Annotated in this window: 58 protein-coding genes (2 of these 58 cut by a window edge); 10 read left to right on the top strand and 48 right to left on the bottom strand. The window is 28.2% G+C overall.

Annotation, left to right across the window (positions count from 1 at the left end; all coding sequences use genetic code 11):
- The 11 genes from orr to K0040_RS00505 form a co-directional block, all read right to left on the bottom strand.
- Nucleotides 1-524 carry the start of an ornithine racemase Orr gene (orr, locus tag K0040_RS00555; RefSeq protein WP_228107038.1) on the bottom strand. The gene continues 538 nt to the left of window position 1, outside the view, so 524 of the gene's 1,062 nt are visible here — the first part of the coding sequence; it begins with the start codon at nt 522-524; its stop codon lies beyond the left edge, outside the window.
- The gene (locus K0040_RS00550) at nt 509-1,912 is read right to left on the bottom strand and encodes a GlmL-related ornithine degradation protein (RefSeq protein ID WP_228107037.1); all 1,404 of its coding nucleotides are present in this window, start codon (nt 1,910-1,912) and stop codon (nt 509-511) included. Before K0040_RS00550 ends, orr begins: the two co-directional genes overlap by 16 nt.
- Nucleotides 1,905-4,112 (bottom strand): D-ornithine 4,5-aminomutase subunit OraE, encoded by a 2,208-nt coding sequence (gene oraE / locus K0040_RS00545; protein WP_228107036.1) that lies wholly within the window; start codon nt 4,110-4,112, stop codon nt 1,905-1,907. Before oraE ends, K0040_RS00550 begins: the two co-directional genes overlap by 8 nt.
- Before the next feature lies 1 nt (nt 4,113).
- A complete protein-coding gene (locus K0040_RS00540; RefSeq protein ID WP_228107035.1) occupies nt 4,114-4,515 on the bottom strand; it encodes an ornithine aminomutase subunit alpha in 402 nt (133 codons plus the stop codon).
- Nucleotides 4,516-4,582: 67 nt separating this feature from the next.
- On the bottom strand, nt 4,583-6,016 hold the full coding sequence (gene ortB / locus K0040_RS00535; protein WP_228107034.1) for a 2-amino-4-oxopentanoate thiolase subunit OrtB: 1,434 nt from the start codon (nt 6,014-6,016) through the stop codon (nt 4,583-4,585).
- Nucleotides 6,009-6,317, bottom strand: coding sequence for a 2-amino-4-oxopentanoate thiolase subunit OrtA (gene ortA / locus K0040_RS00530; protein WP_228107033.1), 309 nt, complete (start codon nt 6,315-6,317; stop codon nt 6,009-6,011). Before ortA ends, ortB begins: the two co-directional genes overlap by 8 nt.
- A gap of 45 nt (nt 6,318-6,362) precedes the next feature.
- On the bottom strand, nt 6,363-7,433 hold the full coding sequence (gene ord / locus K0040_RS00525) for a 2,4-diaminopentanoate dehydrogenase (protein ID WP_228107032.1): 1,071 nt from the start codon (nt 7,431-7,433) through the stop codon (nt 6,363-6,365).
- 213 nt (nt 7,434-7,646) lie between these two features.
- A complete protein-coding gene (locus K0040_RS00520; RefSeq protein ID WP_272491574.1) occupies nt 7,647-9,056 on the bottom strand; it encodes a sigma-54 interaction domain-containing protein in 1,410 nt (469 codons plus the stop codon).
- A gap of 47 nt (nt 9,057-9,103) precedes the next feature.
- Entirely contained in the window at nt 9,104-9,703 is a 600-nt protein-coding gene (locus K0040_RS00515) for a flavodoxin family protein (RefSeq protein WP_228107031.1), read from the bottom strand.
- 8 nt (nt 9,704-9,711) lie between these two features.
- Nucleotides 9,712-11,478, bottom strand: a complete 1,767-nt coding sequence (locus K0040_RS00510) for a GAF domain-containing SpoIIE family protein phosphatase (RefSeq protein ID WP_228107030.1) — start codon at nt 11,476-11,478, stop codon at nt 9,712-9,714.
- A gap of 256 nt (nt 11,479-11,734) precedes the next feature.
- Nucleotides 11,735-12,211: a hypothetical protein gene (locus K0040_RS00505; RefSeq protein ID WP_228107029.1), complete on the bottom strand. Its 477-nt coding sequence runs from the start codon at nt 12,209-12,211 to the stop codon at nt 11,735-11,737.
- Nucleotides 12,212-12,606: 395 nt separating this feature from the next.
- Between K0040_RS00505 and K0040_RS00500 the strand changes: the two genes are divergently transcribed.
- Nucleotides 12,607-13,083 (top strand): hypothetical protein, encoded by a 477-nt coding sequence (locus K0040_RS00500; RefSeq protein WP_228107028.1) that lies wholly within the window; start codon nt 12,607-12,609, stop codon nt 13,081-13,083.
- A gap of 56 nt (nt 13,084-13,139) precedes the next feature.
- Here the strand turns inward: K0040_RS00500 and K0040_RS00495 are convergent, their stop codons facing one another.
- The 6 genes from K0040_RS00495 to hpt form a co-directional block, all read right to left on the bottom strand.
- On the bottom strand, nt 13,140-13,310 hold the full coding sequence (locus tag K0040_RS00495) for a hypothetical protein (protein WP_228107027.1): 171 nt from the start codon (nt 13,308-13,310) through the stop codon (nt 13,140-13,142).
- Between the two features lie 75 nt (nt 13,311-13,385).
- A complete protein-coding gene (locus K0040_RS00490; RefSeq protein ID WP_228107026.1) occupies nt 13,386-13,994 on the bottom strand; it encodes a manganese efflux pump MntP in 609 nt (202 codons plus the stop codon).
- 426 nt (nt 13,995-14,420) lie between these two features.
- Nucleotides 14,421-14,642 (bottom strand): alpha/beta-type small acid-soluble spore protein, encoded by a 222-nt coding sequence (locus K0040_RS00485; RefSeq protein WP_228107025.1) that lies wholly within the window; start codon nt 14,640-14,642, stop codon nt 14,421-14,423.
- Between the two features lie 90 nt (nt 14,643-14,732).
- The gene (locus tag K0040_RS00480; protein ID WP_228107024.1) at nt 14,733-15,959 is read right to left on the bottom strand and encodes a BaiN/RdsA family NAD(P)/FAD-dependent oxidoreductase; all 1,227 of its coding nucleotides are present in this window, start codon (nt 15,957-15,959) and stop codon (nt 14,733-14,735) included.
- A 30-nt stretch (nt 15,960-15,989) separates the two neighbouring features.
- On the bottom strand, nt 15,990-16,910 hold the full coding sequence (locus K0040_RS00475) for a phosphatase PAP2 family protein (RefSeq protein ID WP_228107023.1): 921 nt from the start codon (nt 16,908-16,910) through the stop codon (nt 15,990-15,992).
- Nucleotides 16,911-17,086: 176 nt separating this feature from the next.
- Nucleotides 17,087-17,611: a hypoxanthine phosphoribosyltransferase gene (gene hpt, locus K0040_RS00470; protein WP_228107022.1), complete on the bottom strand. Its 525-nt coding sequence runs from the start codon at nt 17,609-17,611 to the stop codon at nt 17,087-17,089.
- Nucleotides 17,612-17,819: 208 nt separating this feature from the next.
- Here hpt and K0040_RS00465 point away from each other — a divergent pair, with 208 nt between their 5' ends.
- Entirely contained in the window at nt 17,820-18,896 is a 1,077-nt protein-coding gene (locus K0040_RS00465; RefSeq protein WP_228107021.1) for a pyridoxal phosphate-dependent aminotransferase, read from the top strand.
- Between the two features lie 97 nt (nt 18,897-18,993).
- Here the strand turns inward: K0040_RS00465 and K0040_RS00460 are convergent, their stop codons facing one another.
- Nucleotides 18,994-19,743, bottom strand: a complete 750-nt coding sequence (locus tag K0040_RS00460; protein ID WP_228107020.1) for a ribonuclease H1 domain-containing protein — start codon at nt 19,741-19,743, stop codon at nt 18,994-18,996.
- 70 nt (nt 19,744-19,813) lie between these two features.
- Complete coding sequence (locus tag K0040_RS00455; RefSeq protein WP_228107019.1) at nt 19,814-20,746, bottom strand: macro domain-containing protein; 933 nt, start codon at nt 20,744-20,746, stop codon at nt 19,814-19,816.
- Nucleotides 20,747-21,235: 489 nt separating this feature from the next.
- Between K0040_RS00455 and K0040_RS00450 the strand changes: the two genes are divergently transcribed.
- Nucleotides 21,236-21,451, top strand: coding sequence for a YdbC family protein (locus tag K0040_RS00450; protein ID WP_228107018.1), 216 nt, complete (start codon nt 21,236-21,238; stop codon nt 21,449-21,451).
- Between the two features lie 104 nt (nt 21,452-21,555).
- On the opposite strand, the gene K0040_RS00445 is transcribed toward K0040_RS00450, so the two are convergent.
- A complete protein-coding gene (locus tag K0040_RS00445) occupies nt 21,556-22,650 on the bottom strand; it encodes a GIY-YIG domain-containing protein (protein WP_228107017.1) in 1,095 nt (364 codons plus the stop codon).
- A 17-nt stretch (nt 22,651-22,667) separates the two neighbouring features.
- Entirely contained in the window at nt 22,668-23,336 is a 669-nt protein-coding gene (gene trhA / locus K0040_RS00440; RefSeq protein WP_228107016.1) for a PAQR family membrane homeostasis protein TrhA, read from the bottom strand.
- 228 nt (nt 23,337-23,564) lie between these two features.
- Between trhA and K0040_RS00435 the strand changes: the two genes are divergently transcribed.
- Nucleotides 23,565-24,395 (top strand): DegV family protein, encoded by an 831-nt coding sequence (locus K0040_RS00435; protein ID WP_228107015.1) that lies wholly within the window; start codon nt 23,565-23,567, stop codon nt 24,393-24,395.
- 227 nt (nt 24,396-24,622) lie between these two features.
- Here the strand turns inward: K0040_RS00435 and K0040_RS00430 are convergent, their stop codons facing one another.
- Together K0040_RS00430 and K0040_RS00425 are read right to left on the bottom strand one after the other, a co-directional pair.
- Entirely contained in the window at nt 24,623-25,300 is a 678-nt protein-coding gene (locus K0040_RS00430; RefSeq protein WP_228107014.1) for a Crp/Fnr family transcriptional regulator, read from the bottom strand.
- Nucleotides 25,301-25,443: 143 nt separating this feature from the next.
- Nucleotides 25,444-26,679, bottom strand: coding sequence for an Ig-like domain-containing protein (locus K0040_RS00425; RefSeq protein ID WP_228107013.1), 1,236 nt, complete (start codon nt 26,677-26,679; stop codon nt 25,444-25,446).
- A gap of 345 nt (nt 26,680-27,024) precedes the next feature.
- Here K0040_RS00425 and K0040_RS00420 point away from each other — a divergent pair, with 345 nt between their 5' ends.
- On the top strand, nt 27,025-27,231 hold the full coding sequence (locus K0040_RS00420) for a DUF362 domain-containing protein (RefSeq protein ID WP_228107012.1): 207 nt from the start codon (nt 27,025-27,027) through the stop codon (nt 27,229-27,231).
- 5 nt (nt 27,232-27,236) lie between these two features.
- A complete protein-coding gene (locus tag K0040_RS00415) occupies nt 27,237-27,872 on the top strand; it encodes a 4Fe-4S binding protein (RefSeq protein WP_228107011.1) in 636 nt (211 codons plus the stop codon).
- Between the two features lie 152 nt (nt 27,873-28,024).
- Here the strand turns inward: K0040_RS00415 and K0040_RS00410 are convergent, their stop codons facing one another.
- The 19 genes from K0040_RS00410 to K0040_RS00320 form a co-directional block, all read right to left on the bottom strand.
- Nucleotides 28,025-28,465 carry a DUF134 domain-containing protein gene (locus K0040_RS00410; protein WP_148558023.1) on the bottom strand — a complete coding sequence of 147 codons (441 nt, stop codon included), beginning with the start codon at nt 28,463-28,465 and terminating at the stop codon, nt 28,025-28,027.
- Nucleotides 28,438-28,908 carry a Fur family transcriptional regulator gene (locus tag K0040_RS00405; protein WP_228107010.1) on the bottom strand — a complete coding sequence of 157 codons (471 nt, stop codon included), beginning with the start codon at nt 28,906-28,908 and terminating at the stop codon, nt 28,438-28,440. Before K0040_RS00405 ends, K0040_RS00410 begins: the two co-directional genes overlap by 28 nt.
- A 5-nt stretch (nt 28,909-28,913) precedes the next feature.
- Nucleotides 28,914-29,270 (bottom strand): NifB/NifX family molybdenum-iron cluster-binding protein, encoded by a 357-nt coding sequence (locus K0040_RS00400; protein ID WP_228107009.1) that lies wholly within the window; start codon nt 29,268-29,270, stop codon nt 28,914-28,916.
- A gap of 32 nt (nt 29,271-29,302) precedes the next feature.
- The gene (locus tag K0040_RS00395; RefSeq protein ID WP_228107008.1) at nt 29,303-30,133 is read right to left on the bottom strand and encodes an Mrp/NBP35 family ATP-binding protein; all 831 of its coding nucleotides are present in this window, start codon (nt 30,131-30,133) and stop codon (nt 29,303-29,305) included.
- Between the two features lie 134 nt (nt 30,134-30,267).
- Nucleotides 30,268-31,962: a CoA-disulfide reductase gene (locus K0040_RS00390; protein ID WP_228107007.1), complete on the bottom strand. Its 1,695-nt coding sequence runs from the start codon at nt 31,960-31,962 to the stop codon at nt 30,268-30,270.
- A gap of 260 nt (nt 31,963-32,222) precedes the next feature.
- A complete protein-coding gene (locus K0040_RS00385) occupies nt 32,223-33,059 on the bottom strand; it encodes a DegV family protein (protein WP_228107006.1) in 837 nt (278 codons plus the stop codon).
- A gap of 215 nt (nt 33,060-33,274) precedes the next feature.
- Nucleotides 33,275-34,054: a C40 family peptidase gene (locus tag K0040_RS00380; protein WP_228107005.1), complete on the bottom strand. Its 780-nt coding sequence runs from the start codon at nt 34,052-34,054 to the stop codon at nt 33,275-33,277.
- Between the two features lie 138 nt (nt 34,055-34,192).
- Nucleotides 34,193-34,783 (bottom strand): ATP-dependent Clp protease proteolytic subunit, encoded by a 591-nt coding sequence (locus K0040_RS00375; RefSeq protein WP_228107004.1) that lies wholly within the window; start codon nt 34,781-34,783, stop codon nt 34,193-34,195.
- Nucleotides 34,784-34,879: 96 nt separating this feature from the next.
- Nucleotides 34,880-36,265, bottom strand: coding sequence for a DUF6179 domain-containing protein (locus K0040_RS00370; protein ID WP_228107003.1), 1,386 nt, complete (start codon nt 36,263-36,265; stop codon nt 34,880-34,882).
- A complete protein-coding gene (locus K0040_RS00365; RefSeq protein WP_228107002.1) occupies nt 36,258-36,713 on the bottom strand; it encodes a DUF6323 family protein in 456 nt (151 codons plus the stop codon). The genes K0040_RS00370 and K0040_RS00365 overlap by 8 nt, the downstream gene beginning before the upstream one ends.
- A 203-nt stretch (nt 36,714-36,916) precedes the next feature.
- The gene (locus tag K0040_RS00360) at nt 36,917-37,765 is read right to left on the bottom strand and encodes a L,D-transpeptidase family protein (RefSeq protein WP_228107001.1); all 849 of its coding nucleotides are present in this window, start codon (nt 37,763-37,765) and stop codon (nt 36,917-36,919) included.
- Nucleotides 37,766-37,930: 165 nt separating this feature from the next.
- On the bottom strand, nt 37,931-38,371 hold the full coding sequence (locus K0040_RS00355; RefSeq protein WP_228107000.1) for a hypothetical protein: 441 nt from the start codon (nt 38,369-38,371) through the stop codon (nt 37,931-37,933).
- 245 nt (nt 38,372-38,616) lie between these two features.
- Nucleotides 38,617-39,660: an acyltransferase family protein gene (locus K0040_RS00350; protein ID WP_228106999.1), complete on the bottom strand. Its 1,044-nt coding sequence runs from the start codon at nt 39,658-39,660 to the stop codon at nt 38,617-38,619.
- 251 nt (nt 39,661-39,911) lie between these two features.
- On the bottom strand, nt 39,912-40,172 hold the full coding sequence (locus tag K0040_RS00345; protein WP_228106998.1) for a PqqD family protein: 261 nt from the start codon (nt 40,170-40,172) through the stop codon (nt 39,912-39,914).
- Between the two features lie 279 nt (nt 40,173-40,451).
- On the bottom strand, nt 40,452-41,981 hold the full coding sequence (yjeM, locus tag K0040_RS00340) for a glutamate/gamma-aminobutyrate family transporter YjeM (protein WP_228106997.1): 1,530 nt from the start codon (nt 41,979-41,981) through the stop codon (nt 40,452-40,454).
- A 435-nt stretch (nt 41,982-42,416) separates the two neighbouring features.
- Nucleotides 42,417-43,598 (bottom strand): EAL domain-containing protein, encoded by a 1,182-nt coding sequence (locus tag K0040_RS00335; protein WP_228106996.1) that lies wholly within the window; start codon nt 43,596-43,598, stop codon nt 42,417-42,419.
- 250 nt (nt 43,599-43,848) lie between these two features.
- A complete protein-coding gene (locus K0040_RS00330) occupies nt 43,849-44,109 on the bottom strand; it encodes a PqqD family protein (RefSeq protein ID WP_228106995.1) in 261 nt (86 codons plus the stop codon).
- 270 nt (nt 44,110-44,379) lie between these two features.
- Nucleotides 44,380-45,240, bottom strand: a complete 861-nt coding sequence (locus tag K0040_RS00325; RefSeq protein WP_228106994.1) for a hypothetical protein — start codon at nt 45,238-45,240, stop codon at nt 44,380-44,382.
- Nucleotides 45,241-45,256: 16 nt separating this feature from the next.
- Nucleotides 45,257-45,736: a S24/S26 family peptidase gene (locus K0040_RS00320; protein ID WP_228106993.1), complete on the bottom strand. Its 480-nt coding sequence runs from the start codon at nt 45,734-45,736 to the stop codon at nt 45,257-45,259.
- Nucleotides 45,737-45,977: 241 nt separating this feature from the next.
- Between K0040_RS00320 and K0040_RS00315 the strand changes: the two genes are divergently transcribed.
- A complete protein-coding gene (locus K0040_RS00315; RefSeq protein ID WP_228106992.1) occupies nt 45,978-46,994 on the top strand; it encodes an LCP family protein in 1,017 nt (338 codons plus the stop codon).
- Nucleotides 46,995-47,054: 60 nt separating this feature from the next.
- On the opposite strand, the gene K0040_RS00310 is transcribed toward K0040_RS00315, so the two are convergent.
- Nucleotides 47,055-48,137: a DUF5050 domain-containing protein gene (locus tag K0040_RS00310; protein WP_228106991.1), complete on the bottom strand. Its 1,083-nt coding sequence runs from the start codon at nt 48,135-48,137 to the stop codon at nt 47,055-47,057.
- Nucleotides 48,138-48,515: 378 nt separating this feature from the next.
- Between K0040_RS00310 and K0040_RS00305 the strand changes: the two genes are divergently transcribed.
- From K0040_RS00305 to K0040_RS00295, 3 genes are all read left to right on the top strand, one after another.
- A complete protein-coding gene (locus K0040_RS00305; RefSeq protein ID WP_228106990.1) occupies nt 48,516-50,438 on the top strand; it encodes an OPT family oligopeptide transporter in 1,923 nt (640 codons plus the stop codon).
- A gap of 91 nt (nt 50,439-50,529) precedes the next feature.
- The gene (locus K0040_RS00300; RefSeq protein WP_228106989.1) at nt 50,530-50,880 is read left to right on the top strand and encodes a PqqD family protein; all 351 of its coding nucleotides are present in this window, start codon (nt 50,530-50,532) and stop codon (nt 50,878-50,880) included.
- A complete protein-coding gene (locus tag K0040_RS00295; protein ID WP_228106988.1) occupies nt 50,881-51,231 on the top strand; it encodes a hypothetical protein in 351 nt (116 codons plus the stop codon).
- 112 nt (nt 51,232-51,343) lie between these two features.
- On the opposite strand, the gene K0040_RS20975 is transcribed toward K0040_RS00295, so the two are convergent.
- From K0040_RS20975 to galE, 5 genes are all read right to left on the bottom strand, one after another.
- Nucleotides 51,344-52,492, bottom strand: coding sequence for an SH3 domain-containing protein (locus tag K0040_RS20975; RefSeq protein WP_228106987.1), 1,149 nt, complete (start codon nt 52,490-52,492; stop codon nt 51,344-51,346).
- Nucleotides 52,493-52,521: 29 nt separating this feature from the next.
- Complete coding sequence (locus K0040_RS00285) at nt 52,522-53,070, bottom strand: hypothetical protein (protein ID WP_228106986.1); 549 nt, start codon at nt 53,068-53,070, stop codon at nt 52,522-52,524.
- A gap of 13 nt (nt 53,071-53,083) precedes the next feature.
- Nucleotides 53,084-55,201: a hypothetical protein gene (locus tag K0040_RS00280; protein ID WP_228106985.1), complete on the bottom strand. Its 2,118-nt coding sequence runs from the start codon at nt 55,199-55,201 to the stop codon at nt 53,084-53,086.
- 84 nt (nt 55,202-55,285) lie between these two features.
- On the bottom strand, nt 55,286-56,947 hold the full coding sequence (locus tag K0040_RS00275) for a YARHG domain-containing protein (RefSeq protein WP_228106984.1): 1,662 nt from the start codon (nt 56,945-56,947) through the stop codon (nt 55,286-55,288).
- A 57-nt stretch (nt 56,948-57,004) separates the two neighbouring features.
- Nucleotides 57,005-57,671 carry the 3' portion of a UDP-glucose 4-epimerase GalE gene (gene galE, locus K0040_RS00270; protein ID WP_228106983.1) on the bottom strand. It continues 359 nt past the right edge of the window, so the window shows 667 of its 1,026 coding nt (coding positions 360-1,026); its start codon lies off the right edge, out of view; its stop codon occupies nt 57,005-57,007.

Raw genomic sequence — 57,671 nt, 5'->3', positions numbered from 1 at the left:
AATCTTCCTGTATTTGTTGTAGATGGTATAATTGCACCATAACATGTTAGATTTGTTGCTATACCAACTATTTTAATATTTTTAAATTTCTGAATATTCTTCAGATCATTAAATAAATCTTCCTCATAAAAATATCCTTCTCTTAGGTCTCCCAAGTCAAACATTAAAACTATTTTATGAATTACATTTTTTCTTTCACATATTTGGTTTAATGCTTCTATAGTTTTTAATTCTGAGTTAAAACTTATATCACTGTATTTTACAACTTCTTCTAACTCACTTATCATTGGTATTCTAATAAGTATTTTAGGCAAATCTATATTTTTTAATTTTTTTAAATTACTTATTCTAGAATCTGCAATATAATCTATGCCCTCTTCAACTAACTTCTCTACTACTTGCTCTCTTGCACAAAAGGATTTAGTTACAAAAGCTAAGCTTATATTATTTTCATGGCACATGTTAGAAATAACTTTGACATTTTGTTTTAATTTATTTATATCTATCTCTAATTTAGGGTACATAATTTTTTCTCCTCAAAATTTAAACTTTTTAGCATAAGTTTTAAAGATGCCTCTTCATATTTTTTTGATAAAACACCAATAGATGCCATAATGTAATCATTATCTATTAATATTTTTGTATTTTCTTTTGGCAGAAGGAATTCTTTATTTTTATTGTACCTAGTTACATATTCTAAAATTTCAACTCTATTTGGCAGTCTAGTAAGTGCTCCTCCTGTTCCAATTATATACTTAACACCTGTTAAATCCTTGCCTTCTGCTATTTTGCTTTTTCCATTAGTGCCATAAATATTTCTTATTCTCCCTACATGTCTTATAACAGCTTTCATAACTGCTTCTTTTGTCAATCTTTCAACAAATAATATTTCTTCTTTTGATTTTGGTATTGGAGGATAATTCTCCATTATTGAACCTATATCTATCTTTAGTTCTTCTTGTAAACTTTCTTTGCCTATAACTTCTACTATATTTCTCATATTTACATATACACCCAGGTCACCTTCTACACTTCGTTTTGAAACTGGCTCTGGGTTTACTAGTATTTTGTTAATGAATTCACTTCCTTCAGTAGCAGAGTGAACATCTGTAGTTGCTCCACCTACATCTAAAGTCAACAAGTCTCCAATATTTCTATAAAGAAGTTTAGATGCCTCCATTACTGCCCCAGGAGTTGGTGTTATATTCTCATTCACCATATCCTTTATATATTTCATCCCTGGAGCCTTAGTTATATGTTCTTCAAATACATCTTGAATAATTTTTCTTGTTGGTTCTATATTTAGTAAATCAATTTTTGGGTATACATTTTCCGCTATATAAAGCTTGTAATTACTTTCTTCAAATATTAACTTAATTTCTTCATGGTTTTCCACATTACCCGCATATATTACTGGTACTCCTAGATTTAAAGACGCTACCATTTCTGCATTATATATGGCAGTATCTCTTTCTCCATAGTCCACTCCACCAGCTATCAAAATTATATTTGGCTTTATTTCTTTTATTTTTTTCAAATCAGTTCTTTTTATTTTTCCTGCCGTAACTTGCTTAATAACTGCCCCTGCCCCTAGAGCTGCTTCTTTTGCTGCTTTTGCCGTCATGTCATAAACTAATCCATGAACAGTCATTTTAAGTCCACCGGCAGCACTCGACGTTGCAAACATATCTTTGTATTTAATTTCACCTGTATTTAAATTTCTAGCTAAATCTTTAATTGCACCTGATAAACCGTTTCTTACATCTCCACCTTCGAAAACTGTGGTAGGTGCTTGACCCTGACCTATAAATTCAGGGTCTTCACCATTAATTTTATTGAAGGCGTTTACAACTGTTGTTGTACTTCCTATTTCTGCAACTAGAACATCTATTTCTAATATGCTATTAGGCATTTTGATCCATTTCTCTTCTCTTTTCTACTAAGAAAGTAGCTACATTAATTCCTTTGCTGTTTCTTCCAAAACCTGCATCTACTCCTTGTTCAACGGCCATTTCAGGTGTTACTTGTGTTCCTCCACAAACAATCATTACTTTATTTCTTATACCTTTTTCAATACAATACTCATGTAACTTCTTCATGTTTTTGTAATGTATATCATCATGACTTATTATTGTAGATGCTAATATAGCATCAGCATTTAATTCTATTGCTGCATCTACTAATTTTTCTACTGGAACTGAAGTTCCAAGATAATGACACTCTATACCATATTTTTCTATACCACCGTGTTTTATATCTATTATTTCTCTTAGCCCAACTGAATGCTCATCTTCTCCCACTGTTGCTGCAACAATTTTCATAGGTTTAGCATCTATATCTGCTCTGATTTCTTCATCATTTAATACTTTTGGTTCTTCTGGTATAACTAGATCATTTATATCTATATCAAAAGGAACCCTACCTTTCATTTCAATTCTAGTACCTTCAGATTCATGCATAACCTCTTTACTTATAACTTCAATATCTTCCAGATTCATCTTTTTGCCAAATTCTAAAGCTGCAAATTCAGCTGTTCTTTTGTCTGTTGGAAGCATCATTGTTATCATAACTATACCGTCTGCACACCATTCCATCTCAGGCTTTATTTTTGTTCCAAGTCTATATCCTTCTGATTCTTTTAATCTTGTTTCAACATTATCAAAATCATCAAGTTCATCTATATATACTATTTTTTCAGGATTTTCAAAAGTAGAACCTCCTATTAATGAAGCTGGATTATCTATAGCATTTTCGTCATATTGAGCTACATTATTATATCCAAAATGAGCAGTTACAGGTGCAAAATAATCTTCGTCTCTTTCATAAACAGTGCCTTCTCCAACTCCTCCTTTTATTTTTCTTGATATTCCATCTCCATTTCTTTCTGGATAATTTCCTGAATCAACAAAGAATCCTTGCTCAACTGCTTCAAAATATCCACCAGCTTCAATTATTTCTTCCATATAAAGTACAGCTCTTTCTTTAATTTCTCTAGACTTATCTCTTAATTCTCCTACATTTTTAAGCTCTATCATATCCATAAGTCCATCCATACCAATTAAAGCTTGTTTAGCTGTATCACATGCTTCTATATTATAAATATGCCATGGGACATTTCTACCTTCGTCAGGAGTTATAGTTGATTGCACATCTGCTCTAGTTAATACAGATGTTAATAAGTTTAACACATGAGTAACTGTTGCTTCTCTAGTAGATGAGTCCATATATTTAGTATTCATTTGAGCTCTCATTTTGTAGTCACTGAAAAATTCTCTAAGTGCAACAGCATATGGTAGGTCAATTCTTAAACAAGGTGCAGGAGGAGCTGTTGGCGGAACTGTTGATAAACATATATTAGATTTGTCTATTCCTATTTTTTCAGAGAAAATAGAGTTTAAGGCATGTTGTACCATAAGTTCTGGCATTACCTTCCAAGCTTCTCTAGCAGTTGCATTGGCATTATGAGCTCCATCTATTTGAGCCATATTAGCAAATGACATAATTTGTTTAGCTTCGCAGGCATCAACAAAGGATCTTATCATATTTATATTTCTATACAAAACGTTATATTGTGGATCTTGGTGTGCCCCATTTATACCTTCTTCAGCAAACATTACAGCTACTTCTGGCCCTGCAATACCACTTACATATGAATGATAATTAATTGGTCTTCCTACTTCTTCTTCTATAAAATCTAAAGCTTTTCTTTGTGCTCTAACTTGCTTTCTTGTTATTGGAACGCCACCAATCCCTTGAGGTGTACCTTCTATAAGTCCATCAAAGTGTGATTGTCCAGCAGTTCTTATAACCATTAGGTGATCTGCACCATGGTGAGCTGCCATTCTCATTCTTCTTATATCATCTTCAAATCTTCCTGATGCAATTTCAGTGGTTATAACAGGTACGGGCTGAGGATCTATATTATTAAAATATTTAGCTGATGGTAATGCAACACCATCTGTTAGAGGTTTTGTAGCTTGCTTGTATTCAAATGGACCCATTTCAAGATTTTCTACATGTTCTCTCCATGTCCATCCTCTTCTTTTAGGTCTATATTTATCTAGATCTTTAAGAATATAATCTATATCTAATTTTTTATTTTCTTTTAGCATTCTAATTCCCCCCCTCTATAGTTACTTCCTTACCTGGTTTTTCATTGTTATGAAACAATTCTATTACTTCATCCCAGCCTTCACCATCTATTAACATTAACCCTGCTTCTCTAACTGTTATACCCTTGTTTGTTGCTAATTTGTAAACTACATGACCAGCACCTTTTCCTATTAATCCTCTTTCCATAACTCCCTCTAGTATAGGTTTCACTTCAAGAGAAGAAAATCCCATTCTAAGCAAAATAGATCTTTCTATTGATGGTGTTGTATTTTTTCTGCCTAGTTCTACCATTGGTTCAACTATTTGGCTTGCTAATTGCCAGAATCTATCCTTTAGTTGTTGATCACTTAGTTCTTGAAGATGTTTTCTTCTAACTTCAAAATCATCTTGTCTTTTTTCCATATATATCCCCCTCATTTATTTACCACTAAACTATGGTTTTCACCTATTTATATTTATTTAATAGCTTTTATTTCAAATTATCTAAAACTTCTATTACAAACTCCTTAGAGCTCTTTGTCTCTTTCATTAGAAATTCAATATCTTCATTACTTAAATTATCAACATTATTTATTTTATTGTTTAGTACACAATTTTTTATATAAGATTTTCTTATTCTGTTAATATCAACATCTACACATTTTAATAGTTCTGGCCTTTGTGGTAGAATTAAATTTTCACCAGCTATTTCATCCTTTGGATTACCAAATTTTATTTCTATTCCATTTTCTCTGGCAAAAGTAAGTTGAGGATTAATATGTTTTCCAGCTCCTGTGTATTCAGTTTCTTGAACTACTATAATTTTGTCCTCATCTAATTCCTGCGCTAATGAAAATGCTGCTGTTAAAGATGTATTTCCTGCAGGTCCTCTTTCAATACCTTCCAACTGTGCCAACAACTCAGTTATATAAAATACCTCTCCCTGTTTAACTAACACATATCTGTCCATATATCTAAGTGGTCTGGCTGCTGATCTAGGAACATCAGATCTATCTGGCCATGTGCAAAATGGTATTCCAAATCCTGTATGTCCCGTAGTAAAGGATTTTCTATTAAACTGACTATCACTAGCCATATGTAATCCTTTTAGGTCAACGCTTGCTCCTACTACTTGACTATTTAATGCATTCGCTTTTATTAAACCTCTTGCTGTACCTGTAAGATTACCGCCACCTGCATTAGTACAAACAACCACATCAGGATTCTTACCATATTTTTGTTTGAATTGAGTAGACAGTTCATCTCCTAAAGTTTCAACACCCGCTATACCAAATGGAGAATATAAAGAAGCATTAAAGTATCCCGTTTCCTCAAGTAAAACTAAAAATGTATAAAATAACTCTGGTCCAACTGTTAATTGAACAACTTCTGCACCATAAGCTTCACATTTTCTTGCTTTTTCTATAATTTCTGGTTGACCTATTCCCTTAGAATCATAGCATTCTTGTACTATTATACATTTTAGTCCTTGCATAGCTGCTTGAGATGCTACAGCTGCACCATAATTACCACTAGTTGCTGCTATTACACCTTTGTATCCCATTTTTTTAGCATGATATACAGCAGTAGCCGCTCTTCTTGCTTTGAAACTACCAGAAGCATTCATTGCCTCATCTTTTATAAAAATTCTAGCCCCTTTTCCTTTTGGAGCACATTTTCTTGCTAAAGCAGTTAAATTTTTAAGTTCTATTATAGGAGTGTTTCCTACTGCATATTGTGATTGAATAGATTCTATTTCTTCCAATGTGTATCCAGTTTCGTTCATCATTTTTTCATAATCAAATCCAATGCCATCTTTTTCAAAGGAAGAATAATCTATTCCTATGGCATTTTTCATTATTTCATTTTTTCTTCCCATAACAGCTTCATAACTCATATCTTTTTCTAAAACACTGCTACTCATTATCCTCACCTCCAAATAATATTTCCTTTGCTTGAATTCCTATTTGAAGTAACTCTGGTATGCACTTACCATAGTCATGAGTATAATATGGGTTTACTTGAACTAAATTTCCTTTTACAAATCTTCCTGTTATAGTTTTCACCTCAACTAAATCCCCTACATCAGCATCTTTTTGTATAAACCCTTTAACCCACATTTCCAATGGCACTTTCTTAGTATCATCTGGAACTTGTGGTGCTCTTTCATCAGGAGTTAATACTAGGTTGTGTATGATAACCCAATCATTGCATTTAGCATCCATTTTGTTTTCCCCCTTTAACCACTATCTACTTTTTAAACTTCTATTTTATATTTCTACTTTTACATCTTCTTCTAATTCAACTTCTATTTGATTTCTTACATCACCCATTATGGCTCTAGGTACTGGTATATCTAACATAGTTTTTAGACCTGGTCTTGCATTTATTATTAGAGGTATAGAGTTTACTATCATTGCATATGTTCCTATTCCTCCAGGTATTTCAGGATTTATTTGTAAATCTATATTTGGTATTCCTTTTATTGATATGTAGTCTCCTGTCTTAGTTCCTTCAGCTTCTGGTATTATTTGTTGTGGATGTTCCATTTCTACCAAAACTTCTCCATTTACATAGCCGTATCCACATTGTCTACAACCAGCAACATTTCCTGCTAAAGCTTCTCCATATTTAGATTTTCTATCTACTGTAGTCGTTATTGGCTCTTTTGTTTGTTCTATTTTATCTAATTTCCATCCTAATCCATCTGCAATCATATTTATTGATTCTACAAAGCCCACATGGCCTGCTATTGTATTGTTTTCTACACCTTTTAAGAACTCTTCTTTAGTTACACCAACTCCTTGTTCTACCATAACTGCTTTTCCAAATGGAGATAAATCATTTACTCTTTTAGCACTTATGCTCTCAACTTCCTCACAAGTTCCTGATAAAGCTAAAACTAATAAATCTAACACAAAACCAGGATTTATTCCTGTTCCTAAAACACTCACACCATTTTTTTTTGCAACTTCATCCATTTTTTTAGCTAAATCTGGATCATCGGCTTGTGGATATGCCATTTGTTCAGCCGTAGATATAACATTTATTTTTTTTTCTAATAAATAAATTATTTTATCAAAAGCTTTTTTTGTAAAAGAGTCAGTTGCTAATAAAACAACATCACAACTTTTTTCTGTAAAAGCTTCTTCATAATTACCATTTATAATAACTTCACTTCTATTTCCTCTTTCTATTTGCAAAATATCATATATGCTTTTACCTGCAGTACTTCTGCTACAAACTGATGTAATTTCCATACCTTCTTTTTTTAATATCATATTTGCCATTCCTGTTCCCATTGCTCCAAATCCCCAAATTCCTATTCTTACTTTTCTCATAACTATATCCTCCCAAATAAATTGTTTTAATTTTCTTACATTTTTATGAAGCACAAATTATGCCAACTTTAAATTATCAACCTTAATTTCTTTTCAAACCTTTTGTCTAGCTCATATATTTATTATTTTTACTTTTATATTTTTCTTTAATTAGTTTTTTGAAATAAAAAAAGAGCAAAAAATTTTGCTCTTACGCAAATTTTTTTGCTCTTTTTATTTATTAAAATTTTTTATGTTATACTTTTTCATTTTATATTGCAAATTTTGCCTATTTATTCCCAAAATAGCTGCTGATTTACTAATATTATATCCAGTCTTTTCTAAAGATTCTATTATATACCCTTCTTCAACGTCTCCTATAATATGATCTAATGTTTTATACTCTAGGTCGTCTAAAGAATACTCCTCATTTATTTTTTTTTCTTTTAAATAATAGTATTCATTTAAATGAATCATTTCAGGAACTATATTTTTTTCATTATCCATCATACTCATAGTAGAATATATTACATTTTCCAATTCCCTTACATTTCCTTGCCAGTTATGTTTTTTTAAATAGTTAATACTATCATAAGATATACCTTTTACATTTTTATTCAATTTTTTATTATATTTTTTAATAAACATATCACAAAGTAAGGAGATATCTTCTTTCCTTTCTCGCAATGGTGGTATTTCTATATTTATTACATTTAGCCTATAATATAAATCTTTTCTTATTTTGTTTTCATTTAATATTTGAGTTGGACTTTCATTTGTTGTTGCTATAACTCTAACATCAACAGGAATATCTTTTGTTCCTCCAACTCTTCTAACATAACCTTCTTGTAATACTCTAAGTAACTTTGCCTGTAACATCATTGGCATTGAGTTTATTTCATCTAACAATAAAGTTCCTTTATCAGCTTGTTCAAACAAACCAGGTCTATCTACCGCACCTGTGAATCCTCCTTTTGTAGTTCCAAAGAGAATTCCTTCAAATAAAGATTCTGGTAATGCTGCACAATTTTGAGCAATAAAAGGATATTGCTTTCTACTACTAGCATAATGTATAGATTGGCTAATTAATTCTTTGCCCGTTCCAGTTTCTCCATATATAAAAACTGCGGCATCTGACTTGCTGGCTTTCTCACATTTTTTAATGGAGGCTTTCATCAACTTACTATTTCCTACAATATCTTCAAACCTATATCTTCTGTATGTTTTTTTTTCTTTATTTGTTGAATTTTTTTTTAGGTTTATGATTTGTTCAGACATAGTTTCCATTGTTGTAACATCCTTGCATATCTCTAAAGCTCCTATAAAGTCATTTCCATTTATAATTGGGATTGTAGTGTTTATTGTAGTAATTTCTTTTCCATTTTTATCAACATATCTTTGCATATTATTTTTTATGGTCTTTTTTTTATTTAATACCTCTAATAATGTGCTATTTTTTATATTTATTTCATCAACAATATCCATAAACGACTTATTCATCACATAATTTTTACTCATTTTTTCTATTTTTTCCATGTAGTCATTGTAAATTATAGTTTTTCCATTTTTATCTATGAAATGTATCCCCTCGTCAATATTTAATAATATTTCCCTCATTAATATTTCATACAGTTCTAAATTCAATAACTCCCCCTCCAAAATAAGCGACTTAATTATGAATTTTATTATTTTTATATAAGGTCATTTATTTCATTTATATAATTTATCACCACCCCATTTAATTCTTCTTGAAATACCTTATTTTCGTCAAATGGTACTTCATCACTATTACTCATGTAAACATTTGAAATTAATTTAGTGTTGATACATTTAAAGAACAAATCCATTACAAGTTGTCCACCTAAAAACTGATTTTCATATGCAGGTTGGCCTCCCACAGCTATAAACATTCCTCTACGTTCTTTTTTTACATCTATAGATGGTTTCTTTAATATGTATTTGCTTGAGTAAAAAACCTGTGTTCTATCTACTAATGTTTTCACCTTTGTAGAAATACTTTGGAAAAACATAGGGCTTACTACAATAGTTCCTATAGATTTATCAAAAGCTTCATATAGTGGTGTCATATCATCTTTTATAATACATTTTCCAGTTCTTTCACAGTATCCACAAGCTGTACAGTAGTCAATATTCATTTTATAAATATTTAATACTTCGTAGTTAATCTTATTTTCTTCTAATTTTTTAGTTATATTTTCAATTATTTTACTACAATTTTTACTTCTTCTTGGACTACCATTAATAATTAAAACTTTATTATGTTTATCCATAATTCCTCCTAAATATTTTTTAACATTAAAATTAAAATATCATCATCAAAATTGTCATTTCCAGTAAATTTTTCTGCTTCTTTTTTTAAGTTCTCTACAATTTTATTTTTATTGTTTTTGTAGTTATTTTCTACAAAACGCTTCAACCTATCAACACCGAACTCTTCCTTATCGTTATTCTTAATTTCTAAAATCCCATCTGTAAACATAAATATCATAGGATAATTTTCTACACTAAAAGTATTGCTATGATACTCTCCCTCAGGTAATACTCCTATAGGAATTCCCTTTTTACAATTAAGACTCTCTACTACTTGGCCATTCTCATCAATAATTATAGGACTGTAATGACCTGCATTAGAAACAGATAATATATTTCTTTCCGTATCAAATACATTTATTAAAGCTGTAGCAAATACACCCATTTTATCAAACTCTTCATATAATATTTTATTTAGATGAGTTGCTATTTCTCCAGGTGTTTTATATTGATAGCATAAGGTTTTAAATGCACCTTTAATCATGGCAACCATGTAGTTTGCCACTATACCATGGCCCATAACATCTGCAATAATATAAGCCACTCTTTTATCATCGATTTTGTGGGAATAATAAAAATCTCCACCTACAACTGTTGCAGGTTTATGATAAAATTCCAATTCTTTTTCATTGTTACATTCCATCTTACTATCGTTCATTATAAGCTTTTGTTGTTTATTAAGAATATTTAATTCTTTTGCAATTAACTTATGTTTTACATTTTTTTCACTATAGTCATAAAGTTGCATAGCAACTGTAACCTGTTTAGACAATATACTCAATATATTTAAATCATCATCTTCATATTTCTTTCCGTCTGTACATAAAATTACACCAATAGACTCCAATTCATTAGACAATTTGTAAAATATATATGTATCTACATTTAAGTTTATTTCTTTTGATTGCTCTCTATCGTTTACATACTGACCTTGAACATTTTTTGATAAAAGCAAGTTAACCGTATCTTCCATATTAGAATCTTTTTCATCCAATTTGCAGTAAGACCTAAATATTTTATTTTTACAATTGATTTTATCTATTAATATAACTGAATCTTGACTCTTTGTAGTTTTTTTAGCTATATCACTTAAATGAACTAAGAACTCATCTATATTTTTATTTTGATAAAGTTTTCTTGTAGCTTCACTTATCAATTCTAGAGCACTTCTAAGTTTATCAATCACAAAATTCTTTTGGCTATTTTTTTCTGTTATTTCTATAGATAAGGCTATTAATGAAGCTACGGAAGATACAAAGTCTATATCCTCATCTTTCAAAATATCGTCTTCATCTAAGAAACATGTCATAAACCCTACTACTTTTTTATTATATATTAAAGGAAATACAACTCTTCCTGTATATTTTTCAAGCTTTGCTAAATCTCTTTCCTTTACAGCTCTTTCATCTTCAAATACATTTTTTATATAAATTATTTTTTTAAATTCTACTGCATCATGAATGTACTCTGGATAATCTTCATAAAAATCAAACTTTACGCCTTTAGCTTCATCAGATTTAAAAGTTTCTCCTATGTAATCTAAACTATTTGAACATACTAAGTAAGCATGCTTATAATCACTATTATAAAATAAGTTAACACACGCTTTTCTCGGAAAAACCACTTCAAGCATTTTTTCAATTATTTTATCCTTTATATCAAAAAAATTAGTAGATTCTGTAACCAACGAAGATATATCTACTAAATTTTTAATTTTCATACTAATATTGGTCATAAGTATACACCCTTCCCTCATATAAGATTTACTTTTTTATAAAACTTATTGTAACATAATATTATTTATTTATATAGATAAATTACCTTTTTGCATCTTTATGAATAAATATATATTATTTCAATCATCATAATTTAATTATACTTCACATATTAGCTTTAAATCTAGTTACATAAAAAAATGGGTATATTTATTCATATACCCAAAATCAAAATATTTGTTTATCCAATTTTATAATTAAAAATCATAGACACTTCTATTGCTTAAATCCTTCGTATATATTTCTAACTGTATAAATAAATACTATTATAAAACTTATACCTATAAAATAATTAAACCCTGTAAGCAAGCTTATAATAATAAGAGTTATTAATAAATTAATTCCTCTCTTTCCATTTTCATTCATAAAATTATTTGCTGATATTTCTATATTGTTTTTTACATTTTTAATTGCTTCTTTTACTTGCTTTTCATAACTAACTTTATAAACTAAATAAGTTACTTCTACTAATAATACTCCTACACCAAGAAGCATTTTAACACTAAATGATAAATAAAGGATAAACAGTGCTAAAATTATTTTTAATCCTTTAAATAAATAGCTATCTATTTTTAATGTAATATTTCTAAATTCTTTACATCCTTTTCTAAGTTCATAATCTTTGTTTGGCATATTGCTCATTTTTGTTTTTACCACTTCTGAGTAAAACAGCTTAATTATACTATTTATCATAATTTCACTTCCTCTTAATATTTATTTCTATTATTGGTAAAATATTGAATTTATATACTTTAAGACTTAAATTATGAATTTTTCTGCAATATTTAAGATAATTTATATATAATAAAAAATCCACTTACTTCATGTCACAAACGAAATGCCTTTGAGCAACGTGTTGGCAAATAATTTTGATATCACTTTAAGCCACTGGGTGGGCGCTATGAAATTTTAGGCAACTTCGTTACTCAAAATATAATTATGTTTTTTAATTAATTGAGTATATTTTTTAATAAAATATTTTAATATAAGTGTTTATATGTTTTAATTTTCTGACAAAAAGTATGCAAACTTTAAATATGGCAACAATAGTATATAAGAACTTATTATGAAAATAGGAGTGATCCCTTATGGAAATAAGAGAATTAGACTTAGAAACACGCAATAAGATTTATAGTCACACCAAAAGCGTTTTGAGAAAGTACCAAAAGGGGATAGTTACTGGCAAATTAACTGCCGATAAGTTTGCACAAAATATTTTATGCGATGATTCTATTAATGATATATTAAGTGAAGATTTATTAAAGGAAGAGGATTTTAAATCTTCTTATATAGAATACATAAATACTCTTATTGATATGCAAAATGAAAACTTAGCAACTTGTCGCAAAAGAAAAAAGGAAAAAAAGAAAGTATCCCCACCCAACATTTCTCAAAAAGTAAAACTCAAAAATCTTTTATTAGATGAAGGCTATGATTTAATTATTCCAATGCAATATCTAAATGGCAATGATATGGATAATATTATCCAATATGTTGAAACAGGAGATATTGAATTAGGCAATGAGAGAATCTACAATTACATACGAAAAACTAATTTTAGTTAAAAAAAAAGCACTACTAAACTAATTTTTAGTAGTGCTTTTAAAATTTCAATTTTTATTTATCCCATAGCTTTTTCTAACTTAGATAAATGTTGTATAGGATAATATCTTAATAATTCTCTAAATTGTTCTACACTTAATCCTTCTGTAGTAGTATATATTTTTATCTTTCCATCTACATCTGCATTAATAAAGTCTTGTTTAATTTTGTTAAAATCTAATACTGCCATAATAACACTCCTTATGTATTTAATATTTTACATCTAGAGTTATTTTAACCAAGACATGTATTTTTATTTATTTTTCTATGCAAATGGGAAAAAACCTAAATGTTCTAATAATATTTTAATACCCATTAATATTAAAATAACCCCTCCTGCAAATTCTGCTTTTGATTTATACTTTGTTCCAAATACATTTCCTATTTTAACGCCTATGGCAGATAAAATAAACGTAACTATTCCTATAAATAATACAGCCGGTATAATATCTACTTGTAAAAATGCAAATGTCACACCTACTGCTAGAGCATCTATACTAGTAGCAATAGCAAGCATAACCATGTTTTTCAATCCAAGTTGATTTACTTCCTCTTCTCCTACAGCAGCTTCTGTTAAATCTACAATTCCCCCATCTTCATCCTTTTCCATAGACTCTCTTATCATGTTTATTCCTATAAATGATAATAAAATAAATGCTATCCAATGATCTATGTTAGTTATATAGTCCTTAAATTGTATTCCTAGTATAAATCCAATAAGAGGCATTCCTCCTTGAAAACCTCCAAAGTATAGACCAACTTTTCCACACTCTTTAAAAGTAACCTTTCTAAGAGATAATCCTTTACAAATTGATACGGCAAAAGCATCCATGGAAAGTCCTACTGCTAATATGAATAACTCAATTAAACTCATATTTTTCCTTCCTTCCGTTTATTAAATTTTAATTCTACTTTGATATATTCTTCCCAAAATTAACTCCATTAAGCCACAGTGTGAACTGTAAATTTTCTACATCCAACCATCTATCTTTGCTAATTCAAATAAAAAAAGACCCACCTATAGCTTTGCTATAGATAAGTCTCATCATTCAAAATAAAGCCAGATAGTATAACTATCAGTATGTTGACTTTATTACACTGAAATTTCAGTGCCAACTACTCCCTTATCAAAGTATTATTTATTTTAATATATTTTCTTTTATTAGTCAATATAACCTTTATTTTATATTTTTAACAGTTTTTACAATATAATTAATATAAAAATAAAGAGGTAAGTAAAAAGGACTTATTCCTTTTTACTTACCTCTACTTTTAACTATATATTATTTATATTTTCTAATTATTGTTGACCTTTTCCAGCCATTTGTTGTTCTGCCATTTCAACAAGTTTTTTAGTCATGTATCCACCTACATAGCCATTTTCTCTAGCTGTAAGATTTCCTTTATCAACTTGTTGATAGTTAGACATACCAAGTTCATTTGCTATTTCTAATTTCATTTGATTTAATGCAGCTTTTGCTTCTGGAACTACAGTTGTATTATTGTTATTGTTAGTTGCCATGTTATTACCTCTTTTCTTTTTTAATATTTGTTTCTAATACTATTATGTTACAATTGAGATTTAACATGTATGCAATTTTTGACAAAATTTTTAACAATTGGTTCCAGCTAAATAAGCTGTTGAATAAGCTATCTGTAGATTAAATCCTCCAGTATATGCATCCACATCGATAATCTCTCCTGCAAAGAAAAGATTCTTTATAATTTTAGATTCCATAGTACTGGAATTAATTTCATTTACTTTTATTCCTCCTGAAGTTACTATAGCTTCTTCTATTGGTCTATATCTCTTTACAGTAAAAGTAAGATTTTTTAATAAATGAACTAAATTTAACCTTTGTTTTTTAGATATTTGATTTACTTTTAAGTGTCTCGGTATTTCACTTAATTCAATTATTATTGGTATAAGTTTTTTTGGAAGTAAATCATCTAATGAGTTTTCAAAGTTTTTATTTGTGTACTTTGTAAAATCTTTAATAATTCTTTTATCTAACTTTTCCTCATCTAATGCTGGTTTTAAATCAAGATTAATTTTGTAATTTTCTTTACTAGTATCCTTCATTCTGCAACTAGCAGATTTTATTATAGGTCCATCTAGACCATATTTTGTAAATTCTAGTTCACCAAAGTCATCATATATTTTTTTATTTTTGCTATTAATAACAGTTATTGCCACATTTCTAAGTGATAATTTTTCTAAACCTTTAACAAAATTTTCTTGTACTTCAATACCAATCAAAGAAGGTTTTGGACTTATTATTGTATGTCCTAAAGACTTAGCAAACTTGTATCCATCTCCTGTAGATCCCGTAAGAGGATAGCTCATGCCTCCCGTAGCTAATATTACACTGTCACATTTTATTACTTCATTATTGTTATAAATAACTTTTTCGATTTTATTCTCTTTTGCTATAATCTTGTTGACCTTAGCGTCTAATATAATCTTTACTTTTTTATCTTTAATCTGTTTTTCTAAAGCTTTTACCACGTCTAGGGCCTTGTCACTTTCTGGGAATACTCTTTTCCCTCTTTCTGTTTTAGTTGCAAGGCCAAGGGAATTAAACATAGTTATTGCATCATAATTTGTAAATGTATAAAAAGCACTATATAAAAATTTACCATTTGTAGGTACATTTTCTATTAATTCTTCCACATCACAATCATTAGTAATATTACATCTTCCCTTTCCTGTAATTAAAAGTTTTCTTCCTAATCTATGTTGTTTTTCTAAAAGTATAACATCGGCTCCATTATCAGCTGCAGTTGATGCTGCCATCATTCCAGCCGGTCCTCCACCTATAACTACTACTGTTTTCAAATAATCATCCTTCCTTATAAATAGGGAAATTTATGCTAGTTTAAATAGTTTGAATAATGCTGGAGCACCTGCCACGCCCCAAAATACTACAATTGTATATTTTAAATATTTGATAATATTAATTATCTCCTCTGTTTTATTAACTATTAAAGTATCTTGCACATAATTAAGAAATAAATAAACTGCTAATAATGATATTATCCCTACTACAAATCTAAGTATTTTTTTGCCTAAGCCTTCTTTTTTTGAAGGATTTTTAGCAAATATATTTTTTCTTCGAGTCTCATTTTCTGTACTAAAGTTAATAAAAGTATCTTCTACCATGTAACCTAGCGCGAAGCCTGTATAAAGACCAAACATCTTGTATAAATCTTCTCCACCAATAAAATATGTACAAACTCCAAATATCAATATTAAAACTACCAATATATAGTAATTTTTACTATCATCTATGTAGTCAAATAACTTTATAAATATTATACTTAGAACTATGCCAAATCCCCATGCAACAATTACGTCCATTGGCCAATGAACACCTAAGTATAACCTTGATATTCCTGCACCAATAATCATTAATATTCCTATAATATATATCCATGATTTTCTAAATAAATACATCATAGAAGTCCAAAAAGTTGTAGACGTTTGAGTATGCCCACTAGGAAAAGAATATCCTGTTGCAGTTTCTATTCTTAAAGATTGTAAACCATCTGTACCTATAGGTCTTGGCATTTTAACGTAATTTTTAACCCCTGCATTTATATTTAAACTTCCACAAAGAGCAAATAAAGTTCTTTGCCCTGCTTTTTTATTTATACACCAATATATTACCCCTGTTAATACGGTTATTACCGGCACTTCTGTGCATATAGTAAAGAATGTAAATATACCTGTAAGTAACTCATTTCTTATACTTTGTAAATACATTAATATGTCCAGTTGAGATCCCATAATTTACCACCTTTCAATAAAATACTTCTTCTTCTCTATTTTACATAATTTTTCAAAATAAATATATATCTTTTGACAATAAATATAATATTTTGTTATTTTTCTTATAATTTACATTTCGAAATATGCTAAAAGGAGTATAAGATTCACTCTTATACTCCTTTTTTATTATGTTCTTATATATCTTCAACAATACCTATATAAGGAAGATTTCTATATTTCTCAGCGTAATCTATCCCATATCCAACTATAAATTTGTCCTCAATTACATATCCTACATAATCAACTTTAATATCTGATGTTCTTCTTTCTGGCTTGTCTAATAATGTACAAAGTCTTAATGATTTTGGTTTTCTAGTTTTTAAAGCTGCAACTAATGAGCTTAAAGTTAAACCTGAATCGATTATATCTTCTACTATTAATACGTTTTTATTTTCTATATCCACATCTAAATCTTTTATTATTTTAACTGTACCTGATGAAGCAGTTGATGTTCCATAGCTTGAAACAACCATAAAGTCCATTCTTACATCTAAATTTATCTCTCTTATTAAGTCAGCACAAAAAACACTAGCACCTTTTAATATTCCAACTACTAGTAATTCTTCTCCAGCATAATCTTTTTCTATTTGACTTGCTAGTTCTTTAACTTTGCTTTTTAGTTCTTCTGCTGAGTATAAAACTCCATTTAATTTATACATAATTTCCTCCCAGTAATGATGAATCATATTTATTATAACATATATTTTGCCTTTTTCAAGCATTTTCATTCGTGTTTTATATTATATTTTTTTGTAAAATATTTCATTTATTGTATTAGTACAATATTCTTTTTATTTTTGTACATATCTACGTATATTTAATTTATACTATACTATATTAAGAATCAAAAAAATTGGAGGGCTAATTATGAGTGTAAATCATGGCGCTAATTTATATGATTTGTCAAAACAATATGGTTTTTCAAAAGATGAATTTTTAGACTTCAGCTCTAATATTAATCCATTTGGCACATCAACTTTAGCTAAGGAATATGTAATTAATAATATAAATATGGTATCGGTTTATCCTGATCCAGAATATGTGGAGTTAAAAAAATCAATTTCGTCTTATTGCAATTGTAATAAGGATAATATGGTTTTAGGAAGTGGTGCCACAGAACTTATTTCTTCCTTTATAGGTACTATTGCTCCTAAGAGGGCAGTTCTTCTTTCTCCAGCATATTCAGAGTATGAAAAAGAACTAAAAAAAATTGATTGTGAAATAATCAAATATTTTTCTAGGCAGCACAATGATTTTAAAGTAAATCCAGTGGAGTTTTTGGACTTTATAAACAAGCATGAATGTGATTTAATCATCATATGCAATCCTAATAATCCAACAGGCTTCTCTTTTTCTAAATTTGAAATAGAAATTATACTAAAAAATACCAATGCTTTTGTTATGGTAGATGAAACATATATTGAATTTACAAATACTAGTATTTATTCTTCCACATCCTTAGTTGATCAATATAATAACTTATTTGTAATTAGAGGAACTTCTAAATTTTTCTCTACACCTGGTATTAGATTAGGATATGGCTTAATTGGAAATGAAGATATAAAAAATCAAATCAACAAAAATCTTGACTTATGGAATATAAATGTTATTGCTTCATCTATGGGCGAAATAATGTTCACCGATAATAATTATATCCAAACTTGCGTAAATATAATTTTGGACGAGAGAAATTATCTATATAATTCTTTATGTGAATTTAATAATCTTAACGTTTATGAAAGTAAAGGCAATTTTATATTATGCAAATTAAAAGATAAAACCATAACAGCCAGTGAACTTAGAGAAAAGTTGATACCTAAAAAAATTATAATAAGAGACTGCGACTCTTTTGATGGTTTAGATGAATACTTCTTTAGAGTATGCGTCTTAAAACCAGAAGACAATAGATATCTTATTAATTCTTTAAAAGAAATTTTATATTAATTTATAATAATAAAAGGACATATTATATGTCCTTTTATTATTGCTTAAAATTATAAAAAATTCGCTTCAGGCAACGACCTTGCTCAAAATACATTTTTTACTTATTTTCATTTAAATATTTTATAATAGCGCCTTTTGCAGCTTCATCTGCTAAATCATTGTACACACTTTCATTACTATGTGCCTTTACTTTTACAAAACAAATATTCAATTTTTCACTCATTTTTTCCATATATCTTACATATTCCTGAGTGTACTCATTCTTTGCCTGCCACTCACCACTAGCCCATAAAGCTATATTTTTTAAATCGTGATAAATAGCTATATTTTGTTTTCCTAACTCTTTTGCCTTATTTATAGCAACTTTTACAGATTCTAATTCCCCCACAATATTCCATTGGTCCCATTTGTCATATCCCGCATTGTAGTAAGTATCATGAGAATTATTATTAGGGTCAAGTACAATTACTCCAGATCCAAAAATTTGATTTCCTCTATCATAACTTCCATCAACAAAAGCAATAAATTCATAATCATTAATAATTTCTTCTGGATTTATATATGATTTATAAGTTTTAACTTTTGCTGTACTTCTAATTGGCTTAACGTTATAACCTTCTTTTAGTTCTTTTGTATTTGTAGTAGTCTTTTTCTTAACTGATGATTTTTCCTTTTTCATAACTGCTGTATTAGTATCACCAATAAAAGCTATAGCTTCTTCCATAGTTGGAAAGCTTTTGTATTTTGCTCCTTTATAACCGGTTACCTGTGCAGAGCAGTCAGCCCAAGTAAAATATATTCCTGGTGTTTTTCCAACTTTAACTGCATAGTACTTCTTTTTAGACATATTAAAATTCCTTTCATTTATGCATTATAAACACATATTATAATATCATTAATAATACTAAATTATATAATTAATATCTATAAGAATTATTTATTTTCTCAAAAACATAATCATTTGCATGGACAAAATATTCCTTTGTTCTTTCTTTCGCATGCTCTATAGTATCATAATCGATAGTATTAAATATTTCTTTTAATATGCTCTTCGTTGATTCTAGCTCTTCTATATAAACTTTTTCAGCAAAATTTTTACTCATATTTTTCATTTGTAGAAAAACTTGTTTAAGAGTTTTTACAGTTTCTTCAACAAATTCCAGTTCAATATTTCCTGCCAAAAATGCTTCTTTAAGTAAAAAAATATTATAAGAATTTTCTACTCCTAAATTTCTAACAAAATCATCAATAGTATAATTATATTGATTGTATTTATCCATTTTTTTATATTGCTCAATCATTTCTAATGAAAATTCTATATCTTTATAATCCTGGGAAAGCTTCTTATAATAATCGTAGGTGTTTTTGTTTGTACATGAAAAATATATAGTTTCTAGGTCTTTGGAATCATATTTTTTTACCATTTTCCACGCTGCATAGTAGGCTATATTAGCTGATTTGTCTAAAGGAAACTTATTATTTCCTGAACTGATTGAAGAAATTGCTATTGTTTTATTATCATATTCCACTGCCATATCTATAGAATTTTTATAACAGAAATATAACAAATGACATTCATCTTCATCTCCACCTTCCCATTTAGGTGTGCAGGTGTGAACTATACTCTTTACATTTAAATCATATCCTTTTGTAATAATGCTATGACCTACTTGGCAAGTTCCACTTTTGGATAACTTCTTCCTAAGTTTTTGCCCAGCAGTCTTTTGAATTAACTTATCCAGTCCATCACTGCCACTAAAATACTCATCCGTTGGATTTATGATGGCATCTACTTTAATATCTATAACTTCATCTTTTACAATTTTAATTCTGTTATCTATACTGTCCATATATACAACCCCCTTTCAACAATAAATTATTTACTTCTCATACATTTTCTATAAAAAAGTATAGAATCCCTTTTTATTATCGACCCTACAATTTAATTATAAACATTTTTGTTAAAATTATCATAAGCTAAATAGAAAAAGTTAGACAAATCTAACTTTTTCTATTTATAATCCTCTTCCTCCAGACCTATGGAAAGTTCCATATAAGATACATTTTTATATTTATACATTACCTTTTCCAAAAAAATATTCACTATACATTTTAATATTCTCATGTCCTGCCTCCGGTGATTTTAGCCACATCTAACATTTACATTTTAAGCGTAATATATATTATGAAAAATAAATATCCAGGTTCCTAATAATGAAAATTATATAAAAATCAACACTTAAGAACATATATTTTAATATAAAATTGTTTATAATATCCCATATTTCATAATAATAGAAATATATGATAAAATGTTATAAAAAAAGGAGTTTTTATAAATGGCAGATTTTAAATATGATATAGTTGAAAATTTAGGAGTATTATCTGAAAATACTAAAGGATGGACAAAGGAGTTAAATCTTATTAGTTGGAATGGTGCTAAGCCAAAATATGACTTAAGGGACTGGGGTCCAAATCATGAGAAAATGGGAAAGGGAATTACATTAAGTAATGACGAATTTGAAGCCTTAAAAGAAATAATTAATAATTTATAAATTACTATTTTTAAATAAATTTAAATTAAAAGAAAAAGCTAATTTTAATAAGATGTATATTTTTATTAAAATTAGCTCTTTTATTATAATAAATAATTATTGTTTTACACTTTAGTAAGTTCTGTTTTTTCCTCATTTGATTTAACACACAAAGTTATAACTTTTCTAAATTCAACTTCGTTTAATTTGGCATTATCATATATTTTTGATACCCACATTTTACTATCTCTTATTTCCTCTATAGGACTGTATTTTCCTAACCACTTCTGAGAACTATCAAATTCATCATCATTATATATTGTAGAAATTAAACCTTCTTCTAGTCTGTGCCTGTCTTTTAAGTCTTCCACTTCAAAACATACAAATTCAAACCTTTCTTTCATATAATTACTAATTTTTTCTTCTAAACTCGATTCTACTTCCATATTTCTAAGTTTAGAATATCTATTTTCATTAACTTTATCATTAAAGTTTATATTCCAAATATATAAATAGTCATGTTCATTATAATGTAAAATAGACTTTCCTATATTTTTTCTAAAAAAGCTACTATCTTTAAATCCATTTTTATAGTGATTTTTAATTCTAACAATTAATTTATTATCCTTGTCATGAGTGCCTATTCTTACAATCCTGTTCATACCTTTGTATTTTTCTTTTTTATCTAACACTACATAAATACCATTGGTAAAAGGAATTTCATCAAAATTATTGTGATTATATTTTTTCATCGAATTAAAAAGTATATGTAATTTTTCAACATATGAAGTCTTACCTCTGTTTTCTTCATTTAGTTCTTCTCTTAAAAAATTTATCTTTTCTTCTACTGATAAGTGTGCCAAAGGCATGTCTACATTGTTTAAAAATTCCACATAGTTTTTGTAATAGTTTTTATCTGCTAAAATAATATATTCATCTTCATGTATATTCGTAAAATTGTTCAATTTTTTCAAGATTTCCAGTGACCATAGTATATTTTCCATTTCACTTGCAAAGCTAGACGACTCGTTATAAGACATGGTATAATCCCTTTCTTTCACAAGACCATATTTTGATGTTAATATATAAACTTCATCTGCAAGTTTTTTCCCATAATCCATAGATAACTTAAATAATTGACTCTCTTTATCTATATCCTTAACTAAATTAAATCCAGTTTTTTTTCCATTAGCACAGGATATTAGTACAATTTTACTCAATAATATCTCCCCCTAATTTATAATACATAAAACATTATTCCAAATAAGTGAGCTATACTTCCAAGCAACACAAATACATGGAAAATACAATGCATGTAACTTTTATTCCTGCCTATGCCATATAAAACAGCTCCAACTGTATAGAATATTCCTCCTACTAAAATATACATAAATCCATTCCAAGTAAGAGCCTTAATAGCTACAGGAACTACTACAACTATTCCCCATCCCATTATTAAATTACATATCATAGAAAATACAGCATATTTTTTTAAATCAATTGCATTAAATATGATTGCGATTATGGCAAGTGACCATTCTACAATAAATATACTCCATCCTACTATTGGATCTACCTCTCTTACAGCGCAAAGTGCAATAGGTGTATATGTGCCGGCTATCAAAATATAAATAGCACAGTGATCTAAAACCTGAAATACTCTCTTCGCCATTCCATCTTTTAAACCGTGGTATATGGACGACATAGAGTATAGTAATATCATTGTTATTCCATATACTACTGATGTGGCTATTGCCATTATATCGTGATGCCATGCTGAAATTACTACACACAATATTAAAGCTATTACGCCCATAGCACCACCTACTATATGAGATATATAATTGAATCTTTCCTCTGCTATAGAATAGTTAGGTAACTTTCTATCACTTAATTTTGTTCTCATATTATTCCTCCTACTTTTTTTCAAGTCATTTCTGTTTAGAAATATACATTTTATACACACTAATTATAGTACGATTTCTAACTTCACAATTCCTTCTTATACAGAAATCTCATTACTAATTTAAATTAAGTTACCACAATTTATTTTGAATGTCAAAAATTTGGCTTTACAATGTTTTTTCATGATGATAGTATATTTTATAGTAAGCAATAATTGGAGGATTAAGAAATGATAAAAATAGTATGCGATAGTATTTCTGATTTACCACAAGAAATACTTGAAAAATATAATGTTGATATAGTACCTTTAACTGTGATTTTTAACGATAAAGAATATTTAGCTGGAGAAAATTTAACTACAAAAGATTTTTATAAAATACTTAGAGAAAGTTATAGCATGCCAAAAACTTCTCAGGCTACTTATGTACAATTTAAATCTGCATTTGAAAAATACGATGAAAATACACAAATAATTTATATCTCTGGATCTTCAATAGCATCTGGAACTTATCAAAGTGCCATGTTAGCGAAAAACGACGGACATGACAATGTTTCTATTTTTGACACAGGAAATTTATCTATAGGGAGCGCTTTATTTGTAATAAAAGCATGTGAAATGGTTGAAACGGGTTACTCTGTTAATGACATTCTTTCAACTTTAGAAAAACATAAAAATGAAGTTGAAGTAGTCTTCTCTGTAGATACTTTAGAATATTTAAAAATGGGTGGTAGAATTTGTTCTACTAAGGCTGCACTTGGAAATCTATTGTCAATTAAACCTATTTTAGAAGTTAAGGATGGTTTAGTGTCTCAAAAGTCTCAAGTTAGGGGTAAAAAGCAAATTTACTCAACTTTGGCAAAAACCATAGTAAATAGATTTGGTAAAGATTTAAAAGATAAGACAATCATTTTAGGTTGTGGAGACAATGATGACGATTTAGCAATAATGAAAGAAGCTTTGGAAAAAGAAGGAGAAGTTAAAAATATTTATTTTGTTAATATAGGATGTGTTATTTGTTCCCATTCTGGACCAGGAGTTATGGGAATATCTTGTATGTAATAAACTGCAAAAAAAATCAAAATAGACTTAGATAGCTGCCAAGTATACTATCTAAGTCTATTTTGATTTTTTAATAATACGGCTATTAATATGTTTTTCGAGTAAACATATTGTAGTCCAAGTCCAAGTAATATTTTTTAATCCTTTATACCAAGATAAATACTAATTAAGTATTTATAACTATAGTATACTCTACCCATAACTTTATGTATGTTGTTTAAACAACACTATTTAAGAATTTCAAATTCGTTTTTTCTAAATTTTATAATTCCCTCTTTTTGCATCAACGATAGTTCATGGGATAACACACTTCTATTTACACATAAGTAGTTAGCTAATTGGTCTCTATCAAAAGAAATTCTAAACTTATTAGAATTTTTATTGTTTTTTTGAATTAATAAGTAAGTCATAATCTTATCTCTTATACTTCGCTGAGACACTAATTCTATTTTATGACATTTTTTTGCACAAGTATTTGCTAAACAAGTAATAATATTTTCATACATATTACAAGAATCTCGTTCAGATAAAATTATGGCTTTTTCCAATATTTTTTTATCAATTTTCAAAATAAAAGATGGTTTTGTTGTATAAACATTGTAAAAACTATTTTGAGATGGTGTACCTAATATGTCCAAAGCAAAAACCTCATGAGTTTGCAATTTAGTTAATAAACTTTCGCTACCATCAGGACAATACTTACATACATTAACTTCCCCTTCTAGAATTACTCCTAAATAGTCAATATGATCATCTTCTTTTATAATCATTTCGCCTTTTTTTATAAATACAACTTTATATGCTAAAGAAGATAAGAATTTTTTAATAGCATCTTTTTCTAAATTTTTAAATATTATAGAATTTGAACATATTTGTGTAACTCTATCTTCATTAAAATCCATCATAGCAACCACCTCATTTCTCTTAAGTAATTATAGCATTTTTGTATACAAAAATGCATAGTTTGAAGCATGAACTATTATCTAAAAAATAAAAGTATGTTGTTAAAACAACACACTTTTAAATTACTCATTACACTATATAGTTTTTATTTAACTTTTATACTTTTTGAAGATGATGAATATCCACTTCTATACATTTTAACTGTTATAGATTTTCCTTTTGATTGTTTTTTTATTTTCATTGAGTATGTTCCATTTGATTTAACAGTAGCTTTTCCTATTTGTTTATTATTAACATAAGCTTTTACTGTTGAACCCTTTGAACCTTTTCCATTTATAGTATTTTGTGTTGATTTTACAGAGTTTATAGTAAGTTTCTTACTGAATGATTTTTTAACTGTTACAGTTTTAGATTTAGTATTATAACCAGTTTTATACATTTTAACTAAAACTTTTTTTCCAGAAGATTGTTTTTTTATCTTCATTGAGTATGTACCGTCTGATTTTACTGTAGTTTGTCCTATTTTTTTGCCATTAGCATAGGCTCTTACTGTTGCACCACTTTTCCCTTTACCAGTTACTTTTGTTGAAGTTGATTTTACTTGATTAACTGTAAATGTAGAAAAATTAGCATTTTCTACCCAAGCTAAAGCTAACTTAGAACCATAACCTGACTTTTCCATTTTAACTAATACTCTAGAATATTCTTCTTGCTTAGGAATAGTTAATTTATATGTTTTATCTGATTTTACAGTTGTTGTATATGTTTTATTACTCTCTGTCATAACAGTTACTTTTGCACCAGCTACACCTGTTCCTGATAAAGAAGTAGTACCTGGAATTACTTTTTTTACAGTAAATGGTGACATTGTTTTTAAATTTTTTATTGTATTTGCGCTAACTGTGTAATCACCTTTAGTTGAAGCAACTACAATTATATACTTCCCTTTTTTCAATTTTAAGTTTGTATTATTAGATGTTTTGCTTGTTTGGTTTGACATTGTATCAACCCAAATAGGTGAAATATCATCATAATTCATTAGGTCATCTTCATCCATTGCTGAGTTTGCATTTACTACTGAAATACCAAACATTTTTGAAGTTGATTTATAACTAAGATCTATACTCTTATCAGTAGTTAAATTTAATTTATACATGATTAAAGATAAATCTCCATCAACAGTATATTTTTTTTCAGTATCCAGCTTTATATTCGTAAGTTTAGCTTCTAACTCAGCATCCTCTTTAAGTAAGATATCACTTAAAATATCTTCCATTCCTGTATTTTTTGGTATTGCATTTCTTACCTCATCTGCGAAAGACGGTGCTGTTATACTTACTATCATCATAAGTGATAGTAGTAAAGATAATATTTTTTTCATTCAAATTTCCCCCTTATTGAAAAGCTTTAATTTGAACATACCACATATATAAATATAAATTCCATAATTCTTTCAATATTGTAACTAATTTGTCAAAAATAAACAGGTGAGCTTACCATAAACTCACTTACTCTACACTTTAATCCACCACGTTGACGCTATGAAATTTCAATTTATGTCAGTAATTATATGCATGTTCTTATTTAATTTTAGTCTATTTTTTTAAAATGTTCTGAATTTTCTTGTTAATATACAATCGACAGAATTTCTTCAAAGTGACTTTATCACTGTATTTCATATATAAAAACATTATAATACTTTTATATCATTGAGGAGGAAATTTAAATGGCGAAAATAAAAAGAAAAGCAATTATAGATAAAGATTACTGTGTAGCTTGTGGTACTTGTGTAAAAGTATGTCCTTTTAATCTAATACACATAGAACAAGGTGTATTTGCAGAAATAGACTTAGATAAATGTGTAGGATGTGGAAAATGTGCAAAATCATGTCCTGCGTCGGTTATAAATATAGAAAAAGTGGAGGCGGAATAATAATTATGAATAAGAATAAAAAGAAAAAAACTTTTAAAGATTATATGTGGATTATAAGTGTCACATACTTAACATTAGGGTTTTTCAATATATTATTTGGTTGGCTAGGTGTATTATGTTTCTTAATACCTTTAATAATCTCTTTAAGTGGTCATGGTAAAACTTATTGCAATACTTACTGTGGTAGAGGTCAAATGTTAGATTTAATGGGTAATAAATTAAAATTATCCCAAAATAGAGATATACCTAAATTTTTAAGAAGTAAGTGGTTTAGATACGGGTTTTTAACCTTCTTTATGACAATGTTCGTTGTTATGTTATTTAATACTTATTTAGTATTTAATGGAACAAACGCTCTAAAAGAAGTTGTAAAATTAATTTGGACTTTCAAAGTTCCTTGGGCATGGACTAATACTAGTATGGTAACTCCTTGGGTAGCCCAATTTGCCTTTGGATTTTATAGTATGATGTTAACATCAACAATCCTTGGAATAATAACAATGTTATTGTACAAACCAAAATCTTGGTGTGTTTATTGTCCAATGGGAACTATGACACAATTAATATCAAAAGCAAAATACACTAACAAAAGCAATACATCATATAACAGTTGTAGTAGCTGTTCTAGCAAAGTTAGTTAAAAAACTATTTAAATATAAAACTTGTCATGAATAAAATGTAACTGTCTCAAAAAGATAGTTACACAAAAAGGATGAACTCATATGAGTTCATCCTTTTTTTGTACAATTTAAATATAAAGATCATTTTAAGATATACTTATTTTATATTTAAGCTATTTATTTTTATTACACCATATTTTACATATATGTGCTTTTTTACTACAAAGTACATTCTTAGAACCACATGAAGGACACATTTCTTTATCTTGTAAATAATTTATCTCATAGATATTGTCACAATCAAGGCATTTAAATTTACAAAATTTTGCTCTATAATTTCCCCCATCTATTCTTATTGCCTTGCCTTGAGTTAATGCAATTGCAACTTTTTCTCTAGCTGAATCTATAATATTTTGAAAAGTTTGTCTAGATACCTTCATTTTTTCTGCGCACTCTTCTTGATTTAATTTTTCAATATCTTTAAGCCTCATGGCTTCTAGTTCTTCTAATTTTAGCACTACTTCCTCTAATTCACATTTAGACTTATCTATGGGAGTAAAATAAGTACTCTCAGGGAAAAAATCTACTATTCTAACTTTTGTTGGTCTTGCCATCTAAACTCCTCCTTACATTTGAAACATAGTCCTGTAAAAATAATATCTATGTCATATATATCCAAATCATTCTCCATTTCTGCTCTATCTTTTAATTCTAAACATTGTAAACTAACATCTTTACTTTTAATATCAATTATACTATTACATTTAGAACATTTAAAGTGAATATGAAAAGGATCTTTGCTAAATATTTTTAATTCAAAATATCCTACTCCATTAATATTTATTTCTTTGACTATGTCCAATGTTTTAAAAAGGTTTAAAGCTCGATGAATTGTACTAAGACCAATTCTTTTATCTTTTAATTTATAGTGTATTTCTTTTGAGTTTAGATGTGTTTTACTTTCTATTAATATTTCTAATATGGCTAGTTTTTGAATAGTGCATTTATACCCATTATTTTTTAAAATTTTTTCTACCCTTACAACAATATCATTCATGTTATTTAATCATTACAGTGGCCTTCATGCATGTGTTCTCTACAAAGGCTCCCACTTGATACTAGTGTACCACCAATATATTTATTTACTATATCATCAGTTGGTCCACAAGCCCCTACTATTACATTTATATTATTATCAACAAATAATTGTTGCGCTGTTTCCCCCATACCACCTGATATAATAATATTTACATCTAAATCTTTTAAAAATACTGGTAAAAATCCTGGTCTATGACCTGGATTAGCAACAAATTCTTTTTTTACAATACTATTATTCTCTATATCATATATTTCGAATCCTTCACAATGCCCAAAATGGCCACTTACACACTTATTTTCACTTGCAACTGCTATTTTCATTTTACATTCCTCCATTAATTTCAGATTGTATTTTAATTATTTAAATTTAATTCGTCTATTATTTTTTCAACTATAGGATTAAATACCTGATCTATATCTTCTTTTTCACCACTATCTTGCGACAACTTGCTTATGCTGCTTAGCATTGGTAGCTCACCAAACAACTTTAAGTTATTTTCTTGTAAAAATTCATTGGTACTTTCTCCATCAAACAACTTAATTTTCTTGCCACAGTCGTCACATGTTATATAACTCATATTCTCAACTACTCCAAGTAGTCTTACGTTCATTTTTTTAGTCATTTTTACAGCTTTTGATACTATCATAGATACAAGATCTTGAGGAACAGATATCATCATTACACCATTTATAGGAATGGATTGCATTACTGTAAGTGCTACATCTCCTGTTCCTGGAGGCATATCTATTAGAAGGTAATCTAGATCTTCCCAAATAACATCTGTCCAAAACTGCTTAACTAGATTAGATAACATAGGTCCTCTCCATATTACTGGATCATCTTCATTATCTGTAATTGAATTTAAGGACATAATCTTTATACCATCTTTATTTTGTACAGGTAAAATACCCTGTTCAACATATGTAGCTCTTTTATCTTTCACACCTAATAATCTAGGAATACTTGGTCCTGTTATATCTGCATCTAATACGCCCACTTTGTATCCTTGTTTTTTCAATGTTTTAGCTATTAATGAACATATGGATGATTTCCCTACTCCACCTTTTCCACTCATTACCCCTACTATTTGCTTTACATTATTTAGAGGATTATTTTCTATCATACAACTTTTTTTGTCCTTTGTGCATTTATCTGCAGTTGGACAGCTGTTACAACTAGTCATACTTTCATCTCCTACATTTATTATTAGCATATGCTAATTAGATACTAGCACTATTTATAGTTATTGTCAAATGCCAATAACTATTTTTTTCATAAAAAAAATAGAAGATATTTATTATCCTCTATTCTTTATAATTATAAAATTACTTCTACATTTTCATCTTGAGCTTTTATTAATTTTTCTGCATTTTTTATACTGCTATAAGTTTTATATCCACCATCTATATTTGAAGTATTATATCCATATTGATTTAATATAGTACATGCAATATATCCTCTTAAGCCAACTTGACAACATACATGTATTTTTTTGTCTTTAGGTATTTCATTTAATCTATCTCTTAATTGTCCTAGTGGTATATTTACAACATTTTTTATAGATCCATTTGACACTTCATATTCTTCTCTTACATCAAGTATGTATTCTTCATTTTTTACTAGATCTTCAACTTCATACCACTGTGTATTTTCAACTATATTTTCCATAATATTAGCACCACAATATCCTAACATGTTTACAGGATCCTTTGCAGAATTGTAAGGTGGCGCATAACAAACTTCTGTGTCTTGCAAATCATATACTGTAAATCCTGCTTTTATAGAGTTTGCTATTAAATCGATACGTTTGTCTATACCGCCTTTTCCAACACCTTGGGCGCCTAATATTTTCCCTGTAATTGGATCAAACAACATTTTAAATGAAATTTGTGTTGCACCTGGATAATATCCTGCATGAGATGCTGGGTGAATATGAATTGCTTCATAAGGTATGTCCAAATCTCTAAGGGTTTTTTCATTATTTCCTGTGGCTGCAACAGTTAAATCAAATACTTTTGCTACTAGGGAACCTAAAGTTCCTTTATATTCTACGTCTTTTCCTGATAATATATCTGCTACTAATCTACCTTGTCTATTTGCAGGCCATGCTAAAGGAATCATAGTAGGTTTTTTATTTACAAAATCTATAACTTGTATGGCATCTCCCACAGCATAAATATCTTCACTTGAAGTTCTCATTTTACTATTTACTACAATAGCTCCTTTTTCATTTACTTCAATTCCAGCTTCTTTTGCTATCTTACTTTCAGGTGTTACTCCTATGGAAAGAATAATCATATTCGTTTCTATTTCTTTTCCACTTTTTAAAACAACCCTGCTACCCTTATCTTCAATCTTTTCAGGTTTATCATTTAATATTAATTTTACACCTTTTTCTATTAAATGAGTATGAAGTACACTTGCCATTTCGTAGTCAACAGGTTTCATAACCTGGTCTCTTGAGTGAACCAATGTTACTTCTACTCCTCTTTCATGTAAATTTTCAACCATTTCTAAGCCTATAAATCCTCCACCTATTACAAGAGCTTTTCGCGGTTTATTTATATCAACATAATTTCTAATTTTATCTGTATCTGCAATATTTCTAAGAGTAAATAAATTTTTACAAGATTTTATTCCCTCTATATCAGGTATTTTAGGCATGGCTCCTGGTGAAAGTATTAACTTGTCGTAGGTTTCTTCGTATACTTCTCCACTTTCATGATTTTTTACCTTAACTTTTTTATTGTTTTTATCTATTTCTATTACTTCACTTAAGTTTCTTACGTCTAGTTTAAATCTTTCTTTCATTCCTTCTACAGTTTGAACAAGAAGAAAACCTCTATTTTTTATGCTATCCCCTATGTAGTATGGAAGACCGCAGTTGGCAAATGATATGTATTCTCCCTTTTCAAACATAATAATTTCAAAATCTTCATTTAGCCTTCTAAGCCTTGCTGCAGCAGATGCCCCACCTGCTACTCCACCTACTATCAAAACCTTTTTAGACATTTATTTACCCCCTTAATAATTTTATCTATTCACTTATATTATACTCCAAATATATGTTATCTTTTTCTCTTAAATTTTTTTTCATACATGATGAAACTTATTGAAGAACTATATCTCCAACCTTATGTCCAAATTTATCATTAACTTTTTAAAATCATCAATATCAATTAGCATTATACAATATGAAAAAAATTATAATTTCCTAACATGCAAAAAAGCTATCTCATAATAATTATTATGGATAGCTATCAAATTTATTTTTATAATACACTTACTAATATAGCGCCTTCTGATGTATAAGTTCCCATAACTGAACCAATTTCAGTTATAATAATCTCTTCAAAACTATGATTTTTTAATATCATTTCCTTAGCTTTTTCAGCTTTTTCTAAACAGTTTGCATGAGCTATGGCTAGTGATGTATATTTTCCATTACTAATAATATCGCTGGTTTTTCCTACAACTTTTTTAATAGAATTATTGCATCCTCTAGCTGAATCTACTGGTTTTACAACACCCTCACTAACTTTTATTATTACTTTCATATTTAAAGCATTTATAAGTTTTCCTGCAAGGGGATTTACTCTTCCACCTTTGATAGCATTTTCTAAAGTCTCTAATGAACCATAGAAGAATTTATCTTTCTTTAATTTTTCAATCGTATCTACTATTTCATCAAAATTCTTTCCTTCATCCATTAATTTAGCGGCTTTTACTACAAATTGTCCATGTCCTATGGATCCTGCTTCTGTATCTAATACAGCTATTTTTTTATTAGGATTTTCCTCTAATACCATATTCTTTGCAAGAAGGGCCGCTGAGTAAGTACCTGATAATGCGGATGCTATTGTAAGTACTATCACATCTTCATCACCTTGGTAACTTTGCATAAATTTTTCTGGTGATGGACATGAAGTTTTAGGAAGTTCCTTTGAATTTCTCATTCTTTCATAAAATTCTTTATTATCCAATTCTCCATCTATGTATACATCTTCTCCAAAAGAAACATTTAGCGGTACAACTTTTATATTATATTTTTCAATTATATCCTTATTTAAATCACAAGAGCTATCTGTTATTATCTTTATTTTATTCATAATTTACTCCTTAAATTATACTATTTAACAAGTCGGTCATCCGACCGATAACTAATTTAATTATATTATTTGACTAATGTAATGTCAACATTTTGTTTTGATTATCAATTTTTTTATTTTTAAATATATTTTAAAACAAAAAGAAAACCTTCATAGTATGTTTATATCATCCTATAAAAGTTTTCTCTTATTCCTTATGTTTTATTCAATTTAAATTATGGTCTTCTTGCACATATGTATTTTTTTTCATAATATCCAGTTAGAGTTGATTTTTTCACACCATCTCTTGGGTTAGATGCATGTATAAATTCATTGTTGCCTATATACATACCTACATGACTTACTCTTCCTTTTCCCATTGTATCGAAGAATATTAAATCTCCTACTTGTAAATCTTTTTTCTTAACAGATTTTCCATATTCACTTTGTTCATATGAAACCCTTGGTATATTTTTACCCAAAGCTTTTTTGTAAATATATTGTGTTAACCCGGAACAATCAAAATTGTTTGGCCCTGTTGCTCCCCACACATATTTTTTTCCTACTTGTTCTTTTAGCAAGTCTACGGCTTTGTCCATTTTGCTTTTGCTAGTTGAATTACTAACATTTTCAGTCTTTTTACTATCACCAACTGATATTTCTATATTTGCTATTGTATTAGCATTACTTGACTTAAGATCTTCAGGTTTTACATAATTTACGTTTACATTTATTCTATCAGAATTCATACTTCCAAGAAGTGTAGTAAGTGCATTTAAGTCATTAGAATATAAATTATTATTATTTAAATTACAAATATTACCTAATAAATTTCCTGCCCCATTACAAGAAGTACAAGACCCTCCTAAATTATTAGAATTTAGTAAACTATTTGATAAGACCGAAACAAAGTCATATGATGAATTACTTGATGAACTATTATTACTATTTAGACTTGCACTAGTACTCATTGCCTGTAGCAGTCTACTTAAAGCTATTTGATTAATTTCACTCATATCTTACTCCAATTTATAATTTGTTTTTATAATTTATATAATACGGCAATTAATTTTCTTTATTTAGGCCTAAACTTGTTTTTGTTATAATTCAAATTATTGTTCACAAAAGAGAGCCTCCTAGGGCTCTCCTCTTTCTTATACTGTGGGTATTTCATGATAACTACTTATTACTTTGTTAACTATTCCATACTCCACTGCTTCTTCACAATTTAACCAATAGTTTCTATCTGTGTCATTTTCAACTTTTTCTAATGGTTGATTTGTAGCATTACTTATTATTTTATTTATTCTTTCACGAACTCTAGCAATTTCTAAAGCTTCTATATGAAGATCTGTTGCTTGCCCTCTGCATTGACCAAGGGGTTGATGTATCATATATCTTGTATTTGGTAGAGAATATCTGTTTTCTTTGTCAGCAGCAAGATATATTGTTATTCCAGCACTAGCTACCCATCCTGTACCTATAACTATAACCTTTGGTTTAACAAATTTGATCATATCATGAATAGTATCTCCAGCTTCCACATGTCCACCTTGGCTATTTATGAATATTTTTATAGGTTCATCACTCATTTCTTGTAATATTAATAATTGAGTAGCTACTTTTTCTGCTAATTCTTGGTTTATCTCTCCTGAGATAAATATTGTTCTAGATTTTAATAATTTTTCCATTACAATATTAGATGTGTCTTTTCCTTTTTCCTCTTTCTCCCCTAAATAAATCATTTGCTATCTCCTTTTATACCTTATTTAATATAAACTATTCTAAAGATTACTGTTAATTTGTCCCTTATTAAACATTATATATCTATCTTATTTGCCTTACAACTTTCCATTTATTAAATTTTCTATTTTTATTAATTTATTTTTACTTAAGGATTTTAAATATTCTACGTACAACTCTTCCCATTCATAATTTGTGTCTAATTTTTTTGAAAGGGTTTTTATTATATCTAACTTTTCCATTCTGTATTCTCCATAAAATATAAATTTCCCTAAGATACTTAGTTCTAAATTGGTTAAAGACATGAATAATAACAAATATTCATTATCAAATATACAATTACTTTTTAACATATCTATATAATCTTTTATTGAATTTATTTTCTTATTTATTATATTTATCTTTTCATAAATATTATCATTTTCCAAAATTTCTTCAATTATTTCTCTAAAAGACTCATCATCTAATCTACTTTCTTCATCAATAATTAACTGACTTTCATTATTTTTAATTTCATCTGTTATAACTAAAAGATTTATTAAATTATCTCTTTTTAATGCATCTATTGTAAGATTTATAAGATTATCTTCATATTTTTTCAAGTATACTTTCTCATATTCTCCAATATTATAATCTTTAATTATTTTATCTATTGATAAACTAACCAAAGTTTTCACTTCATTTTTATTTGAAATTTTTAATCTATTGTTTAATTTTTCATAATCATTTTTACTTATTTCCAAGGAGTTATTATTGCAAAGTACGGAAAAAACCTTATTATTAATTGTCATTTCAAAAATATTTATAAGTAAATCTTTATAATCTATTTTATAAGTATCTCCATAAGATTTTAGTATTTTATGAATATCACCATTATTGAATTTGTTGCAGATTTCATTTTCCAAATATAGATTCCATAAATAATTTTTTATATAGTAAAGTCCTGCCACATTCCAGTCGTCAAATGCTAAAGGATAATCTATGTCTGCCACACTTTCATCTGGTTCAAATTCTAAATTATAATACTTAAAAAAATCAGAAATTCCATACAAAGTATCTTTATAAGCTCTTAGATCAGTGTAAATTTGATTTTTCAATGTTTTTTCATATAAGTTTTTAGTATGTTCGAAGTCTTCTTTTAATGTTATTTTTCCTTTTTCATAAATATACGAAACTTCTTCATTCTTTAAAATATTTATAGCTAGATTAGTATTTTCCAAAGTATTCATATATGCATCTATTGTATACCATATTCCAATTATAAGTTTTTCTGCTTTTTCCACTGTAACTGAGCTGCTTTCCCCTTTTGTATATCTCAATATTATATCTTTCAATATTTCTCCTATTTTAGTTTGTACATTATATAAAAAAAATTTAGGCAGTATGTCGCACCTTACGCATTCATTTATAAGAGAAATAGTATATTGATATTTTGAAAGATTACTAGAGTTAAAGTCTTTACTAATAAATTTTAAATTATTCATCCTCACTTACCCTTCCTAATTTATATTCTAATGCAAATTTTTCAGTTAAATTTTGTATATTGTCAATTCTTCCACTAGTTTTTTCATAAAATTCAGCTATAATATCTATAATTTCATTATCACTTATCTCATCTAATGTCTCATTTTTTAAATAGTAAAAAATATCTTGTAAATCATTAATTATTTCTACATAATCGTCTTTATCTGTATATTGAGATGTATATATTTTATTTATTAGTTTTTTAGTTACATCCATATTCAAATCTATTCTTCCATAATTTTTTAAGCTGTAACCTCTTGATTTAATAATTTCTTCCACATCTTCTGGCGTTAAAATTAATCCATAGGCTGATGATTTATCATTGATTTTTAAGAGTTCGTTTTTTGCTACAACAATAGATTTATTTTGTATAGAACTTAAAATAATATTTTTTGTCAATTTTGCCATCTCCTTTTTTTGAAATATTCTTGACTTTTTATGTTTTTTATGATATAATCAAATCAGTATGTAATTTATTATTTTTAAAATCTAACTTTTAGTATATTCCAATTATCTATAGTTGTCAACAAAATAGATGCAGTTTAGCTGCTCTTTTTTTATGCACAAAAAAAGACAAGATTATAATTACTTGCCTTTAATATTCCTTTCTATTAATGTATCACTACTGTTGTTGTGTCTAAAATATTGTCGTATATCCAATGTGCATTTTCCACAGCTAACCTAATACAACCATGACTTAGTGCTTCACCTAAAGTAGCATCTATTATTTTTGTTCCTTCAGCATTGAAAAGAATAGAGTGATAATAGTAACTTCCTTTTATTCTTGTAGCATATTTTACTCTATAAGTATCTGATCCAAAGTAAGGCTTTCTGCCATTTATATAAAATGTTCCTGTAATTGTTGGTGTACTAGGCTTACCTACAGTACAGCTCCATTCATAAAGCAACTTCCATTGATTATTTTTATCTTTTCTAAATACATAGGTTAATCGATTCTTTAAATTTGTAATAATTAAGTTTATAGTTGGACTTTTAATATTGTTATCATTCACAAATTTAACCATATCCAAATCAAAGTAAGTAAAGTCATATTCACCTGGCTTTATACCATCATTGCTCAAAAACACATTGAATATATATCCTTCTTTATCCTCATAAATAACCTTACTCCAATCTCCATTCACATCTATAACTTGAACTCTAGATTTTGCCGGAATAACAGTTACTGGATTTGATGCTGAGTCTGGATAAGATCTTAATTCAGTATCAGTCCAAGTATATTGTGTTTTTGACAAGTACTCATTATATACAAATCCTCTTAAATTATTATAAATTACCTCATACCAATCTTCTTCTGCGTCCATAACATTAACTTCGGATCCTGCTGGTATTACTGTAATAACATTAGCCTTTGTGGACTTCCCGTCTCTCAAATTTAAATTAGCAAGAGTATATTTCACATTGTCATTTGAACTTTGTTGCCTTTTAGTTCTGCCCATGTTCCCACCCCCATAATAAATATTTTATAATATTTTATGAGAATAAATGCATATTAGTTCGTCTTTTATATTTATATATAAAAATACTAATATCATATGCTTTTAAGTATTTTTCACTATAATAATTAATGGCCTGGTATTAGTTTTAATATCAGGCCACCTTAGTTATTTACTATTTAATCTTTTCATGTTTCTTTTCATATTTTGTGTATTTTCTTTTACAGTTTCTTTCAATTTTTCTCCCTTATCCTTACTAATAACTTTTTCACTTACCATCTTATCTATTTTTTCACATTGAGTCTTGTAAATTTTTTCTTTAATCTCTGCTTCTTTAGACTCTCTATCTTTTGTCATATAAGAATTAATATTTTTCACATCATCTTCTGTTAGGCTACCCATTTCTTTTAACTCATTTACACTTTCTTTTAGCAGACCTCTTCCACCTCTTGGATAAGGGCATTTAGGGCAATAGCTGTCATCAACATATATCGATGAAGTCATTTCATTTTCCAATGCATTAACTTTTATAACACCTCCACACAATGTTCCTAATATTACCGATAGTGTAATTATAACTAAACACACTGATTTATTAGTTCTTTTCATATTTACCTCCTTTAGCTTTAAAAAACATTTTGATTAACTTTACTTTTCCCAAAAACCTTAATTAAACCTTAAGAAAACAAAAATTCGCTTCCCTTGAGCGACGTGTTGGCGAATTATTCTGCTACCGCTTTAAGCCACTGCGTGGGCACTATGAAATTTCATGCAACGATCTTGCTGAAAATTTCACTTCGCTAAAAAGACCTACATTTTAAAATTAATGTAGGTCTTTCTAATTTATAATATATTTATCTGCCACCAGTTAGTAACATGTATATTCTTTTCATATATTTTCTCATAAATATGGCCACACAAGCACATATTGTTATTGTTATTATTGGTGCTACAAAGAAAATAATCAAGCTGCTCGTTGAGCTTACTGGCATTACTTTAAACCACACCTTTTTAATAATTGATTGTAGAGGAATATGGAAGAAGTAAATAAATATTCCGTATTTAGCTAACTTCATTTCTTTTCCTAAGTCAAACTTCTTCTTAAATCTCTCTCCTATTACATCATAAACAAACCATGCAAATGGTACACCACATAATATTATTATGTTTTCAACAAGTAATAGTACATATTCGTAATTTGGTATTTGAGGCATATATATTAGAATAGTTTTTAGTATTATGGCTAATATATAACCTAATCCAAATAAATATCCCTTATCCTTATATTTATTAAAGTATATATCAAAATCTCCAACTGCAAAACATGCACCTATTGCAAACATTAATATAGGATAATAAATAACATCAAAGAACCAAAATACTGTAATCACTAACAATGCTTTACCTTTTAGTTTATCTATTACATAGTAAATTATTGGCGAAATCACTACATTTATCATTAAGGCTCTAATATACCAAAATTGATATGGCAAAGGATAAATATAAGTATTTTTAAATAGTTCTACAGCATTATAATCAGCTATTATTCTATCTGAAAACATAGATCTACCAAAGGCAGTAAGTTCTACTAAATATAATATTATTAGCCATCCTGTACACCATATAAAATAAGGTATAAATAAACTTTTAAATCTTTTTTTGTATTTTGATAAAAAAGCCTCTGTTGATGGTTTAAATTTATAAAAGAACAGGTATCCTGATATTACAAAAAACATAGGTACAGCTATTCTTACAATTCCTTGCCCTATAAAGTTTTGTACTAATGTATTTACATTAAATACAGATGCATCTTCTAAGTTGTTTGAATGAAGAACAACAACAAAGAAAGTCATAATTAAAGACATGTTTTTAATTTTATTACTAAGGTATTTGTCCATAAGTTCCCCTCTTTCTGCATATTTTACTTTTTTCGCTAAATTTCTAATGGTCTACACTTTAAAATACCATAATTTTTTGCATTTATCAATAAAACAAATGTGACATTTATGTTATATTTCAAAATAATTCATTTCATTTTTCGAAAATGTTTTCCTGACTAAATTAAATTTTTCAAAATAAAAAAAAGTTGTACTATTTATTTTATAGACAACTTTCTTTTATCTTATTCTTATCATATTTATATCGTATTTTATATTATATTCACATTCTTTAAATATTTAATAAAATCGTCAACGTTAGTTTTTGCTTCATTCAACCCTAGGCTATATTTATCCATAACCTTAGAAACGATTTCATCCTCATTTTTTGAGCTTTCAAGATTATTCCAAATAAAACTTCCTATATTATTAACCTTTATTATCCCCTTAAAAGATAGAGCTGTCTCTCCTACTGGGACTAAAGCATTTTCTCCACAAATATTTCTCATACAAAACTCTTTTTTTATTTTCATAACTACTTCCCCCTTAAGTTTACTATTCATATTAAAATAGTAACTTTGTTAAAAATATATTTATATTCTTTAAATAATATATTAATTTTACACTCATGTCAATGAAAATAAAAAACATTTTCCAGACCATAATATTTATTATTTTAAGCCATTAATTTCTTTTCTTAAAATCATATAAAAAGTTAAATAAATTTGCCAAAGTACTTTAAAGGTTATTTTGTAGAAAAGAGTAGAAGGTGATAATAGTATTCACCTTCTTTTTAAACATATTATATATAATTATGCAACTTTATTTGTATTATTTTTATTTTTAATATATTTCTTTTCATATCTAGCATATAATAAATACCCTACTACAGAGAATAGTAATGGTCCACCTATCATTGTAAGTGTTTTAACTAAACCTTCTGGACTAGTTATTACTGGCTCTATTATTGTAAATACATTTGCAAATCCTATTATAGCTGTTACAATTGTTGCTGCAGCTATAGCTAAACCATAAGATTTATAAACAACAAATGGTTTTTCTAACTCACCATTTAATTGCTTTTTCTTAAATTTAGGGAATGCTGATGATAAGAACATATATGGTATAGTCATTGCTACGTTAGTCATTAATGTAAGAAGAGCAACGAATTCTTTTGCGTCATCTCCACCAAATGCAACTATTAATATCATAACTATTACTATTATAGCTTGTACTATCATAGCGTTTATTGGCATTCCATTTTTTATTTCTCCAAGTTTTCCAGGCCATACTTCTTTTGGCGCACCTTGGATAAGAGTTTTAAGTGGTGAATAAGTTAATGTAAAGAAAGCTCCTGTTAAAGCTAAGAACATTGAAAGACCAACAAATCTTGCTGTCCATGCTCCTACTGTTAATGCTGTTGCTTGAGAAAGACCCATTCCCACACCTATTTTAAATCCTAAGTTGCTCATTAATATGTAAGTAACATTTGCTAAGTTTACGTTACTACCACTCATTACTTCTGACCAGTTAGCAAACATACCACATGCAAATATTCCTAATGCATATCCTAAAGATATTACTACTGCTGATATAGCTAAACCTTTTGGGAAAGTTTTTTCAGCGTTTTCTGTTTGGTCAACTAATCCTCCAAGAACTTCTAAACCTCCAAATGCAAAAACTGCAAATGTTAAAAATGATAATATTGCTATTGGACTTGAATACTCTGGATTTGGTGAAGTTGTAAAGCTTTGAGCTATGTTGTTTATTGGCTCTGCTAAACCACCATTCATTAATACTACCACAATACCTCCACCTAGTAATACTATGTTAAGTATTGTTACAGCAGTTCCTCCTACAGAAGTTATTTTACTTATTTTTTCTACACCTTTTGTAGCTATAAAAGTAACAACAACTATCCAAATCGCTGCTAATATTCCTAATGTTTGTACTGATCCTAGACCAAATAAGCTCCAGCTACCAGTCATATCTGTACCAAGTATTGCGTTTGATAATGGTATCCATATAGTCGATGAAACGTTTACCATCCAAATCATATATGAAGCGTACCACATAAAAGTACCTATAAATGCATATTTACCACCAACTGATTTTTCCATCCATGAGTACATTCCACCACTTTCCTTCTTGAAAGCTGAACCATACTCTGCCATCATAAAAGCATATGGAATAAAGAATAGTACTGCACTTATTACATACCATGGTATCGCTGAATAGCCCATTAAGAAAAATGCCTTAGGCATATTAGCAAATCCAAACACCGATGTGAATATCATAAGCACAAGAGGTACTAATGTAAGTTTTTTTGTTTCTTTTGACATAATTTTTCCTCCTTATAATTCCCATCATTTACTGCAAGTTAAACCTTTTTCTGTAAATTTTGAGTTCACGAAGTAACAACCTTTTTTGTTACCCAAAATTGTCACAACTTATAATACCACTCTTAATTTCATTTTTCAACGATATTTTTTATTTTATTATATTTTTACAAATATCCAGAATTATCTTATTAATTCTGACAATTTTTGTCGATTATGCAAGATAAATTTCACATAAAAAATTCACTTCGCTCATGTCGCCAACGAGATGCCTTCGCTATCGCTTCAGGCAACTCCGTTGCTCAAAAATACATTTTTTACATTTCCTAAACGAGTTGATATAACTTAATTCCAGAGTTTATCAACAGCGTAAATTCAACTATAATTTCCTAAAATGTAAAAAAAAGAATGATGTAATCCGTACATCATTCTTAGTTTCTATATAGGGCATGGCTTACTATAGTAATATCCCTGCACATATATTTTGTCATTATCAAAGCTTTTTATAAGATTAATCTGCTCTTCAGTTTCTATACCCTCCACAACCAATACACTATCAGATCGTTTTGATACTGCTGATAAAAACTTTATAAATTCTTCCTTCAGATATTTCTTAGATATAGTATATATAAAATATCTATCTAACTTGATAATATCAAATTCAATCTTACCAAGTAAATCTAAATTAGAATGTTCCATTCCAAAATCATCTATAGCTATTAAATAGCCTATATCTTTTAATTTTTTTATACTTTCAGACAGTTTACTAATTCTTTCTGATTTTACTCTTTCTATAATTTCAAAACAAATTGAATTTCTTGATAGGTTGTATTTTTCCATTAGTCCAATAGATTTTTTAATAAATTCATCATTAATAAGTTCATCAACTGAAATATTTACGGAAATATATTTACCAATTTCTAAGCTATATTTATCATGTACTATTTTATAATCTTTCATTGCATTTTCTAAAACCCATAAAGATAATTCATACAACATATTATTTGACTCTACTTCATGTAAAAACTCTTTTGGAGATAATATGTTTCCATTTTTATCTTTCTGTCTTATCAACGCTTCAAACCCTACTATTTGTTCCATATTTGGGTCAAATATGGACTGATAATAAAGTATATATCTGTTATTTTTAATTCTATATTTTATTTTTCTTTGTATATTTATTGATTTTATTTTTCTAATATTAGACAAAATAAGCATTACAAATATAATAAGGGTAGTTGATATGATATGCATAGATATCTTCCTATTATCTTTTATTTTAAAATATTTATCATAAGATTTTTGAAGATTCCTTAAAATATCTTTTTTATTATTTTCTAAAGCTCCATTAATATGGACAATAATATCTTTGTTTCCTTTACTCGCTCCTATGTAAACAGGTCCTGTAGAAAACTCGTATACTAAATTTCCATAATTTTGTTTATTTATAGGTTGTATGGATAGATCAATATAATAACAAGGTTCATACTCATAGACTTCAACTTTTATAGTTTTTAAGTGATTTTTATGGTTTAAATTATTACATATACTATAAAAATAAATTCCTATTAATATAAATATAATTCCTACGAGTGTTACTAACTTATAAGATTTTTTCACCTAAAAGTTTTCCCTCCTTCTATAAACCCTTCTTTATCTACACTTAAAGTATAGTATTTATTAATTGTATATCATAGTACTAATAATATTTTTTTATATGTTTATAATTTAAAATATAAAATTTTCCCATTTTTCTGTATTATAATAAAACTTTACAAATACCTATATAATTAAATTATTTTAATATAAAAAAAGATAGAGTGATCACTCTATCTTTTTTGTTATATATGTTATTTATTTGCTAACTAATTTATATTATGTCTGCTTTTTCCAATTGCTCCAAAAAGTCTCCCAGATCTTTTTTAGCATCTGATTTTTTCACCATATATGTGTTAGTAATTAAGGAAAGCATATCTTCTTCACTTTTGCAACTTCCTAAATTTTTCCAAACCAAGGCTTCAACTTCATTCAAACTAATTAGTCCATTGTAACCTCTTTGTGATGTATTTTTGGGCATAAGAATATATTCTCCACCCATTTTACGCAGATTGAAATCTTTTTTAACTTCCATGATTCCTCCCCCTTGTTTTAAAATTTTCATCATTTTAGTATATGCTAACTTACTAAATAAAAACCAAGATGAAAAATTACCATCACTTAAATTTTACTTTAGTGTGCCTTTAATGTCAACAATTGGACAGGGATTTTCCAATGTATTACTTTACAAAATAAAGCATTACTATTCAAATTATTTAATTATATTTGCTGTTTATTGGTTATTTTTATAACAAAATAAAGAAAGTAGTCGTATTTTGCGACTACTTTTAATTAATTTACAATATTATTCTTTTACTGATTCAACTTTTAAGATTTCACTATTTTCATTAGAGAAATGTATAGTATTAGAACTTACACTTTTTCCACTTTCAACATTTTCAAATTTAACGCGATAAGTAATCCCTCCCAAATAACATCCTCCTGGAGAAATAGTTTTGTAATATACATAAACTGTATTTAAATTTTCACCACTTAAATTTTCCACTGTGATTTTTTTATTTTCAGTAGTTAAAGCTACTTGAGACTCCATAGTAGGTAGCTTATCTATCATGTTATTTTTCGAACTCATGTATATATATTTATCATCTGGATTAAATTCTATCTTACCACTTGATTCCATCATAAGTGTGCATACTCCTGGTTTTAAGTTTGTAATTTTAAATTTTATATTACTAGTTTTACCTATTATTTTCATATTTATTTCACCATAATCTATAACTTCCTTAGATGTATTTTTTACTATTATGGCTAAAACATTTTCCTTGTCAACATCACTACCATCTTCAATAAACTTACCAGAATATTGGCCTATACTTATGATTTCCATATTTTTATTAGGAATAGAATATGGAAGATTAATGCCTCCCACAGTAATAGTTTCACTGTTTTCTTGTTCTAAGTTATTATTTGTATTATCCTGGCTTGTTAAGTCTTCACCAGGAGTATATCCTTCTATTTTTTTAACATCGATTTTATCAGAATCAACTATTAACTTTTCCCCTTTAGTAGTTTCCTCTGCTTTTTCTTCAGTTTTTACTCTTTCTTTCTCAGCTGCCTTATCTTTTTCCACATAATAACCTATAATGCCTAAACCTATTAGACATATTAAGATAGCAGATATTATAATCATTAATACCTTCTTCATTAAATATACCCTCTCCTTATTTACCTTCTCTTCTTATAATCCTTTTCATTATATTATTAATTTTAAAAATATAATTCCTAATCGGTCTAAAAAACTGCCATATTTTTATTATACTTTTATATTTCCAATTGTCACAGGAGATTTCTTCGTTATCCCTTATAATTTTAGAGCAAACTCCTATAACTTGATCATTTTTTACAACTTCTACCCACTGTTGTGCATCTCCATTCATTGCAAAAGTGTTGTCATCTATTATTTTATATACTCTATGAAGGACAAATTGTCCTGTGTTCCTTTTTATAAATACAATTTCACCTTTTTTAATAGGTCTATTTCTTGACGATGTTAATATTACACTGTCACGAAGGTGTTTTAATATAGGCATCATAGAATATCCTGTCACTCTTAGTTTACACTGTCCCCCATTTTTTATTATTTCTTCCATAATAGGTACTATTTCTTTGCCATCTTTGCAAGTATGTACATAGTTATCCATTATATTCCCCTTATTTTACATATAATAATTTTATTGTATCTTATATTAGTAAGTTTTTCAAACAAAATAATCAACTTATTTCTTATATTTAAGTTCTTATCTTATGACACAAATAAAATAGTTAATATATGCTAAATTACTATATAAATATGTATAGTTTTTACGTTATAGTGTGTAAATTTACAATATTTGTTATAATGTAATTATGAATTTCGATTAAATGAAAAACGGAGGGGATTTTTTGACGCCAAAAAACAAAAAATTTAAATTTACGAAAGTGGTAATTATATTATTAGCATTATTAATAACTATTCCATTATTCACTTTTTATCATTTCTATAGTAAATTAAATACTACAAGTACTAAAGTTGAAGATGCTTATAAATCAAAGTATGAAACTGTAGATGGTGTAACAAACATATTATTATTAGGTACTGATGGTAGGGAGAAAGAGCTTGCTTATCGTTCTGACTGTATGATGATTGCCACGATTGATGCTAACAACAAAAATATTAAACTAACATCTCTGGCTCGTGATACTTATGTTGATATTCCAGGTAAGGGGAAAGGAAAATTAAATGCAGCTTATTTTTGGGGCAAAGAAAAGTTGCTATTCCAAACTATAGAGGAAAATTTCCAAATAAAATTAGACAAATTTATTCAAGTTGATTTTGATAATTTAATGAATATTGTATTTTTATTAGGCGGAGTAGAAGTAGATGTTAAACAACATGAAGTTGATATAACTAACAAATATATAGTTCCTTCATATGATCAGTGTACTTATGCTAATAAGGGTGATATGAAACTTATAACTCATCCTGGTAAACAAGTACTAAATGGTTATCAAGCTATTGCTTATACTAGAATAAGAATTACTGACAGTGCTATAAATAGAGATGAGAGACAAAGACAAGTTATGTTATCAATTATAGATACTATGAAAGATAAAGAATTTAGCCAGTATCCTAATTTATTAAATACATTGCTTCCATATGTATCTACAAATCTTACACCAAAAGATTTAATAGATATAGCATTTACAGCATATAACTTTAAACCTTTGACTATAAAACAAGGACAGTTCCCAGTAATTGACGATGTTCACGTAAAAGGCGGTAAGTACAAAAACGCTGGTTGGGTTTGGTTGTACGATTTAAACTCAAGAAAAGTTTTACAAGACTTCATAAATAAAGATGTCGATATGGATAAAAACGAATATTTAAAAGATAATAGCAATATACAACTTAATTATTAACTTAAAACAAAAATACTGTAGTAAAGATTTAATTTCTTATACTACAGTATTTTTTATGTTCTAAATTTTAGTCATAGAACTACCTGATAAAGTGGTTCTATATATAGATTGACTAAGTCCATTATATTTATCAAATGCTATTGTTCCAAAATACATTCTGCTGTTTGCAATATTAATGACATAATGCCATTGATTTTCACTTGCTTTTTTTATAGTTTTTCTACTGCTTCCATCTAAGTTCATTGAACATAAACTACTATTTGTATTAATATAATACATTTTATCATTGTATAAATTTATACTCGTTGTAAAATATTTTGATAAAAGTTTATTATTCTTTCCAGTTGAAGAGACTTTATACACTTGACAAGTATCGTCATTTTCATTATTAGGATCTTTATCATTATATACTGTATAATAAATGTTTCCTTTATAGTAAACCATATCATCTATGTATGATTCTTCTTTTTTGCCAGATTGATATTTATAAACAGTTGTTCTTGTTTTAGTTTTTGTGTTAATTTTGTATACTATAGAATTATTAGATCCCGTTGCTACTATATAGATATAGTCTCCAGATAATGACATATCATCTATATATCTAGTTGTTGTAGTATATAAAGTTGAAACAGTTTTTTTAGTTGATAAGTTGTAACGACATAAAGATGCTACTTCATCATGACTACTATTTACACTTTCTTTCACATAGTATAAATAATTATCCTTTACTATAATTGAATTGTATCCATAATTGCTTCTTAATCTTGTTTTTCCAGTACCATCAGTTTTAACTCTATAAATACCATAGCTGTTACCAGAGTTATATACTCCTACATAATACATATAGTTTCCAACTACATTTATGTATGGTTCTTCTGCTGCATTATTTACTATTTGTTTTTTGGTGCTTCCATTTTTATAAGTTCTATAAATATAGTAATAATTTGCACCTTTAGTTTCTTTATATGCCTTACTACTTCTTATATAAGAGTAGTTTCCATTTGCAACTGCATACCCTCCATTGCTAATATTTGAATTACTGTTACCATATACCGAGGCCCCATCAACACTTTTTGTAAAGCCGCAAGTAATTACTATACCTACTATTAATATAGTAGATAAAAATTTCTTTAATTTACTCATATATATCCTCCACTCTTCCTTAAACTAATATTAATATACTTTAAAATTTCATTTTTCTCCATATTTTTTTATAAATGTAATTATTTTGTAAATTATTAAATTTGACAAATTCCGACTGATTTTGCAGAATATTTCGTGGAACTCACATAAAATTAAAAAATATCCCAGATCATAAATATGACCTGGGATGAGACTGTAGTAAAGATTTAATTTCTTATGCTGCAGTCTTTTTTTATATGTTCTACCCTTCTGTTCATTATAATAGTATATACAAGGTATTTAAATTCTTATGTAGAAGTTTATATATACCAACGAAAATTTATATAATATATAATATTCATTTAAATTTTCTAAATATTCAAAAGGAGGACTTTAGTAATGGATGGTCAAAAAGAATTTAAACCCTTTATACCTGCCAACAAAGTAGTTCCTGAATTTACTGCTACATCAATCATTTTAGGTATATTCATCGCAATTATATTCGGTGCTGCTAATGCTTATTTAGGTTTAAGGGTTGGTATGACTGTATCTGCATCTATACCTGCAGCAGTTATATCTATGGGTATTTTAAGATTTATTTTAAAAGGAGAGTCTATACTTGAGAACAACATAGTTCAAACTATAGGTTCTGCTGGTGAATCATTAGCCGCTGGTGCAATATTCACCCTACCTGCCATGTTTATATGGATGAAAGAATGGGGGATTGGTAGCCCTAGCTTATTTGAAATCGCATTTATAGCTTTATGTGGTGGTTTACTTGGAGTATTTTTTATGATACCTCTAAGAAGAGCACTAATAGTTAAGGAACACGGTGTTTTACCTTATCCAGAAGGAACTGCTTGTGCAGAGGTTTTACTTGCTGGTGAAGAAGGTGGGTCAAAAGCTTCTATAGTTTTCGCTGGACTTGGAATATCTGCTGTTTATAAATTTATAACAGATGGACTTAAACTTTTTCCTAGTGAAATAGAGTGGGCAATACCAGGATACACAAACTGCGCCATAGGTATTGATGTCCTACCTGCCCTGGTTGGTGTTGGATACATCTGTGGTTACAAAATATCAGGATATATGTTCTCTGGAGCATTGGTTGGATGGTTTGTACTTATACCAATGATATCTTTGTTTGGTGCAGATGCTGTACTTTATCCTGCAACAGATCCTGTTAGTACTTTAGGATACTGGGGAATTTGGGATAATTATATAAGATATATAGGTGCTGGAGCCGTTGCTTTTGGCGGTATCTTAAGTTTAATTAAATCCCTTCCTTTAATAGTAGACACTTTCTCAAAAGCTATGAAAAACTACTCTATAAAAGGAGAAAACTCTACTTTAAGAACTGACCAAGATCTATCTATGAAAGTAGTTATATTTGGTGCTTTAGCAGTAATTATAGCAATTTGGTTAATGCCTGCTGTCCCAGTTAACTTACTTGGAGCACTACTTATAATTGTATTTGGTTTTTTCTTTGCAACAGTATCATCAAGACTTGTTGGATTAGTTGGAAGTAGTAACAACCCAGTTTCTGGTATGGCAATAGCAACTTTACTTATATCTACTCTAGCTTTAAAAGCTTCAGGATTAGTAGGTCATGAGGGTATGCTTGGTTCAATAGCTATAGGTTCTATAATCTGTATTATAGCAGCCATAGCTGGTGATACTTCACAAGACTTAAAAACTGGTTATATAGTTGGTGCTACTCCTAGAAAACAACAATTAGGAGAAATAGTAGGTGTAATAATTTCTGCAATAACAATAGGTGCAGTTCTTTATTTATTAGACACTGCGTGGGGATTTGGTTCAAAAGACATACCGGCTCCTCAAGCAACTCTTATGAAACTTGTTGTTGAAGGTGTTATGAATGGAAATCTTCCTTGGCCATTGATCTTTGCTGGAGCTTGTATAGGTTTAGCTGTAGAAGTTCTTGGTATTCCAATACTTCCATTTGCAGTTGGACTATATCTTCCAATACACTTAAGTGCTGGAATAATGGTAGGTGGACTTGTAAGATTATTTACAGAAAAAAGAAAAAAATCTACAGAAGCAGAGAAAAAAGAACAAGTGGACAGAGGAATTTTGTATACTTCTGGTCTTATAGCTGGTGAAGGTCTCGTTGGGGTTCTTTTAGCTATTTTAGCTCTAATAAAAATTGGCGGCAAGACTATTGGCGATACAATCAATTTATCTGAAACAATTACCTTAGGCCAAATAGGTTCAATAGTATGCTTTGCATTACTAGTTTTTACTTTATTAAAATACACAATTTTATACAAAGATAAGGACAAGGAAAAGTCTAAAGCTTAGATTTTCTTGTTACTAATAAGTTAATTTATATTTAGCAAGGTACTCTATTTTAATAGAGTGCTTTGCTTATATTTTAAACCTGGAGGTATATATGAAAAAGAATACTAAAAACTATTTAAACTTTATTCCCCTAAAAAATCCTGATATTTCTTGGTCAAAAGATTCTTCAGGTATGATTGTATTAGAAGTAAGTAGAAAAGGTTTTTTTGATAAAATAGCACAAAAGTTCTTTAAAGTTCCCCAAAAAAGTCATATAAAACTGGATAAACAGGGTAGCTATATATGGAATTGTATTGATGATAAAAAATCAGTTTATTATATTGCTCAAGATGTGAAAAGCCACTTTGGAAAAAGTGCTGAGCCTTTATATGATAGACTTGTGACTTTTATTAACATTCTTGATGATAATAAATTTATAACTCTAAAGAAAGAAGGAGTTTAGATGAGATACATACTTTATATACTTATGTTTGCCCTTGCTACTGTTATTATATTTTCTTGGGGCATTATTAAAGAGCAAAATAAATCTAAAGACCTTATGAATCAACTTTATAAAAAAGCTGAAACTAAGGTGCTAAAAGCTTTCAAGAGTAAGGAAGTTTTAACTAGAAGAGATATTGAAAATGAAGTAAAAAGTATTAAAGCTTATCTTTTTTATAGCAAAGACAAAATGGTAGTTCAAAACTCATCAACTTTTGCTGAAAATATTATTAACACTATGATTAATAAAAATATAATTGAAAAAACTACTGAAGGATATATCTTATCTCAAATAAAACACCCCAAGTCATAAAAATGATCTGGGGTGTTTTATTTGAGCAACGGATGTATCTGCAGCTGAGCAAAGATATATCATTGGCGATATGAAGTGTTTCGCCGACACGTCGCTCGAACAAAGCGAATTTTTAATATATTACATCTAAGTATTTCTTACTAATATATCCTTGTTTATTATTATATTTAATTTTGCATGTTTTTTTATCGTTCAGTATAGTAACATAAGCTCCTTTTGGTATTCTAAGGACTGTGGCACTCTTACTATCCACACTTTTTCTCAATCGGATATTTTTATTTACATTGACTATTTTTCCCACATTATATAATCTAATATAATTATTTTTTACATATCCAACTTTATTATTGTATTTAATTCTTACCCATTGATTACTTTTGCCAACATTGCCTATATTGTCTAATATGCTAACAGTACTGCCAAGGTTGATTTTGTCTATTATATTAGTTCTACTAGCAGTAGACATACTACTACGTAAATTCAAACTTTTTTTAACATTAACTACCTGACCTTTAGGTACACATACGTTATTATAAGTATCATTGATCATTTTAGTTAGTTTATTTGCCATATAGGTGAAACTTTTGCTGTCTGAAGTTCTATATTTTTTATTTATCTCTAGTTGTAATGTAGGTACACCTAGTTTTGACGCACAGTAGGAAGACATCGTATAAGCCTTACCACCAGTGAAATATTTATTAACTGTGTAGTTATTTCTACCTAAAGAACTTTTTACTAAATATAGTATGTAATCTTGGCCTAATAGATTGATATTACTACTATTTCCCGTACCTATATCTATATCACTTTCTCTACTAGATGCCATACCATGTAGATCAATAATTACTTTTATATCATTCTTAGCAACTATATCCTTTATTTTTTTACGATACTCAGTTTCTTTAGTTGTATAATTTTCGTCACCATTAGTACTAGCTTTGTAAATTATATGGGCTCCTGTAGTTTTGTGTAATGTTTTAGCCAGGGCTCCAGTATAAATATCTGCACTTTTATAGCTTTCGTTTCTCCATTGTTTAACTGTATGAGGAGCAGATATTAATATTGGTATGCTTCCCTTCTTATACTCATAGTCTTTTTCGCTATTTCCAAGATAATTATTGCTTATAAATTGTGTTTCCTGGTTTTTTATGTATTCTGTAGTGTATAAATTATTAGTGTCTGCATAAGATTTATTAGTTGTTAAATTGAAGATATTCATTATAGTAAGCATTGTTACAATCATTTTTTTTATTTTCACCACTATTTCTCCCCCATTTAATATGTATTTTGTTATATTAACCCCTCAGTATCATAATTTACATCTGCATAACCATCATAATCTAAATCGATTTGCCCATATGCTACATCAATTATTCCATCTCCATCATAATCTGCACCATAAGCCACCTCATCTACATATCCATCTCCATTGTTGTCAACTTCCATGAAAAATTCATCCATAGCTCCATCTCCGTCGTAATCTACACCTTCCATTATGACATCAGTAACACCATCTTCGTCTAGATCTACTTCTGCATAAATGTGATCTATTATACCATCGCTGTCCATATCTTCCATATTAACATTAGTATCTGTATGTCCATCTCCATCTGTGTCAAATTGACCAAATATACTATCTATGTTTCCATCATCATCAAAATCAACACCTTGGATAGAGCTATCTGCATATCCATCTTCATTTATATCCATTTCTACATATATGTCATCTGTCATGCTATCCCCGTCTAAATCCATGGCCTTATAAGCTACATCATCTACTCCATTATTATCTAAGTCTAAAAAATCGAAACCTGCACTTCCCCATCCATAGTCTGACATAATTTAATTCCTCCTAAAAATCACTTCCTATTAGAAATACATTTGTATCGTATGTGTTCATATTACTATCTATTGTTTTATAAATATCTTCAACTAAATCTTTTTTTCTTATATTAGTCATATTGTTTAAAGTCATTTGCTTACTTACATATATATTTGCGATTCTATCAAATAAAATTTCTTTTATAGCTTCATTACTATGATTTTCATACTGCTTTCCTAAAGCCATAAATAATTCTCGTAGGTTATCATTGGCTTCATTAACATAGTAAGGATACATATTATCTATTAAATGATTTAATTTTTCTATAGCTTGATTAGTAAATAGGTTTAATTTGCTACTTTCAATTGACTTACTATTTTCATCTATTTTTTTGTTGCTATATAAGTTCATTCCTTGCATAGCTAAAAATGGTATAGATAGTCCCCCACCCATAACCAGGGTAGAGGCTACTGATACAGCCATTCCTATTCCAGCTTGCTTGCTTTTTATCTTTGTATTAAACTCTCTTGTATTAAATTCACTATATATTACAAAGGAAAGCTGGCTTAAGCTTCTTTCAATTTCTGCTAAATGCCTATTAACTTGTGATGCTAACGAAAATAATTGCTTTTGTAGAATTTTAAATACCTTTTTATCTAACTTTACATTGTATTTATTAAATAGTTCAACTTCTCCGCGTTCAATAGCCTTTGGCATGTAAGCATATATTATATCAAACTGATTTTTTTGACTTTGAATTTGGTAATAAAGTGTATTTACTATGTTAGCTCTATCTTCATCTGTAATTTCTCTACTTAGAATATTGTCTATCTCCATTTTAGTATAATAAATATTACCAAAAAAGTTAAATAGAATCATATCATTTACAGATTTGGCCCAGTTCATGTACATATTTGGAATACTAGATTTTTTAATCATTGCATTTTTACTATATACAAAAACATCTTTCATAATTTGTGGTATTATATGGCTTCTTAGGTTTATATTTATTTTGTTTAGATCAAACCTAATTTCTACTTGAGTAAAATCAGAATGTATTTTTTCACCTTCATTATTTATAATAATATCTTTGATTTCCTTATTCTTAATATCTATTATTTTTTTGTTAGGTGATTTAAAAATACTGAAATAAGTCTCATCATGTTTTATAAAAAATGGCATACTACTTTGGGTGAAACCTATGTTTTCACTATGGATATCTTCTAATAAATTTAATCCTAGTTTATTTTTACTGTCACTGCTAGTATGAATAGTAAATATGTTTTTGCCGTCAAAAAATGTAAGCTTATCATTATGTAAGATTAGTTTAGAGCTATTATTAATATTTGAAGATACTATTTTATTTTTTCCTTCTTTATTAATAAAAATCAAATTACCGTTGTATTTTACTATAAAAACTTCTGTGTTTTTGTAATCAATGTCTTCTATAGTTCCACAAACACTTCCATAATAAATGCTGCTTTCATTTGGTAGAATCCCTATTTTTTTATTAGTATTTACCCTTTCTTCTAGGTTTTCACTCAGATTTTTATTATTAGTAAATATGTATACATCTCTGCTTATAGTGTCTTGCGATTTATCATAAAAGTAACCATTTATTTTTATATCTCTTTCTTCAACATGGCATTTTTCTATATCATTTAAATTTATTTCAAAAGTATTAAATCCATTATCTAAAATAAACTTATTGTCGACTCTTTGAACACTTCCTAATATTAGCTCCTTATTATCTATCGTAAAAATAGATCTATCATCATAAAAATCAGCTATAACTTCTCTTTGATTTTCACAAAGTTTTTTAAACTGTTCAAAAGACAATTTAATTACTAGTTTATATGGTGTTGTTTGCTGTGTTGTACCATCTAAAACTTGAAAATAAAGTTCATTATGTTGAAGAACTATAATTGATCCCTCTAATCTTATTGAAAATTTTTGTTTATGCTGAGAATAGCTATAGTAATATTTTTTTAATTCCTCTTTTTTAAATAACTTTGTAGTTTCTTCTATTATAATATTACCTAAATTAGTTATTAAAATCTTCTTATCCCCTATTGGCAATTTGCCAAAAGTGCCTAGCTCAAAGTTACCTTTACTTTCGTAAATCACTTTTTCCCCTAACTTTAACATTTTGTCCTCCCAAATCTTATAAATATTGCTCGTACTCTTTATATAACTGGTCTAATAACTTATTCCTTTTAATTCCTCAGATCTTTATGAATCTTTGGATTCTAAAGACTTAATTAGCTCAATATTTTTGATTTCATAATTATTAAAATCTTCTTCATTTCCTTGGAAGGTTGAATCTGGAGTATACCATGATTTTTCACTAAAATAGTTTGCATACTTATCATTTTTAAATACATATCCGTATCTGGCAAATATTTCATTCCTTATAAAACCTAATTCTTCATAAGTATAGACTGATAGTTCTGTTTCAGTTAAGTATCTAGAATCACTGTCTGGAATAAAATACTGGTCATTTTCTAAATCATTATTATATTCTTCAGCCTCTTCTACTTCTGGAGTATATTCTTCAACCTCTTCTACCGCTGGAGTATATGTTTCTTGTTGTTGCTTTTGTTTAGGTTTATCTATTGGCAAAACTCCTCCTATAAATAAACCTGCTGTTACTCCTAATCCTACAACTGCACAAATAGTTACACAAGCCATAGCAATTTTTTTACCCTTCTTAGAAGAATTATTTGATTCAAAGGTACTGTTTACATTATTATTGCATTGCTTTATAGCGCTTTTTTCAGAGTCATTTTCCAAATTAGGAACTTCTTGTTCACTTGTAAGTTTCTTATTGTATTTTTTACTGCTATCTGCATTTTCTAGAATATAAATATATTCTTCAATATCTATATTTTTATTATCACTAACACTTCTCTTACTCAAATCACTTTCAATAACTGCTTTATAAGAGTTCTCAATTATTTTAATACCATCATCATAAACCTTTTCACTTATATTAATTTTATTTATTATAATATATTTAGTAAATTCTCTATAATTAATAGGTCCAAACTCTCCACCTATTAATAGTCTTAATGCTCCTTTAAAAAGTAAAACTTCTTTTTCTCCAACTAAATCTAATAAAACAGTAGCAAAAATAAAATCTTTTATTGTATCTTCATTAAAACCAAAGCCTTTGTCATACTGGATTTCTTCCATTTTGCAAGCTTCATCATAATCACTTTCCATCTTCTGGATTAATACTTCTTCACTTATTTTATTTAAATTTTGTAAAAACTTACTTTCCATAGAGTCTAAGACAGTTTTTTCTTCAACTTTGTCCAAAGACTTATTTATATAGCTAGTAGCTTTTAGAATATCACTTTTTATTAACTTTAAAATTTCTTTTGAATCTATGCTAGAAAACTCTTCTAAGCTATTTTTGCTTAGATCATTTATAAAAAGACCAAGAACTTCGCTATACAAACTAAAATTTTTATATTCTTGCTCTAAATACATTCTTGATTCATTTTTATCAATATTTTCATAATGTGTTAAAGCTTTTTTATCACCTTCATTAAAAGTACTTCCTTGTGACTTTATTCCTCTTCCAACATACTCTTTGCATTTTTTTAGTAAAATTTCAACTTCTTCATGTCTCTTTTTATTTTCAGGTATTAATCCTGATTTAATCCACTTTATAAGTAAAGCCTCTCTATTTCTAATACTTACCTTATAAAAAATTAAATTTGATTTTAATGAAGCTATATATGTATCTTCATCAAAATTGCTTCCTTCCCATTTGGAAGCTAAAGTTTTTTCTTGTTTTTCTTTTAATATTTTCCACTGATTAGCAAGAGTTGAAGCTATATTTACTGCAATCTCCCTAATAATCTTTTCACATGATTCTTTTGACAAAACGTTCCCTCCCCTAATAAAGGTGATAACATTTATGTTACCACCTTGTTGAAAGTTTTATATACAAGCTTCCGCCTTATATCCATTAGGATTATTACACTGCCATCTCCAAGTGTCTTTGCACATTTCTTCCACACCAAACTTAGCTTCCCAACCAAGTTCTTTGTTAGCCTTACTTGGATCTGCATAGCACATAGCAACATCTCCTGGTCTTCTGTCTACTATTTTGTATGCAACTTCTTTTCCACTTGCTTTACTAAAAGCATTTATCATATCAAGTACACTATAGCCGTTTCCTGTTCCCAGGTTATAAGTAACTAATCCTGGTAAACTATCCAGTTTGTCTAAAGCTTTTAGGTGTCCTATTGCCAAATCAACTACATGTATATAGTCTCTAACTCCAGTTCCATCAGGTGTATTGTAATCATTGCCAAATACACTTAGTTGTTCAAGTTTTCCTACTGCAACTTGAGAAATATAAGGCATTAAGTTGTTTGGAATACCATTAGGATCTTCTCCTATTAGTCCACTTTCATGAGCTCCTACTGGGTTAAAATATCTAAGAATAGAAACATGAAGATTAGGATCTGCCTTACATATATCTCTTAGCATATCCTCTATCATAAGTTTTGTTGCTCCATAAGGATTTGTAGTGCTTAGTGGGAAGTCCTCTGTTATTGGGCAAGTATGTGGGTCTCCATATACTGTTGCTGATGAAGAAAAA

Source organism: Terrisporobacter petrolearius (assembly GCF_020748185.1).
Taxonomy (GTDB): Bacteria; Bacillota; Clostridia; order Peptostreptococcales; family Peptostreptococcaceae; genus Terrisporobacter; species Terrisporobacter petrolearius.
Note: the sequence above shows the minus strand (reverse complement) of the source record. Positions and strands in the feature narration are given on the sequence as shown.

Bases quoted from the DNA above. Each gene is read 5' to 3' on its own strand.
- K0040_RS00550 (WP_228107037.1), bottom strand. From the start codon at position 1,912: ATGCCTAATAGCATATTAGAAATAGATGTTCTAGTTGCAGAAATAGGA.
- oraE (WP_228107036.1), bottom strand. From the start codon at position 4,112: ATGCTAAAAGAAAATAAAAAATTAGATATAGATTATATTCTTAAAGAT.
- K0040_RS00540 (WP_228107035.1), bottom strand. From the start codon at position 4,515: ATGGAAAAAAGACAAGATGATTTTGAAGTTAGAAGAAAACATCTTCAA.
- ortB (WP_228107034.1), bottom strand. From the start codon at position 6,016: ATGAGTAGCAGTGTTTTAGAAAAAGATATGAGTTATGAAGCTGTTATG.
- ortA (WP_228107033.1), bottom strand. From the start codon at position 6,317: ATGGATGCTAAATGCAATGATTGGGTTATCATACACAACCTAGTATTA.
- ord (WP_228107032.1), bottom strand. From the start codon at position 7,433: ATGAGAAAAGTAAGAATAGGAATTTGGGGATTTGGAGCAATGGGAACA.
- K0040_RS00515 (WP_228107031.1), bottom strand. From the start codon at position 9,703: ATGGATAAACATAATAAAGTTTTAATTATTAATGGTAGTCCAAGAAGA.
- K0040_RS00510 (WP_228107030.1), bottom strand. From the start codon at position 11,478: ATGACCAATATTAGTATGAAAATTAAAAATTTAGTAGATATATCTTCG.
- K0040_RS00505 (WP_228107029.1), bottom strand. From the start codon at position 12,211: ATGATAAATAGTATAATTAAGCTGTTTTACTCAGAAGTGGTAAAAACA.
- K0040_RS00500 (WP_228107028.1), top strand. From the start codon at position 12,607: ATGGAAATAAGAGAATTAGACTTAGAAACACGCAATAAGATTTATAGT.
- K0040_RS00495 (WP_228107027.1), bottom strand. From the start codon at position 13,310: ATGGCAGTATTAGATTTTAACAAAATTAAACAAGACTTTATTAATGCA.
- K0040_RS00490 (WP_228107026.1), bottom strand. From the start codon at position 13,994: ATGAGTTTAATTGAGTTATTCATATTAGCAGTAGGACTTTCCATGGAT.
- K0040_RS00485 (WP_228107025.1), bottom strand. From the start codon at position 14,642: ATGGCAACTAACAATAACAATAATACAACTGTAGTTCCAGAAGCAAAA.
- K0040_RS00475 (WP_228107023.1), bottom strand. From the start codon at position 16,910: ATGGGATCTCAACTGGACATATTAATGTATTTACAAAGTATAAGAAAT.
- hpt (WP_228107022.1), bottom strand. From the start codon at position 17,611: ATGTATAAATTAAATGGAGTTTTATACTCAGCAGAAGAACTAAAAAGC.
- K0040_RS00465 (WP_228107021.1), top strand. From the start codon at position 17,820: ATGAGTGTAAATCATGGCGCTAATTTATATGATTTGTCAAAACAATAT.
- K0040_RS00460 (WP_228107020.1), bottom strand. From the start codon at position 19,743: ATGTCTAAAAAGAAGTACTATGCAGTTAAAGTTGGAAAAACACCAGGA.
- K0040_RS00455 (WP_228107019.1), bottom strand. From the start codon at position 20,746: ATGGACAGTATAGATAACAGAATTAAAATTGTAAAAGATGAAGTTATA.
- K0040_RS00450 (WP_228107018.1), top strand. From the start codon at position 21,236: ATGGCAGATTTTAAATATGATATAGTTGAAAATTTAGGAGTATTATCT.
- trhA (WP_228107016.1), bottom strand. From the start codon at position 23,336: ATGAGAACAAAATTAAGTGATAGAAAGTTACCTAACTATTCTATAGCA.
- K0040_RS00435 (WP_228107015.1), top strand. From the start codon at position 23,565: ATGATAAAAATAGTATGCGATAGTATTTCTGATTTACCACAAGAAATA.
- K0040_RS00430 (WP_228107014.1), bottom strand. From the start codon at position 25,300: ATGATGGATTTTAATGAAGATAGAGTTACACAAATATGTTCAAATTCT.
- K0040_RS00425 (WP_228107013.1), bottom strand. From the start codon at position 26,679: ATGAAAAAAATATTATCTTTACTACTATCACTTATGATGATAGTAAGT.
- K0040_RS00420 (WP_228107012.1), top strand. From the start codon at position 27,025: ATGGCGAAAATAAAAAGAAAAGCAATTATAGATAAAGATTACTGTGTA.
- K0040_RS00415 (WP_228107011.1), top strand. From the start codon at position 27,237: ATGAATAAGAATAAAAAGAAAAAAACTTTTAAAGATTATATGTGGATT.
- K0040_RS00410 (WP_148558023.1), bottom strand. From the start codon at position 28,465: ATGGCAAGACCAACAAAAGTTAGAATAGTAGATTTTTTCCCTGAGAGT.
- K0040_RS00405 (WP_228107010.1), bottom strand. From the start codon at position 28,908: ATGAATGATATTGTTGTAAGGGTAGAAAAAATTTTAAAAAATAATGGG.
- K0040_RS00400 (WP_228107009.1), bottom strand. From the start codon at position 29,270: ATGAAAATAGCAGTTGCAAGTGAAAATAAGTGTGTAAGTGGCCATTTT.
- K0040_RS00395 (WP_228107008.1), bottom strand. From the start codon at position 30,133: ATGACTAGTTGTAACAGCTGTCCAACTGCAGATAAATGCACAAAGGAC.
- K0040_RS00390 (WP_228107007.1), bottom strand. From the start codon at position 31,962: ATGTCTAAAAAGGTTTTGATAGTAGGTGGAGTAGCAGGTGGGGCATCT.
- K0040_RS00385 (WP_228107006.1), bottom strand. From the start codon at position 33,059: ATGAATAAAATAAAGATAATAACAGATAGCTCTTGTGATTTAAATAAG.
- K0040_RS00380 (WP_228107005.1), bottom strand. From the start codon at position 34,054: ATGAGTGAAATTAATCAAATAGCTTTAAGTAGACTGCTACAGGCAATG.
- K0040_RS00375 (WP_228107004.1), bottom strand. From the start codon at position 34,783: ATGATTTATTTAGGGGAGAAAGAGGAAAAAGGAAAAGACACATCTAAT.
- K0040_RS00370 (WP_228107003.1), bottom strand. From the start codon at position 36,265: ATGAATAATTTAAAATTTATTAGTAAAGACTTTAACTCTAGTAATCTT.
- K0040_RS00365 (WP_228107002.1), bottom strand. From the start codon at position 36,713: ATGGCAAAATTGACAAAAAATATTATTTTAAGTTCTATACAAAATAAA.
- K0040_RS00360 (WP_228107001.1), bottom strand. From the start codon at position 37,765: ATGGGCAGAACTAAAAGGCAACAAAGTTCAAATGACAATGTGAAATAT.
- K0040_RS00355 (WP_228107000.1), bottom strand. From the start codon at position 38,371: ATGAAAAGAACTAATAAATCAGTGTGTTTAGTTATAATTACACTATCG.
- K0040_RS00350 (WP_228106999.1), bottom strand. From the start codon at position 39,660: ATGGACAAATACCTTAGTAATAAAATTAAAAACATGTCTTTAATTATG.
- K0040_RS00345 (WP_228106998.1), bottom strand. From the start codon at position 40,172: ATGAAAATAAAAAAAGAGTTTTGTATGAGAAATATTTGTGGAGAAAAT.
- yjeM (WP_228106997.1), bottom strand. From the start codon at position 41,981: ATGTCAAAAGAAACAAAAAAACTTACATTAGTACCTCTTGTGCTTATG.
- K0040_RS00330 (WP_228106995.1), bottom strand. From the start codon at position 44,109: ATGGAAGTTAAAAAAGATTTCAATCTGCGTAAAATGGGTGGAGAATAT.
- K0040_RS00325 (WP_228106994.1), bottom strand. From the start codon at position 45,240: ATGAAGAAGGTATTAATGATTATAATATCTGCTATCTTAATATGTCTA.
- K0040_RS00320 (WP_228106993.1), bottom strand. From the start codon at position 45,736: ATGGATAACTATGTACATACTTGCAAAGATGGCAAAGAAATAGTACCT.
- K0040_RS00310 (WP_228106991.1), bottom strand. From the start codon at position 48,137: ATGAGTAAATTAAAGAAATTTTTATCTACTATATTAATAGTAGGTATA.
- K0040_RS00305 (WP_228106990.1), top strand. From the start codon at position 48,516: ATGGATGGTCAAAAAGAATTTAAACCCTTTATACCTGCCAACAAAGTA.
- K0040_RS00300 (WP_228106989.1), top strand. From the start codon at position 50,530: ATGAAAAAGAATACTAAAAACTATTTAAACTTTATTCCCCTAAAAAAT.
- K0040_RS00295 (WP_228106988.1), top strand. From the start codon at position 50,881: ATGAGATACATACTTTATATACTTATGTTTGCCCTTGCTACTGTTATT.
- K0040_RS00285 (WP_228106986.1), bottom strand. From the start codon at position 53,070: ATGTCAGACTATGGATGGGGAAGTGCAGGTTTCGATTTTTTAGACTTA.
- K0040_RS00280 (WP_228106985.1), bottom strand. From the start codon at position 55,201: ATGTTAAAGTTAGGGGAAAAAGTGATTTACGAAAGTAAAGGTAACTTT.